Source organism: Pseudomonas serbiensis (assembly GCF_030580745.1).
GTDB lineage: Bacteria > Pseudomonadota > Gammaproteobacteria > Pseudomonadales > Pseudomonadaceae > Aquipseudomonas > Aquipseudomonas serbiensis.
Genome location: NZ_JAUQOO010000025.1, coordinates 1 through 57671, shown reverse-complemented (window position 1 = coordinate 57671; position 57671 = coordinate 1). Strand labels below are relative to the sequence as shown.

Here is a 57671-nt window from a genome sequence, read left to right as displayed (position 1 = left end):
ATCAATGATCACCTCAGCTATCTGGGAGTCCAGGCGCACCATATCGTGATCGATGGCTGGGGCATTTCGCTTCTGCTCAAGGAGCTGGGGGAGCTGTATGGCGCTGTGCATGACACGTCTGCTGACACCGCGGCTCCGTCTTACGTCCACTACATTCAGGACGACATTGCCTACCGCAACTCGAAACGCTACGCCCGCGATCAGGATTACTGGCTGGGCAAATATCAGGACGTTCCCGAGCCGCTGTTCGAGCCGCGGCACCTGGCTCGCCATGCCGGGGCTGTGGCTCCCGGTGGTCATGTATCACGCCGTTATCCGGCGACACTGCTTGAACGTATCGCTCAGGTTGCCGAGCCTCGCCAGTGTTCGCGCTTCCATGTGCTCATGGCGGCGCTCTATGTGTATTTCATGCGCACGTCCCGCCGGGAAGAGCTGGTCATCGGTCTGCCGGTACTCAACCGTTCCAATGCGAACTTCCGCAACACCATTGGCCTGTTCACTCAGGTCAGTGCAGTACGTCTTCAATTCGACGCCGATCTGGGCTTTGGTGAGCTGGTCAGTGAGGTGGCCCGCGCCCTCAAGCAGGATTACCGCAACCAGCGTTTCCCCTTGAGTGACATGAACCGCTCGCTGGGGCTGCTGCGCGACGGCCGCGATCAGGTTTTTGACCTTTCGGTTTCATACGAAGTGAGCGATCACCGTCTCGCGTTCGGCGAAGCGACTGCCTACTCGGTCAAATGCGCCAACGGCCATGAACAGACACCTCTTGCCTTGCACATACGGGCCAATCCGCACACGGATGAGGTCTGGCTGGAGTACATCTACAACGAAGCGTTTTTCCAGGCCGATGAAGTCGAAAGTCTCGCCGAGCGCTTCATGCATGTACTGGAACAGGGGCTGAAAAACCCGCAATTGCCGGTACACGGCTTCAGTCTGCCAACGCCGGGCGAGGCGCAACTGCTTGAGGCCTGGAACCATGGACAGCCAGCCGAAGACGACACCGGGACCATTCATGCCCGTTTCGAGGCGCAGGCCCAGGCTCGACCCGATGCCGTGGCATTGCTGCATGAAGGGCAGAGCGTCACCTACGGCCAGCTCAATGCCCAGGCCAATCAGGTAGCCCATCGCCTGAGACTGTTGGGGATCGGGCCTGACGATCGGGTAGGCATCTGTGTCGAGCGTGGCCCACGGATGATCATCGGCTTGTTGGGTATTCTCAAGGCCGGTGCCGGTTATGTGCCGCTGGATCCCGCTTATCCACTGGAGCGTCTGGCATTCATGCTGGACGACAGCACGCCGCTGGCGTTACTGACCGAGTCTGCACACCTTGAGAACTTGCCGGCTCAGGGCATTCCTGTCCTGCTTCTCGACCAGCCCGAGGCAGCGGGTTTTACCGAGCAGTCTGAAGAGAACCCGCAGGTTGAGGGGCTTGAACCGGGGCATCTGGCCTATGTGATCTACACCTCGGGTTCCACCGGGCAGCCCAAGGGCGTGATGGTCGAGCATCGCAATGTCACGCGCCTGTTCTCGGCAACACGGGTGTGGTTCGATTTCGGTGCCGACGACGTCTGGGCACTGTTTCACTCGTTTGCCTTCGACTTCTCGGTCTGGGAAATCTGGGGCGCGCTGTTGCATGGCGGCCGTTTGTTGCTGGTACCGCAACTGACCACCCGTTCGCCCGAGGCCTGTTACGAACTGCTGTGCGAGGCCGGTGTTACGGTGCTCAACCAGACGCCCAGCGCGTTCCGCCAGATCATCGCTGCCCAGGGTGAAAGTCCTCGGCCCCATGCACTGCGCCAAGTGATCTTTGGTGGCGAAGCACTGGATACGGGGATTCTCAAGCCGTGGTATGCGCGCAAGGCGAATGCCGACACTCAACTCTTCAACATGTATGGCATTACTGAAACCACCGTACACGTCACCTGCCATCCGCTGTCCCGTGCGGATGTCGATGGCGGTGTCAGCCCCATCGGCAAGCGTATCCCCGATCTGCGCCTTTACCTGCTCGATGACTATGGCCAGCCAGTGCCTCCGGGTGTGGTCGCCGAGCTGTATGTCGGGGGAGCCGGTGTGGCGCGAGGTTATCTGAACCGTCCGCAGCTGGATGCAGAGCGCTTCCTGAAAGACTCCTTCGATGTCACACCGGGCGCACGGATGTACCGTTCCGGGGACCTTGCGCGCTGGACGGCAGACGGCAACCTCGACTATCTGGGGCGTAACGATGATCAGGTGAAAGTCCGTGGTTTCCGAATCGAACTGGGCGAGATCGAAAGCCGTCTCGCAGCCTGTGCCGGGGTCCGCGAAGCAGTGGTGATTGCGCGTCAGGACGAGCCGGGCGATAAACGTCTGGTGGGTTATGTGATCCCTCAGCCAGGCCAGACGCCGACCGCAAGCGATCTGCGTTCTGAGCTGTTGCAGAACCTGGCCGATTACATGGTGCCGAGTGCCTTTGTGCTGTTGGCCGACTTCCCCCTGACCGGCAACGGCAAGCTGGACCGCAAGGCATTGCCAGCGCCTGACGCATCAGCTTTCGCACGACGTGAATACGAAGCGCCGCAAGGTCCGGTGGAAACGGTTCTTGCTGACCTGTGGAGCGAGCTGCTCGGGGTCGAACGCATCAGCCGTCATGACCAGTTCTTTGAACTGGGAGGCGATTCGCTGTTGGCAGTCAAGCTGATCGAGCGCATGCGCGATACAGGGCTGAAGGTCGATGTGAGGGTCTTGTTCGGTCAGCCGACCTTGTCGGGGCTGGCCGAAACGGCGGGTTCCGGTCGAGATGTCACGGTGCCGGCCAACCTCATCGAGCCGGGCGTACAGCGCATTACTCCACAGATGCTGCCGCTGGCCAGCCTGAGCCAGGAACAGATCGATGCCGTGGTGGCGGGCGTTCCTGGGGGCGTGGCCAATGTCCAGGATATCTATGCGCTGGTGCCTTTGCAGGAAGGCATTCTCTATCACCACCTTGCGACACCTGAAGGCGACCCCTATCTGCTGCAAGGCACACTGCGCATGGACAGTCGCGCCCGGGTCGATGCGTTTGTCCAGGCGCTACAGGCCGTGGTCGAACGTCACGATATCCTGCGCACTTCCATTGCCTGGGAAGGCCTTGACGAGCCTGTGCAAGTTGTCTGGCGCGAGGCGCCGTTGCGGGTTCGCGAGCATGAGCTGCAAGGGGCTGACGGCGATATTGCCGGTCAGTTGCAAGCCTTGCTGGATCCACGGCACATGCGTTTCGACCTGCGCCAGGCTCCGCTGATGGAGCTGCATGTGGCCCAGGACGTAGCCAGTGACGGCTGGGTCGCGGTGATTCTCTTTCATCACCTGATCGATGACGCCACATCGCTGCGCATTCTGGGTGCCGAAATCCAGGCGCACATTGCAGGGCAAGGCGCCGAGTTGCCAGCATCCGTGCCGTATCGCAACTATGTCGCCCAATCCCGTCTTGGTATCAGCCGCGAGGAACATGAAGCCTTTTTCAGCGCGGCGCTAGGGGATGTGGATGAGCCAACGCTGCCATTCGGTCTGCAGGATGTTCAGGGTGACGGCAGCGCAATCGAACAGGCCGTACTGACGCTGGACGACCAACTCGCTCAGCGCCTGCGCGCCCATGCCCGCAGCCTGGGTGTCAGCAATGCCAGCCTTCATCATCTGGCCTGGGGGCAGGTGGTGGGGCGCTTGTCGGGCCGTCAGGATGTGGTGTTCGGCACGGTGCTGATGGGACGACTGCAAGGTGGCCAGGACGCCGAGCGCGCTCTGGGCATGTTCATCAATACCTTGCCGCTGCGTGTCGCGGCGCAAGGGCCAAGTGTCAGGGCCGCAGCACGAGCGACCCATGACAGACTGGCGGCCTTGCTCGGCCATGAGCATGCGCCGCTGGCCCTGGCGCAGCGCTGTAGCAGCGTTGCGGCACCTACGCCGTTATTCAGCGCCTTGCTCAACTATCGCCATGCAGCGGTTGGCGCATCTGCCGGTGGAGCAGGTTTGCAGTGGGCGGGCTTCGAGCTGGCAGGCGGTGAAGAGCGCACCAACTATCCGCTGTCGCTTTCGGTGGACGATCTGGGCGATGCCTTCAGCCTGACCGTACAGGTCGTGCCAGGCATCGGCGCACAGCGTATTGCCGACTACATGCAGGCGGTGCTGGCCGAACTGGCCGATGCGCTGGACCGCACTGACGAGGTCGCATTGCAAGATCTGGCATTCATGCCGGATAGCGAACGTCAGCAATTGCTGCATGGCTTCAATGCCTGTGATCAGGTCTTTGCATCGCATCTGCTGGTGCATCAATTGTTCGAGGCCCAGGCCGAGCGTCAGCCGGACGCGCTGGCGGTGACTTTCGAGACGCAGCGTGTGACCTACGGCGAGCTGAATCGCCAGGCCAACCGCATTGCTCATCGTCTGCTGGAGCTGGGAGTTGGCTTCGACGACCGCGTCGCGATCTGCTGCCGCCGGAGTCCGGAAATGATTGCCGGCCTGCTGGGCATTCTCAAGGCTGGGGCAGGGTATGTGCCGCTCGACCCGGATTACCCGGCTGAACGCCTTGAATACATGCTTCGCGATGCTGCACCCAAGGCCGTGCTCAGCCAGGCCAGCATCGCCGGGTTGTTCAGTGAATCCAACGTGCCCGGTGTGCTGCTCGACGGCCTGGCCGAAGGGGCAGAAGAATTCAGTCGCCAGCCGGAGCACAACCCGGAACTGGCCGCCCAAGGGCTTCGTCCTGAGCATCTGGCCTACGTCATCTACACCTCGGGTTCCACCGGTCAGCCCAAGGGCGTGGCCATGCCTCACGGCCCGCTGGTCAACCTGATGCATTGGCAGCTTGCCGAGGGCATCAAAAGTGGCAATACCGCTCCGGCGACCGTGCAGTTTGCGGCGCTTGGCTTTGACGTCGCCTTCCAGGAAATCTTCAGTACGCTGTGCGCCGGTGCTCCACTGTCGCTGATTCATGCCGATACCCGACTGGACCTGCGCAAGTTGTACCTGCACTTGTGCGAAGCGCGTATCGAGCGCCTCTATCTGCCGTGCATTGCCTTGCAGGCACTGGCCGAGGCGTTGATCGATGATCCGTCGTTGCGTCAGCAAACCTGCTCCTTGCGTGAGATCGTCACCGCCGGTGAGCAATTGCGCATTACCGCACCGATCCGTGCACTGTTCGAGCATTTGTCCGAGTGTCGGCTGCATAACCACTACGGCCCGACCGAATCCCATGTCACCACTTCGTTTACCTTGCCGGTGAACGTGGCGCACTGGCCAACCTTGCCGGCCATTGGCGTGCCGGTGGCCAACACCCGGATTTACCTGCTCGATGAGCAGTTCCAGCCCGTACCGGTTGGCGTTGCGGGTGAGATCTACATTGGCGGGACTTGTGTTGCACGGGGTTACCTGAACCGTGACGAACTGACCGCCGAGCGTTTTCTGCGTGATCCTTTTGTCGAGGGCCGCCTGTACAAGACCGGCGACCTTGGCTGCCGCAACGCCGATGGCATCATCGAGTACCTGGGCCGTAACGATGACCAGATCAAGATCCGTGGTTTCCGGGTCGAGCTGGGTGAAATCGAATCCCGCCTGACCGATCACATCACTGTGCGTGATGCAGCGGTACTGGCTCGCGAAGACAACCCCGGCGACAAGCGCCTGGTTGCCTATTTCACCCAGCAGCCAGGCCAGGAACCGGCCTCGGCCGATGTGCTGCGCGCTCACTTGCAGGCATGCCTGCCGGACTACATGATCCCGGCCGCTTATGTCGAGCTGGAAAAAATGCCGGTATCGGCCAACGGCAAGCTGGACCGTCGCTCCTTGCCCGCGCCAGATGCCACGGCATTCGTCAGCCAGGCCTATGAAGCACCGCGAGGCAACATCGAAACGACCCTGGCCAGCCTCTGGTCGCAGATACTGGGTGTTGCGCAGGTCGGTCGTCACGATCACTTCTTCGAGCTGGGCGGCCATTCGCTGCTGGCGGTGAAGCTGATCGAGCGCATGCGCCAGCTTGATCTGGATGCCGATGTTTGCGTGCTGTTCAGCCAGCCGACCCTGTCTGCTCTGGCCGCCGCTGTCGGTGGCGTCGAAGAAGCCCTGCAGATTCCGGATAACGGGATTCCTGAAGGTTGTGAACACATCACCGCATCAATGCTCACCTTGCTGGACCTGGAGCAGAGCGCTGTCGAGCGGATCGTTGCCGCCATGCCGGGCGGTGCGGCCAATATTCAGGATATCTACCCGCTTGCGCCATTACAGGAAGGGATTCTCTACCACCATATTTCTGCCGGGCAGGGTGATCCTTACCTGCTGCAGGCTGCTTTCGCCATGGACAGTCGGGCACAGCTCGACAGTTTCATTACTGCGTTGCAAAGCGTTATCGATCGTCACGACATTCTTCGTACTGCGCTGATCTGGGATGGCCTGGAGCAGCCTGTGCAAGTGGTGCTGCGCCAGGCCCGCCTGATCGTCGAAACCCTTGAGCTGGATGCGTCCCTGGGTGATATCGCCAGCCAGTTGCAGGCACTGTTCGATCCGCGTGACCGCCGTCTCGACCTGGGACAGGCTCCGCTGATGCGCATGGCTTGCGCTCATGATGAACCGAACGGTCGCTGGGTCGCGATCCTGCTGTTCCACCACATCGCCCTCGACCATACCGCGCTGGAAGTGATGCAGCATGAAATGCAGCTCATTCTGAGCGGTGAACTGTCCGGGCTCGACACGCCGATGCCATATCGTCGCTATGTCGCCCAGGCCAGAATGGCCGTCAGTCAGGCGGCCCATGAAAGCTTCTTCCGCGAGATGCTTGCCGATGTGGAGGAGCCGACATTGCCGCTGGGCCTGCAGGAAGTGCAGGGTGACGGCCGTGGTGTCGAGGAGTGCAGGTTCAAGCTGGATGCTGCCTTGAGTGCGCGTTTGCGCGGCCTGTCCCGCAAACTGGGCGTCAGCCCGGCCAGCCTTCACCATCTGGCCTGGGCTCAGGTGGTAGGCAGTCTGTCAGGGCGCAGCGATGTAGTGTTCGGCACGGTGCTACTGGGGCGTATGCAGAGTGGCAGCGGTGCCGAGCGTGCTTTGGGGATGTTTATCAATACGCTGCCAGTGCGGGTTGCACTGGGTGCTGTCAGCGTCAGCCAGGGTGTTCGCCAGACCCATGCGCGCCTGACCGCGCTGCTGGGCCACGAACATGCTTCCTTGGCGCTGGCCCAGCGTTGCAGCGGCGTACCCGCATCCATGCCGTTGTTCAGCGCTTTGCTCAACTATCGCCATAGCCCGACCCAGACCGACGAAGAGGTCGAGCGCTGGGGCGGTGCCGAAGTACTGGAAGTGATGGAGCGGACCAACTATCCGTTCATGCTGTCGGTGGATGATCTGGGCGAAGGTTTCCTGCTTACGGTGCAGACCGTGGCGGCCATCGCTTCGCCGCGTGTTGCGGGTTATATGAACACCGCGCTGGAAAGCCTGGCCGATGCTCTTGAGTCAGCGCCCAGCCTGCCGTTGCATGCACTGAAAATCCTGCCTGCCCAAGAGCGGGACGAGGTGATTTCCGGCTTCAATGCCACTCAGGTTCCATATCCTCTCGATCAGACCGTTCATGGCCTGTTCGAGGCTCAGGTCGAACGTACGCCGGATGCGGTTGCGCTGGTGTCTGGCGATCAGCGTCTGAGCTATGTCGAGTTGAATCAGCGTGCCAACCGACTGGCCCATCATCTGCGCAGCCAGGGCGTTGTGCCCGATTCGCGGGTGGCGATCTGTGTCGAGCGCGGTATCGAGATGGTGGTCGGGCTGCTGGCTATCATGAAAGCCGGTGGCGGTTATGTGCCGCTGGATCCGGCTTATCCGGTGGAACGTATTTCCTACATGCTGCAGGACAGTGCGCCTGCGGCTGTATTGGCGCAGACCGCGACGCTGGAGTTGCTGTCGGCTGCTGATGTGGCTGTGGTCAATCTGGATGAGATCACCTGGCAGAACCAGTCGGCTTCCAATCCGGTTATCGAGGGCCTGACGCCGGCTCATCTGGCTTATGTGATCTACACCTCGGGCTCAACCGGTTTGCCCAAAGGCGTAATGATCGAGCATCGCAATACAGTCAACTTCCTGACCTGGGCACAACAGGCGTTTGAGCCAGAAGTCCTGGCCAAAACCCTGTTCTCCACTTCGCTGAACTTCGACCTTGCGGTTTATGAGTGTTTTGCGCCGCTGATTTCGGGCGGCAGCATTGAAGTGGTCAAGAATGTGCTGGCCCTGCAAGAGGACGAACATGACGTCACGCTGATCAACACTGTGCCTTCGGCCCTGAAAGCACTCTTGGAATCGGGCGGTCTTCAAGAGGGCGTGCATACCGTCAACGTCGCGGGTGAGGCCCTCAAAGGCTCGCTGGTTGAAAGGTTATTCGCTGAAACCAGCGTCAAGCGTCTGTGCAACCTCTATGGCCCGTCGGAAACCACCACCTATTCAAGCTGGGTGGCCATGGATCGCGAAGATGGTTTCGCGGCCCATATCGGCAAGCCAGTCGCCAATACCCAGTTCTACCTGCTGGACGAACATCGCCAGCCGGTGCCGCTGGGTGTTCCGGGCGAGATCTATATCGGCGGTGCGGGCGTGGCTCGCGGTTATCTGAATCGCGATGACCTGACCGCCGAGCGCTTCCTTGAGGATCCATTCAACGTCGGAGCGCGGATGTACCGCACCGGCGACCTGGGTTGCTGGCTGGCAGATGGCAATATCGAGTATCTGGGCCGTAACGACGATCAGGTCAAGATCCGTGGTTTCCGTATCGAACTGGGCGAGATCGAAGCGAAACTGGCTCGCCATGAGAGCGTGAAAGAAGCGGTAGTCATGGCCCGTGAAGACGTGCCGGGGGACAAGCGTCTGGTGGCGTATTTCACCTCGACCATTGCCGAAGTCGATCTGGAAACCTTGCGCACTCATCTGCAAAGCCAGTTACCGGAATACATGGTCCCGGCAGCCTACGTTCATCTTGAAAAACTGCCGCTGACGCCAAACGGCAAACTGGACCGCAAGGCGCTTCCGGCCCCGGACCAGCAAGCCCTGATCAGCCGTGGCTACGAAGCACCGCAAGGCGAAACCGAAACCACTCTGGCGCAGATCTGGGCCGAAGTGCTTCAAGTCGAGCAGGTAGGTCGTCATGACCACTTCTTCGAGCTGGGCGGCCACTCGCTGCTGGCCGTCAAGCTGATCGAGAAGATGCGTCAGCAAGGGATCAGTGCAGACGTTCGCGTGCTATTTAGCCAGCCAACCCTGATGGCACTGGCTGCCGCCGTGGGCAGCGGCACTGAAATCCGCGTACCGGCCAATCTGATCGAGCCGGGCTGCACGCATATCACCCCTGACATGCTGCCGCTGGTGACCATCAGCGAAGAGCAGCTTGAGCAGGTCATCGCTTCCATCCCCGGAGGCGCGGCCAATATTCAGGATATTTACCCGCTGGCGCCATTGCAGGAAGGGATTCTCTATCACCATCTGGCGGCCGAAAAGGGCGACCCTTACGTGTTGCAGGCGGTTTTCGGCTTTGATGACAAAGACCGGCTGGATGCCTTTTCCTGCGCGCTGCAACGAGTGATCGAACGTCACGATATCCTGCGCACCTCGCTGTTCTGGGAAGGACTGGACGAACCGGTGCAGGTGGTCTGGCGTCAGGCCACTCTGGGTATGGAGAGCCTTGAGCTGGATACGGCGCAAGGTGATATCGCCAGCCAGTTGCAGGCGCGTTTCGATGCCCGCCAGCACCGCATGGATATTCGCCAGGCACCGTTGATGCGGATTGCCTATGCCCAGGATCCGTCGACCCGGCGCTGGGTGGCCTTGCTGCTGTTCCATCACATGGTCATGGACCACACCGCACTGGAGGTGGTGAGTCATGAGATGGAAGCTTATTTGCTGGGCGAGACACAGCATCTGGGCGAGCCGGTCCCATATCGCAACTATGTGGCTCAGGCGCGCCTGGGTTCTGATCGTGAAGCTCATGAGGCGTTCTTCCGCGACATGCTGGGGGATATCGAAGAGCCGACGCTGCCGTTCGGCCTGCATGACGTGCAGGGTGAAGGCCGTGGTATCGAAGAGCATCGCCTGGCGTTGGATCTGCAACTGAGCAAGCGATTGCGCACACAGGCCCGCCAGCTCGGAGTCAGTGTGGCGGCCTTGCATCACCTGGCCTGGGGGCAGGTGCTGAGCGCGGCCAGTGGCCGTGACGATGTGGTGTTCGGCACGGTATTGGTGGGTCGCCTCAATGGCGGCGAAGGGGCGGATCGTGCCCTTGGGATGTTTATCAATACCTTGCCATTGCGTCTGCAACTGGGTGCCAGTGAGGTAAAAGCAGGTGTCCGGGAAACCCACGCTCGCCTCAGCGCCTTGCTGGCCCACGAACATGCGCCGTTGGCGCTGGCCCAGCGTTGCAGCGGCGTGCCGGCTTCGACGCCATTGTTCAGCGCATTGCTGAACTATCGCTACAGCGCGGCACCGGGCGAGCAGAGTCTGTCGCTTGCCTGGCAGGGCATCGAACCGCTGAAAGGCGAAGAGCGCACCAACTATCCATTGACCCTCTCGGTGGATGATCAGGGTGAAGGTTTTGAACTGACGGTCCTGGTACAGGATGGGATTGGTGCTGCACGTGTCGCGGCTTATATGAGTACGGCACTGGCTGAACTGGCGGATGCACTGGAAAACAGGCCGACTGCGCCACTCTATTCAGTTGCGGTATTGCCGGCCGACGAACTCGCACAATTGCTGCATGGCTATAACGCTACAAGTGCCGAGTATCCGCTTGATCAGACGGTGCATGGTCTGTTCGAGGCTCAGGTCGAGCGTACGCCGGATGCGGTTGCTGTGGTGTATGGCGATGAGAGCCTGAGCTATAGCGAACTGAACCAGCGTGCCAACCGTCTGGCCCATCATCTGCGCAGTCAGGGCGTGGTGCCGGATTCCCGGGTCGGAATTTGCGTCGAGCGTGGTATCGAGATGGTGGTGGGCTTGCTGGCCATCCTGAAGGCGGGCGGCGGTTATGTGCCGCTTGACCCGGCTTATCCGGTGGAGCGACTTGCCTATATGTTGCAGGACAGCGCGCCTGCGGCTGTACTGGCACAGACCGCGACGCTGGATCTGCTGTCGGTGCCTGTTATCAACCTTGATCAGCCCGATTGGCAGGACAAGTCCGTCTCCAATCCGCAGGTCGATTCGCTGACGCCAGCTCATCTGGCCTACGTGATCTACACCTCGGGTTCTACCGGCCTGCCGAAAGGCGTGATGATCGAGCACCGCAATACGGTCAACTTCCTGACTTGGGCGCAGCAGGCGTTTGAGCCGCAAGTCCTGGCCAAAACCCTGTTCTCGACCTCGCTGAACTTCGACCTTGCGGTTTATGAGTGTTTTGCACCGCTGATTTCGGGCGGCAGCATTGAAGTGGTCAAGAACGTATTGACCCTGCAAGAAGGCGAGCATGACGTCACGCTGATCAACACCGTTCCTTCCGCACTTAAAGCGTTGCTGGAGTCGGGTGGCCTTAAAGAAGGCGTGCATACCGTTAACGTGGCGGGTGAAGCGCTCAAAGGCTCGCTGGTTGAAAGCCTGTTTGAGCAAACAAACGTCAAACGCCTGTGCAACCTCTATGGCCCTTCGGAAACCACCACTTATTCAAGCTGGGTGGCCATGGACCGCGAAGACGGTTTCGCGGCCCATATCGGCAAGCCGGTGGCCAATACCCAGTTCTACTTGTTGGATGAGCATCGTCAACCAGTACCGTTTGGTGTGCCGGGTGAAATGTATATCGGCGGTGCCGGTGTAGCTCGCGGCTACCTGAATCGCGATGACCTGACGGCCGAACGCTTCCTTGAGGATCCATTCAACGTCGGATCGCGCATGTATCGCACTGGCGACCTGGGTCGCTGGCTGGCCGATGGCAATATCGAGTATCTGGGCCGTAACGACGATCAGGTGAAGATTCGCGGTTTCCGTATTGAACTGGGCGAGATCGAAGCCAAGCTGGCTCGCCATACCTCCGTCAAAGAGGCTGTGGTCATGGCCCGTGAAGACGTGCCGGGCGATAAGCGTCTGGTGGCGTATTTCACTTCAACGGACCAGCCAGCCGATCTGGAAACCTTGCGCTCCCATCTGCAAAGCCAGTTGCCGGACTATATGGTTCCAGCGGCCTATGTTCATCTTGAATCCTTGCCACTGACGCCGAACGGCAAGCTGGATCGCAAGGCGCTCCCCGCGCCAGACCTGCAAGCCCTGATCAGTCGTGGCTATGAAGCACCGCTGGGCGAAACCGAAACCACTTTGGCGCAGATCTGGGCCGAAGTGCTGCAAGTCGAGCAGGTAGGGCGTCATGACCACTTCTTTGAACTGGGTGGCCATTCGTTGCTGGCGGTCAAACTGATCGAGAAGATGCGTCAGCAAGGGCTCAGCGCCGATGTGCGCGTTCTGTTCAGCCAGCCAACCCTGATGGCACTGGCCGCCGCCGTGGGCAGCGGTACTGAAATCCGTGTGCCGGCCAATCTGATCGAACCGGGCTGCGCGCATATTACGCCTGAAATGCTGCCGCTGGTGACTATCAGTGAAGAGCAGCTTGAGCAGGTCATCGCTTCCATTCCTGGTGGCGCGGCCAATATCCAGGACATTTACCCCCTGGCGCCATTGCAGGAGGGGATTCTCTACCACCACCTGAGCGCCGAAGCCGGAGATCCTTACGTCTTGCAGGCGCTATTCGGTTTCGCCAGCGAAGAGCGATTGAACGCCTTCTCCAGCGCACTGCAATCGGTGATCGAGCGCCACGATATCCTGCGCACCTCGTTGCACTGGGAAGGGCTGGACGAACCGGTGCAAGTGGTCTGGCGTCATGCGCAACTGGGGCTGGAAGAAGTCGAGGTGGCTGATGCATCCCAGGATGTGATGACCCAATTGCAGGAACGCTTCGATGCCCGTCAGCACCGCATGGATATTCGTCAGGCACCGCTGATACGGATTGCCTACGCCCAGGATCCGGCCAATCAGCGCTGGGTCGCCTTTCTGTTGTTCCATCATCTGGTCATGGACCACACCGCGCTGGAAGTGGTGAGCCAGGAGATTGAAGCCTATCTGCTGAAAAACGCTCAGCACTTGAGCGAGCCGGTGCCATATCGCAATTACGTGGCTCAGGCGCGTCTGGGCACCGATCGGGACGCTCAGGAAGTGTTCTTCCGCGACATGCTGGGGGATATCGAAGAGCCGACGTTGCCGTTCGGTCTGCATGAAGTTCAGGGTGAGGGCCGTGATATCGAGGAGCATCGTCTGCCTCTGGAGCCGGAGCTGAGCAAGCGACTGCGCACACAGGCCCGTCAGCTCGGAGTCAGCGTGGCATCACTGCATCACCTGGCCTGGGGTCAGGTGCTCAGTGCTGCCAGCGGTCGTGACGATGTGGTATTCGGCACCGTACTCATGGGCCGCCTGAATGGCGGTGAAGGTGCTGACCGTGCCTTGGGCATGTTTATCAATACCTTGCCGCTGCGCCTGCAACTGGGGGCTGGCGAGGTAAGAGCCGGTGTCCGGGAAACCCACGCCCGCCTCAGCGCCTTGCTGGCCCACGAACATGCGCCATTGGCGCTGGCCCAGCGTTGCAGCGGCGTGCCGGCTTCGACGCCGCTGTTCAGTGCATTGCTGAACTATCGCTATAGCGCGGCACCGGGCGAGCACAGCCTGTCGCCCGCCTGGCAGGGCATCGAGCCGCTGAAAGGCGAAGAGCGCACCAACTATCCATTGACCCTGTCGGTGGATGATCAGGGTGAAGGTTTCGAGCTGATCGTGCTGGTGCAGAACGGTATCGGTGCCGCTCGTATGACGGCTTATATGAACACGGCGCTGCTTGGCCTGGTGGATGCGCTGGAGCAGCATCCACAGGCTGCGCTCAGCAGCCTGTCGGTACTGCCGAGAGGCGAGCGCGAGCAACTGCTGCATGGCTTTAACGATACTGCTGCCGAGTATCCGCTTGAACAAACGGTTCATGGTCTGTTCGAGGCTCAGGTCGAGCGTACGCCGGATGCCGTTGCGCTGGTGTTTGGCGACGAGCGTTTGAGCTATACCGAGCTGAATCAGCGCGCCAATAGACTGGCTCATCATCTGCGCAGTCAGGGCGTGGTGCCGGATTCCCGGGTCGGGATCTGTGTCGAGCGCGGTATCGAGATGGTGGTGGGCTTGCTGGCCATCTTGAAGGCGGGCGGCGGTTATGTGCCGCTGGATCCGGCTTATCCGGTGGAACGACTTGCCTACATGCTGCAGGACAGTGCGCCTGCTGCGGTACTGGCACAGACCGCGACGCTGGATCTGCTGTCGGTGCCTGTTATCAATCTGGATAAGCCCGATTGGCAGGACGAATCCATCTCCAATCCTGCGATTGAGGGTTTGACGCCGGCTCACCTGGCTTATGTGATCTACACCTCGGGTTCCACTGGTTTGCCGAAAGGTGTGATGATCGAGCACCGCAATACGGTCAACTTCCTGACCTGGGCGCAGCAGGCGTTTGAGCCTGAAGTGCTGGCCAAGACCCTGTTTTCAACGTCGCTGAACTTTGACCTTGCAGTTTACGAGTGCTTTGCGCCGCTGATCTCTGGCGGCAGCATTGAAGTGGTCAAGAATGTGCTGGCCCTGCAAGAGGGCGAACATGACGTCACCTTGATCAATACCGTGCCTTCGGCGTTGAAAGCCCTGCTGGAATCGGGTGGCCTTAAAGAAGGCGTGCATACCGTCAACGTGGCGGGTGAAGCACTCAAGGGCTCGCTGGTTGAAAGGCTATTTGCTGAAACCGGCGTCAAACGCCTGTGCAACCTCTATGGCCCATCGGAAACCACCACTTACTCAAGCTGGGTGGCCATGGACCGCGAAGACGGCTTTGCGTCCCATATCGGCAAGCCGGTCGCCAATACCCAGTTCTACCTGCTGGATGAGCATCGCCAGCCGGTGCCGCTGGGCGTGCCGGGTGAGATCTATATCGGCGGTGCGGGCGTGGCTCGCGGTTACCTGAATCGTGATGACCTGACCGCCGAACGCTTCCTTGACGATCCATTCAACGTCGGAGCGCGCATGTATCGCACCGGCGACCTGGGGCGCTGGCTGACAGATGGCAATATCGAATACCTGGGCCGTAACGACGATCAGGTGAAGATCCGTGGTTTCCGTATCGAACTGGGCGAGATCGAAGCGAAACTTGCCCGCCATGAGAGCGTGAAGGAAGCCGTGGTCATGGCCCGTGAAGACGTACCGGGCGATAAGCGTCTGGTGGCGTATTTCACTTCAACGGACCAGCCAGCCGATCTGGAAATCCTGAGAACGCATCTGCAAAGCCAGTTGCCGGAATACATGGTCCCGGCAGCCTACGTTCATCTTGAAAAACTGCCACTGACACCAAACGGCAAGCTGGACCGCAAGGCACTTCCGGCTCCAGACCAGCAAGCCCTGATCAGCCGTGGCTATGAAGCGCCGCTGGGCGAAACCGAAATCACTCTGGCGCAGATCTGGGCCGAAGTGCTGCAAGTCGAGCAGGTAGGGCGTCATGACCACTTCTTTGAACTGGGTGGCCATTCGCTGTTGGCCGTCAAGCTGATCGAGAAGATGCGTCAGCAAGGCCTGAGCGCCGACGTTCGCGTCCTGTTCAGCCAGCCAACCCTGATGGCACTGGCCGCCGCCGTGGGCAGCGGTACTGAAATCCGCGTACCGGCGAATCTGATCGAACCGGGCTGCACGCAAATCACGCCTGAGATGCTGCCGCTGGTGACCATCAGCGAAGAGCAGCTTGAGCAGGTCATCGCTTCCATTCCTGGTGGCGCGGTCAATATCCAGGACATTTACCCCCTGGCGCCATTGCAGGAAGGGATTCTCTATCACCACCTGACTGCCAAAGCCGGTGATCCCTACGTATTGCAGACCGTTTTCGGTTTCGATAACGAGGAGCGTTTGGGCGCGTTCGCCAGCGCGCTGCAACGTGTGATCGAGCGCCACGATATCTTGCGCACCTCGTTCTTCTGGGAAGGGCTGGACGAGCCTGTGCAAGTCGTCTGGCGTGAGGCCAGTCTGAGCATCGAGAACCTTGAGCTGGACCCGGCGCAAGGCGATATCGATAGCCAGTTGAAGGAGCGTTTCGATGCCCGCCAGTACCGCATGGATATTGGCCAGGCTCCGCTGCTTCGCCTGCACTATGCCCATGACCCGGCCAATCAGCGCTGGCTGGGCTTGCTGTCATTCCATCACCTGGTTCTGGACCACACCGCGCTGGAAGTGGTGAGCCGGGAAATGGAAGCCTGGCTGCTGAATACGGCGCAGCACTTGAGCGAGCCGGTGCCGTATCGCAATTACGTTGCCCAGGCGCGTCTGGGGGTATCGCAACAGGATCACGAAACCTTCCTGCGTGGCATGCTCGGTGATGTGGAAGAGCCGACCTTGCCCTTTGGGCTTCATGAAGTACAGGGTGAAGGTCGCGGGATCGAGGAGCATCGTATAGCGCTGGGCCCGAATCTGAGCAAACGTCTGCGCGCTCAGGCCCGTAAGCTCGGGGTCAGCGTGGCGTCACTGCATCACCTGGCCTGGGGGCAGGTGCTCAGTGCAGCCAGCGGTCGTGACGATGTGGTATTCGGCACCGTACTCATGGGCCGCTTGAATGGCGGTGAAGGTGCGGATCGTGCTCTGGGCATGTTTATCAATACCTTGCCGCTGCGTCTGCAACTGGATGCGGGCGATGTAAAAGCAAGTGTCCGGGAAACCCACGTTCGACTCAGTGCCTTGCTGGCCCACGAACATGCGCCACTGGCGCTGGCCCAGCGTTGCAGCGGCGTGCCGGCTTCGACGCCACTGTTCAGTGCATTGCTGAACTATCGCTACAGTGCAGAACATACCTTGTCCCCAGCCTGGCAAGGCATCGAGCCGCTGAAGGGCGAGGAGCGCACCAACTATCCATTGACCCTTTCGGTGGATGACAAGGGTGAAGATTTTGAACTGACGGTTCTGGTGCAGGACGGCATTGGTGCTGCGCGTGTAGCGGCTTATATGAGCACAGCGCTGGTTCGACTGGTCGAGTCGCTGGAACAGGATTCACACATTGCGCTGAGCAGTCTGTCGGTATTGCCGGAAGCAGAACGCGAGCAACTGTTGCATGGCTTCAACGACAGCGCCTGTGACTATCCACGCGACAGCTCCGTTCAGGCCTTGTTTGAAAGGCAAGTGGCCGAACAACCTGAAGCCTTGGCCGCAGTGCATGGCAAACAGGCGCTAAGTTATGCCGAACTCAATGCTCAGGCCAATCGTCTGGCTCATCATCTGATTGGCCAGGGCGTTATCTCAGGCGATGCGGTCGCGATTCTGCTGCCACGCTCGCTGGATCTGCTGGTTGCGCAACTGGCAATCATCAAGTGCGCAGCCATTTATGTGCCGTTGGATATCAATGCGCCCCAGGAACGTCAGGCCTTTATGGTGCAGGACAGCAATGCTCGCCATGTCCTGACCCATGGCGAGCTGGCAGTGCCGCAAGGCGTTGCTCGTATTGATCTGGACAGCCTTGATCTGGCTCATGAGCACGGTAATAACCCGGAGCTGGCCTGTTCCAGCGAAAGTGCGGCCTACATCATGTACACCTCGGGTTCCACCGGTACGCCAAAAGGTGTGCTGGTCCCGCATCGCGCCATTGCCCGGCTGGTGATCAATAACGGCTATGCCGATTTCAACGTGCATGACCGGGTGGCATTTGCCTCGAACCCGGCGTTTGACGCCAGTACCCTGGACGTTTGGGCGCCGCTGCTCAATGGCGGCAGTGTGGTCGTTGTCGACCAGGATATCTTGCTGTCTCTGCCTGAGTTCCGGGTTCTGTTGCTGGAGCAGTCGGTCAGCGTGCTGTGGATGACTGCCGGTCTGTTTCATCAATATGCCTCGGGCCTCTACGATGCCTTTGCGCAGTTGCGTTACTTGATCGTTGGCGGCGATGTGCTCGATCCATCGATCATTGCTCAGGTCTTGAAGCACGGCGCGCCTCAGCATCTGCTCAATGGCTATGGCCCGACCGAAGCAACGACCTTCTCGGCAACCTATGAAATCAAGACCGTGGGCGAGGGCAGTATTCCGATTGGCAAGCCGTTGGCCAATACCCGGTTGTATGTGTTGGATGCCCGTCAGCAACCGGTGCCGCTGGGTGTTACCGGCGAGCTGTATATCGGCGGCGATGGCGTAGCGCTCGGTTATCTGAACCGTGCAGAGCTGACTGAGCAGGTTTTTGTTGCAGATCCCTTCAGTAATGACCCAGCCGCCCGTCTGTATCGCACTGGCGACCTGGCCTGCTGGCTGCCTGACGGTTCGGTGGAATACCGTGGCCGTAATGACAATCAGGTGAAAGTCCGTGGTTTCCGGATCGAACCGGGCGAGATCGAGGCCAGACTGGCGCGCCATGAGGCCGTAAAAGATGCTGTGGTGCTGGTTCGCGAAGACGTGCCGGGTGACAAGCGTCTGGTGGCGTATTTCACCTCGACCGTTGCCGAAGTCGATCTGGAGGCACTGCGCACCCATCTGCAAAGCCAATTGCCGGACTATATGGTCCCGGCGGCCTATGTTCATCTGGATAGCCTGCCGCTGACCAATAACGGCAAGCTGGACCGCAAGGCATTGCCAGCTCCAGACCAGCAAGCCCTGATCAGCCGAGGCTATGAAGCGCCGCAAGGCGAGACCGAAACCACCCTGGCGCAGATCTGGGCTGAAGTGCTGCAAGTCGAGCGTGTAGGGCGGTTCGATCATTTCTTTGAACTGGGCGGTCATTCGCTGCTGGCGGTCAAGCTGATCGAGAAGATGCGTCAGCAGGGTCTCAGCGCCGATGTACGTGTCTTGTTCAGCCAGCCAACCCTGATGGCACTGGCTGCTGCGGTGGGCAGCGGCACAGAAATCCGTGTGCCAGCCAACCTGATCGAGCCTGGCTGCACGCGGATCACGCCGCAGATGTTGCCGCTGGTGACCATCAGCGAAGAGCAGCTTGAGCAGGTCATCGCTTCCATCCCCGGAGGCGCAGCCAATATTCAGGACATTTACCCGCTTGCACCTTTGCAGGAGGGGATTCTCTATCACCACCTGACCGCCGAACAGGGCGACCCTTACGTGTTGCAGGCGGTCTTCGGTTTTGCTGACAAAGGTCGGCTGGATGCCTTCTCCAGCGCGCTGCAATCGGTGATCGAACGCCACGATATCCTGCGCACTTCGTTGTACTGGGAAGGGCTGGACGAACCGGTGCAGGTGGTCTGGCGTCAGGCGCAACTGGGGCTGGAACAGTTCGAGGCGGACGGTTCATCTCTGGATGTGATGACTCAGTTGCAGGAGCGTTTCGATGCTCGCCAGCACCGCATGGACATTCGCCAGGCACCGCTGATGCGGATTGCCTACGCTCAGGATCCGGCAACGCAACGCTGGGTGGCCTTGCTGCTGTTCCATCACCTGGTCATGGACCATACCGCGCTGGAAGTGGTGAGCCTGGAGATGGAAGCTTACCTGCTGAACGAAACACAGCATCTGGGCGAACCGGTTCCATATCGCAACTATGTTGCTCAGGCACGCCTGGGAGGCAATCGCGAATCAAACGAAGCCTTCTTCCGGGAGATGCTGGGCGATATCGATGAGCCGACGCTGCCGTTCGGTCTGCATGAAGTGCAGGGCGAAGGCCGTGGTATCGAGGAGCATCGAACAGCGCTGGATCTGGAGTTGAGCAAGCGACTGCGAGCGCAGGCCCGTCAGCTCGGGGTCAGCGTGGCATCACTGCATCACCTGGCCTGGGGGCAGGTGCTCAGTGCAGCCAGTGGTCGTGACGATGTGGTATTCGGCACCGTACTCATGGGCCGCCTGAATGGTGGTGAAGGCGCCGACCGTGCCCTTGGGATGTTTATCAATACCTTGCCGTTGCGCCTGCAACTGGGTGTTGGCGAGGTAAGAGCCGGTGTTCGGGAAACCCACGCTCGCCTCAGCGCCTTGCTGGCCCACGAACATGCGCCGTTGGCTTTGGCTCAGCGTTGCAGCGGCGTGCCGGCTTCGACGCCATTGTTCAGTGCATTGCTTAACTATCGCTACAGCGCGGCACCGGGCGAGCACAGTCTGTCGCCCGCCTGGAACGGTATCGAATCGCTGAAGGGCGAGGAACGCACCAACTATCCATTGACCTTGTCCGTGGATGATCAGGGTGAAGGCTTTGAGCTGAATGTGCTGGTGCAGAACGGCATTGGGGCTGCTCGTATAGCGGCTTATATGAGCACCGCATTGAACCAACTGGTGGATGCGCTGGAAAACACTCCATCTGCGCCGCTTTATTCGGTTGCAGTATTGCCTGCCGAAGAGCTGACGCAATTGCTGCATGGCTTTAACGATACGGCGGCTGATTACCCGCTTGATCAGACGGTTCATGGTCTGTTCGAGGCTCAGGTTGAGCGTACGCCGGATGCGGTTGCGCTGGTATTTGGCGACGAGCGTTTGAGTTATACCGAACTGAACCAGCGTGCCAACCGTCTGGCCCATCATCTGCGCAGCCAGGGCGTGGTGCCGGATTCCCGGGTCGGAATTTGTGTCGAGCGCGGTATCGAGATGGTGGTGGGCTTGCTGGCCATCCTGAAGGCTGGCGGCGGTTATGTGCCGCTTGACCCGGCTTATCCGGTGGAACGACTTGCCTACATGCTCCAGGACAGCGCGCCTGCGGCCGTACTGGCACAGACCGCGACGCTGGATCTGCTGTCGGTGCCTGTTATCAACCTTGATCAGCCCGATTGGCAGGACAAATCCGTCTCCAATCCGGTGATTGAAGGCCTGACGCCAGCTCATCTGGTGTATGTGATCTACACCTCGGGTTCTACCGGTTTACCGAAAGGTGTGATGATCGAGCACCGCAATACGGTCAACTTCCTGACCTGGGCTCAGCAGGCGTTTGAGCCGGAAGTTCTGGCCAGGACCCTGTTCTCGACCTCGCTGAACTTCGACCTTGCGGTTTATGAGTGTTTTGCACCGCTGATCTCTGGCGGCAGCATTGAAGTGGTCAAGAACGTGCTGGCTCTGCAGGAAGGCGAACATGACATCACGTTGATCAACACTGTGCCTTCGGCGCTGAAAGCGCTGCTGGAATCGGGTGGCTTGGGGCAGGGCGTGCATACCGTTAACGTAGCTGGTGAAGCGCTCAAGGGGGCTCTGGTTGAAAGGTTATTCGTTGAAACCAGCGTCAAGCGTCTGTGCAACCTCTATGGCCCGTCGGAAACCACCACCTATTCAAGCTGGGTGGCCATGGATCGCGAAGACGGTTTTGCGCCTCATATCGGCAAGCCCGTCGCGAATACTCAGTTCTACCTGTTGGACGAACATCGCCAGCCGGTGCCGCTGGGCGTGCCGGGTGAAATGTATATTGGCGGTGCCGGTGTAGCTCGTGGCTACCTGAATCGCGATGACCTCACAGCCGAACGCTTCCTTGAAGATCCATTCAACGTCGGAGCGCGGATGTACCGCACTGGCGATCTGGGTCGCTGGCTGGCAGATGGCAATATCGAATACCTGGGCCGTAACGACGATCAGGTGAAGATTCGCGGTTTCCGTATCGAACTGGGCGAGATCGAAGCCAAGCTGGCCCGCCATGAGAGCGTGAAGGAAGCCATGGTGATGGCCCGTGAAGATGTGCCGGGCGATAAACGCCTGGTGGCGTATTTCACTTCAACGGACCAGCCAGCCGATCTGGAAACCTTGCGCACCCATCTGCAAAGCCAGTTGCCGGAATACATGGTCCCGGCAGCCTATGTCCATCTTGAAAAACTACCGCTGACGCCAAACGGCAAGCTGGACCGCAAGGCGCTCCCCGCGCCAGACCAGCAAGCCCTGATCAGCCGAGGCTACGAAGCGCCATTGGGCGAAACCGAAACCACTCTGGCGAAAATCTGGGCCGAAGTGCTGCAAGTCGAGCAGGTGGGTCGTCACGACCATTTCTTTGAGCTAGGTGGTCACTCGCTATTGGCAGTGAAGCTGATCGAGAAGATGCGTCAGCAAGGCCTGAGCGCCGACGTTCGCGTCCTGTTCAGCCAGCCAACCCTGATGGCGCTGGCCGCCGCAGTGGGTAGCGGTACTGAAATCCGCGTACCGGCCAATCTCATCGAGCCGGGTTGCACGAAAATCACCCCGCAAATGCTGCCATTGCTGGAAATCAGCGAAGATTCTCTGGAACGTGTTCTGGCGGCGATACCGGGTGGCGCAGCCAATGTGCAGGATATCTACCCGCTGGCCCCGCTTCAGGAAGGGATTCTCTATCACTACCTGACCGCCGAAGCTGGCGACCCCTATGTGCTGCAATCGCAGTACGCCTTTGATAGCCGTGAACGGCTGGATGCCTTTATTCAGGCACTGCAATCGGTCATCAATCGCCACGATATCCTGCGCACCGCTGTTCATTGGACAGGTCTCGATGAGCCAGTGCAGGTGGTCTGCCGCAATGTCGTGTTGCAACCTCAGTGGGTCGCGCTTGACCCGGCGGATGGCCCGGTCGCCACGCAACTGTCAGCGCGTTTCGATGCCCGTCACTATCGTCTTGACCTGACCCGTGCGCCGCTGCTGCACCTGGCTTGCGCCGAGGACAAGGAGCAGAACCGCTGGGTTGCCACGTTGCTGTTCCATCACCTGGCGCTGGACCATACCGCACTGGAAGTGATGCAGCTTGAAATGCAGGCTTTCCTGCTGGGCACGGCCGATCAACTGGGTGCGGCGATGCCGTATCGCAACTATGTGGCGCAGACGCGCCTGGGCCAGAGCACTGCCCGCCATGAGCAGTTCTTCCATGAGATGCTGGGCGATATCAGCGAGCCAACCCTGCCATTCGGTGTACATGATGTGCAGGGCGACGGGCGAGATATCGAAGAAGTCCATCATCCTGTCGATCTGCAACTGTCGATTCGCTTGCGTCATCAGGCGCGGCAACTGGGTGTCAGTGCGGCCAGCCTGGTGCATCTGGCCTGGGCGCTGGTACTGGGCAAGGTCTCGGCTACCGACGATGTGGTGTTCGGTACGGTGCTGATGGGCCGGATGCAGGGCGGCGAGGGCTCCGACCGGGCCTTGGGTATTTTCATCAATACCTTGCCGCTACGGGTATCACTCGACCGACATGCCGTTCGCCAAAGCGTACGCGAAACCCACCAGCGGCTGACCGCCTTGCTGGCTCACGAGCACGCTTCCCTGGCACTCGCCCAGCGTTGCAGCGGTGTTGCGGCCCCGACGCCGCTGTTCAGCGCCTTGCTCAACTACCGACACAGCACGCCTGTAGACAACGGGGAAAACCTGCACGCCTGGGAAGGCATGCAGACTCTGGGCGGCGACGAGCGCACCAACTACCCGTTGACCCTGAACGTCGATGATTTCGGTGACGGCTTCAAACTCACCGCACTGGCGGTGGCATCCATCGGTGCCCGGCGCATCTGTGACTATGTTCAGGTTGCGCTGGAACAATTGATCGAGGCACTGGAGCAGGCCCCGCAAACGCCGTTGAACAATCTGTCGATCCTCCCGCGCAGCGAGCGTGAGCAATTGCTGCATGAGTGGAACGCCAGCGACTCGACCTTTGCCGACGACCATCTGATTCATCGGGCCTTTGAGGCCTGGGCAGTGGCGAATCCTTCGGCTCCGGCGATTCGTTTCGAGGCTCGTCGCCTGACCTATGGCGAACTCAATGCCCGTGCCAACCAGGTTGCCCATCGCCTGATCGAGCAGGGCATCGGCCCGGATGACCGGGTGGCGATCTGTGTCGAGCGTGGCCCGGAAATGATCGTCGGCTTGCTGGGTATCCTCAAGGCCGGGGCAGGCTATGTGCCGCTGGACCCGGCCTATCCGGCGGAACGTCTGGCGTATTTGCTCAAGGACAGCGCGCCGGTGGCAGTGCTGGTCCAGCGTTCGACGGCCAAGGTCTTGGCGCAGCTCAGCACCCCGGTCATTTGCCTGGATGACGGCAGCCTGCAAGGCATGGGGCTGAAGAACCCGCAGGTTGCCGAAGTAACCTCTTCGCACCTGGCCTATGTGATCTACACCTCGGGTTCCACCGGTTTACCGAAGGGCGTGCAGGTTGAGCATCGCAACGTGGCAAGGCTGTTCTCGGCCACTCAGACGTGGTTCGAGTTTGGTCCGACCGATACCTGGGCACTGTTCCACTCGTTTGCCTTCGACTTCTCGGTCTGGGAAATCTGGGGTGCGCTGCTGCATGGCGGTGAGTTGCTGATCGTTCCGCAACTGGTCAGCCGTTCCCCGCAGGAATGCTATGCCTTGATCTGTGAGGCTGGCGTCACGGTGCTCAACCAGACGCCAAGTGCCTTCCGCCAGTTGATTGCTGCCCAGGGTGAAAGTCATCAGGCCCACTCATTGCGTCAGGTGATCTTTGGTGGCGAAGCGCTGGAAACCGGGATTCTCAAGCCTTGGTACGCAAGGCCGGTGAACGCCGGTACTCAGTTAGTAAACATGTATGGCATCACAGAAACCACGGTACACGTAACGTATCGAGCCTTGCAGGCTGCGGATGCTCTGAAGGCAGGCGTCAGCCCGATTGGTATACGAATCCCTGACTTGCAGACCTATGTGCTGGATGCCAATCGTGAGCCAGTGCCGGTCGGTGTTGTGGGTGAGCTATATGTGGGTGGCGCCGGTGTGGCGAGGGGTTACCTGAACCGCCCTGAACTGAATGAAGAGCGGTTTATAGCCGATCCTTTCAGCTCGACCAAGAATGCTCGCCTGTATCGCACTGGCGACCTTGCCCGCTGGACCGCCGAGGGCAGCCTGGATTATCTGGGCCGTAACGACGATCAGGTGAAGATTCGTGGTTTCCGTATCGAGCTGGGTGAAGTCGAGGCGCAGCTTGCGGCCTGCAATGGTGTTCGCGAAGCGGTGGTTATCGCTCGGGAAGACATTCCAGGTGATAAGCGTTTGGTCGCTTATGTGATTCCTGGAGAGGGCGCGACGCCGTCCGCCGCAGAGTTGCGTGACCAACTGTTGCAAACCCTGGCCGAGCATATGCTGCCAAGCGCCTTTGTGACGCTTGAGTCGCTGCCTCTGACCACCAACGGCAAGCTGGATCGCAAGGCCTTGCCAGCGCCGGATCAATCGGCACTGGCAAGCCGTGCCTATGAAGCGCCGCAAGGCAAAGTCGAAATCGCGATTGCCGAACTCTGGCAGGAACTGCTGGATGTTGAGCAGGTGGGGCGTCAGGACCACTTCTTCGAGTTGGGCGGGCATTCGCTGCTGGCAGTGAAGCTGATCGAGCGTATGCGTCAGCAGAACCTCAGCGCCGATGTTCGCGTGCTGTTTGGCCAGCCAACCCTTGAGGCCTTGGCCGCAGCAGTCGGAGGGCAGACGGAAATTCTGGTGCCGGCCAACCGGATTGCCAAAGGTTGTGAGCGGATTACGCCACAGATGCTGCCATTGGTGAGCTTGAGTCAGGAGCAGATCGATGGAGTGGTTGCCAGTGTGCCGGGCGGCGTTGCCAATATTCAGGACATTTACGCACTGGCGCCGTTGCAGGAGGGGATTGTCTATCACCACCTGAGTTCCACCGAGGGCGATCCGTACCTGCAATATGTGCTGTTCGGTTTCGATCAGTTGTCTCGCATCGAAGCTTTCGCCCAGGCTTTGCAGGCTGTTATCGCCCGTCACGACATTCTGCGTACCGGCGTGCTCTGGGAAGGTTTGAACGAGCCGCTGCAAGTGGTCTGGCGTGAGGCGAAACTGGGTGTCGAGGCTGTGAGCCTGAATCCGGCAGAGGGTGATATCGCGGCCCAGTTGCATGCCCGTTTCGACCCGCGTCACTGCCGCCTGGATATTCGTCAGGCACCGCTGATGCGAATTGCCTACGCCCAGGACCCGCTTAACGAGCGTTGGGTTGCCATTCTGTTGTTCCATCACCTGATCGATGATGCGACTTCGTTGGCAGTGCTGTCCCGTGAGATCGAAGCTTGCATGCAGGGCCGTGAACATACGCTGGCAGCCTCGGTGCCTTATCGCAATTACGTGGCTCAGGCCCGTCTGGGTGTCAGTCGTGAAGCCCACGAAGCGTTTTTCGCGAACATGCTGGGTGATATCGATGAGCCAACGCTGCCTTTCGATCTGCATGATGTGCAGGGCGATGGCAGCGGTATCGAAGAATCCCGTCAGCAGGTGGATGCCGACCTGACCCGGCGCTTGCGCCATCAGGCCCGGAGCCTGGGTGTGAGCATGGCCAGCCTCTACCACCTGGCCTGGGCACAGGTGCTGGCACGGATCACTGGCAAGGAAGAGGTGGTGTTCGGCACGGTGCTGATGGGACGGATGCAGGGCGGCGAGGGTGCTGACCGGGCGCTCGGTATGTTTATCAATACCTTGCCGCTGCGGGTGAGTATCGGCGATGTCGATGCCCGCGAAGCGGTCAAGGCCACCCACAAACGCTTGAGCGGCCTGCTTGCCCATGAGCATGCCTCACTGACCCTGGCCCAGCGTTGCAGTGCTGTAAAAGCACCGTTGCCACTGTTCAGTTCCTTGCTCAATTACCGGCACCTCGGTGCCTCCAGATCCAATGAAGGCCTGGAGTCCTGGGATGGCATCCAGTTGCTCAAGGGCGAAGAGCGCACCAACTATCCATTGACCCTGTCGGTGGACGACGAAGGTCTGGGCTTTGCGTTCTCGATCATGACCCCGGCCAATATCGGTGCCAGCCGCGTCTGCGGTTATGTGCAGCAGGCGCTGCTGGGGCTGGCCGATGCGCTGGAGCAGGTGCCTGCAACACGGATGCGCCATGTATCGATCCTGCCTGATCAGGAACGGGACAAGGTGATCTCGGGCTTTAACGCAACCGGGATGGCGTATCCGCTTGATCAGACCATTCATGGCCTGTTCGAGGCTCAGGTCGAGCGTACGCCGCAGGCGATTGCGCTGGTGTCTGGCGATCAGCGTCTGAGCTATGTCGAACTGAATCAGCGTGCCAACCGACTGGCCCATCACCTGCGCAGTCAGGGCGTTGTGCCCGATTCGCGGGTGGCGATCTGCGTCGAACGCGGTATCGATATGGTGGTCGGGCTGCTGGCGATTCTCAAGGCGGGCGGCGGTTATGTGCCGCTGGACCCGGCTTATCCGCTGGAACGACTTGCCTATATGTTGCAGGACAGTGCGCCTGCTGCGGTACTGGCACAGACTGCGACTCTGGGCTTGTTGTCGGCCGCTGATGTGGCTGTGGTCAATCTGGATCAGATCACCTGGCAGAACCAGTCGGCTTCCAATCCGGTTATCGAGGGCCTGACGCCAGCTCATCTGGCCTACGTGATCTATACCTCGGGCTCAACCGGTTTGCCGAAGGGGGTAATGATCGAGCATCGCAATACGGTCAACTTCCTGACCTGGGCGCAGCAGGCGTTTGAGCCAGAAGTTCTGGCCAAAACCCTGTTCTCGACCTCGCTGAACTTCGACCTTGCGGTTTACGAGTGCTTTGCGCCGCTGGCTTCTGGCGGCAGCATTGAAGTGGTCAAGAACGTGCTGGCCCTGCAAGAGGGCGAACATGACGTCACCTTGATCAATACCGTGCCTTCGGCCCTGAAAGCGTTGCTGGAATCGGGTGGCCTTCAAAAGGGCGTGCATACCGTTAACGTAGCGGGTGAAGCGCTCAAGGGGGCTCTGGTTGAAAGGTTATTCGCTGAAACCAGCGTCAAGCGTCTGTGCAACCTCTATGGCCCCTCGGAAACCACCACCTATTCAAGCTGGGTGGCCATGGACCGTGAAGACGGTTTTGCACCCCATATCGGCAAGCCAGTCGCGAATACTCAGTTCTATCTGCTGGATGAGCATCGCCAGCCGGTGCCGCTGGGTGTGACGGGTGAAATCTATATCGGCGGTGCGGGCGTGGCTCGTGGTTACCTGAACCGCGATGACCTCACAGTCGAGCGCTTCCTTGAAGATCCATTCAACGCTGGCGCCCGCATGTATCGCACTGGCGACCTGGGTCGTTGGCTGGCAGATGGCAATATCGAATACCTGGGCCGTAACGACGATCAGGTCAAGATTCGTGGTTTCCGGATTGAGCTGGGCGAGATCGAAGCCAGGCTGGCTCGCCATGAGAGTGTGAAAGAAGCGGTGGTCATGGCCCGTGAAGACGTGCCGGGGGACAAGCGTCTGGTGGCGTATTTCACCTCGACCATTGCCGAAGTCGATCTGGAAACCTTGCGCACTCATCTGCAAGGCCAGTTGCCGGAATACATGGTCCCGGCGGCTTATGTCCATCTTGAAAAACTGCCACTGACGCCAAACGGCAAGCTGGACCGCAAGGCATTGCCTGCGCCAGACCAGCAAGCCCTGATCAGCCGAGGCTATGAAGCGCCGCAAGGCGAAACCGAAATCATCCTGGCGCAGATCTGGGCCGATGTGCTCAAGGTCGAGCGTGTAGGGCGTCATGACCATTTCTTTGAACTGGGCGGTCACTCGTTGCTGGCGGTCAGCCTGATGGAAAGGGTACGTCAGGCAGGCATTGAAGCCGACGTCAAAACCCTGTTTGAACAACCTACCCTCGCGAAATACGCCGCTGCGACGGAAAAAACGGAGATTTTCCTGTGAATTTGATTGATCTGCTGGCAACACTGGAAGAAAAAGGCGTCGAGCTTTCCGTCACGGGTGATCAACTGGCGGTACGCGGCCGCAAGCAATCGATTGCTGAGCCCGCCACCCTGGCATTGCTGCGTGAACACAAGGCAATGCTGATCGAGTCGATCAAGAGCGGCACTTATGCCAGCACCCTGGCGAGCCTGCAAAGCGTGCCCGCCAACGGTATTGTTCCGGGCTGCGAGCGCATCACGCCGGATATGCTGCCGTTGCTGGTCCTGGAGCAGGCGGCCATCGACAGGATCGTGGCCGGCATTCCCGGAGGCACGGCCAATGTTCAGGATATCTACCCGCTGGCGCCGTTGCAGGAAGGGGTTCTCTACCATCACCTGACTGCCGAACGCGGCGACCCTTACGTGTTGCAGGCCGAATTCACCATGGCCAGCCGCGAGCGACTGAATGATTTCGTCGATGCCTTGCAGAGCGTGATCGACCGGCATGACATCTTGCGCACGTCCCTTGCGTGGGAAGGTCTGGAAGAGCCCTTGCAAGTGGTCTGGCGTGAAGCGCAACTGGGTGTCAGGGACATTACCCACGAACTGGGCGAGGGTGAAGTGCTGCCACAGCTCAAGGCACGCTTTGATCCTCGCCACTATCGTCTGGATATCGGGCAGGCGCCGCTATTGCTGTTGGTGGTCAGCGAAGACAAGGCCAATCAGCGCTGGCTGGGCATGCTGCTGTTTCATCACCTGGCCATCGACCATGCGGCACTGGAGATCGTGCAGCGTGAAATGCAGGCATTTTTGACCGGTCAGTCTAAAACCCTCGAAGCCCCTGTGCCTTATCGCAACTATGTGGCGCAGACCCGCCAGCCCGGAAAACGTCAGGGCCACGAAGCGTTTTTCAGCGAGATGCTGGGGGATATGGATGAGCCCACCTTGCCGTTCGGCCAGCAGGATGTACTGGGCGACGGAAATGGAGTCGAAGAGGCGCATTTGACACTGTCTGCCGAACTTGGGCAGCGCCTGCGCGCCCAGACTCGGCAACTGGGCGTCAGCGCGACCAGCCTCTGCCATCTGGCCTGGGCCCGGGTGCTGAGTGTGGTGTCGGGGCGCGACGATGTGGTGTTCGGCACCGTGATGCTGGGCCGTATGCAGGCAACGCAGGCTGCCGGGCAATCCTTGGGCATGTTCATCAACACCTTGCCGCTGCGTGTGCGTATCGGCGGGCAGAGTGCGCGTGACGGGGTCTCGAACACCCACGCCACGCTAACTCAACTGCTGGGTCACGAGCATGCGTCCCTGGCTCTGGCCCAACGTTGCAGCGGCGTTATCGCCCCGACACCGCTATTTAGCGCCTTGTTGAACTACCGGCACAGCACCGACGCCGGGCAACAGCTGGATGCGCAGACACTGGCCGCCTGGCAAGGCATTGAAACCCTGAGTGCGGAAGAGCGGACCAACTACCCGCTGATTCTGTCCGTGGATGACTTTGGCGAGCACTTTGCGCTCAACGTGCAGGCTTCTGTGCAGATCGGTGCGCAACGTGTTGCAGGTTATATGTCAGCCGCTCTGACAAATCTGGTCAGCGCTCTGGAGGCCGGGGGTAAAACAGAGCTGACGGATATTTCGGTATTGCCGCAAGCCGAGCGTGAGCAACTGCTGCATGGCTTCAACGACAGTGCCGTTGACTATCCACGCGACAGCTCCGTCCAGGCCTTGTTTGAAAGGCAAGTGGCCGAACGGCCTGAAGCGGTTGCGGCAGTCCATGGCAAACAGGCGCTGACCTATGCCGACCTCAATGTCCGGGCCAATCGCCTGGCACACCATCTGATTGGCCAGGGCGTGATTGCAGGCGATGCGGTTGCGATTCTGCTGCCGCGCTCGCTGGATCTGCTGGTAGCGCAACTGGCAATCATCAAGTGCGCAGCCATTTATGTGCCGTTGGATATCAATGCACCGCAGGAACGTCAGGCCTTTATGGTGCAGGACAGCAATGCTCGCCATGTGCTGACCCATGGAGAGCTGGCAGTGCCGCAAGGCGTTGCTCGCATTGATCTGGACAGCCTTGATCTGGCTCAGCAGCCCGATAACAACCCGGAACTGGCCTGCTCCAGCGAAAGTGCCGCCTACATCATGTACACCTCGGGTTCCACCGGAACGCCAAAAGGTGTGCTGGTCCCGCATCGCGCCATTGCCCGGCTGGTGATCAATAACGGCTATGCCGATTTCAACGCGCATGACCGGGTGGCGTTTGCCTCGAACCCGGCGTTTGACGCCAGTACCCTGGATGTCTGGGCACCGTTGCTCAATGGCGGCAGTGTTGTGGTTGTCGATCAGGATGTACTGCTGTCGCTGCCTGAGTTCCGGGCTCTGTTGCTGGAACAGTCGGTTAGCGTTTTGTGGATGACAGCCGGTCTGTTTCATCAATACGCCTCGGGCCTCTACGATGCCTTTGCCCAGTTGCGTTACTTGATTGTCGGCGGCGATGTGCTCGATCCTTCGATCATTGCTCAGGTCTTGAAGCACGGCGCGCCTCAGCATCTGCTCAATGGCTATGGCCCGACCGAAGCAACGACCTTCTCGGCAACCCATGAAATCAAGGCCGTGGGCGAGGGCAGTATTCCGATTGGCAAGCCGCTGGCCAATACCCGGTTGTACGTACTGGATGCCCGTCAGCAGCCGGTTCCGCTAGGCGTGACTGGCGAGCTGTATATCGGCGGCGATGGTGTAGCACTCGGTTACCTGAATCGCGCAGACCTTACCGAGCAGGTTTTTGTTACCGATCCCTTCAGCAATGACCCAGCCGCCCGCCTGTATCGCACTGGCGACCTGGCCTGCTGGCTGTCTGACGGTTCGGTGGAATACCGTGGCCGTAATGACAATCAGGTCAAGATCCGTGGTTTCCGCATCGAACCGGGCGAGATCGAGGCCAGACTGGCGCGCCATGAGGCCGTAAAAGATGCGGTGGTTCTGGTTCGCGAGGACATGCCGGGTGACAAGCGTCTGGTGGCGTATTTCACCTCGACCGTTGCCGAAGTCGATCTGGAGGCACTGCGCACCCATCTGCAAAGCCAATTGCCGGACTATATGGTCCCGGCAGCCTATGTTCATCTGGATAGCCTGCCGCTGACCAATAACGGCAAGCTGGACCGCAAGGCGCTTCCGGCCCCAGACCAGCAAGCCCTGATCAGCCGTGGCTACGAAGCCCCTCAAGGCGAAACCGAAACCACCCTGGCGCAGATCTGGGCTGAAGTGCTGCAAGTCGAGCGTGTAGGGCGGTTCGATCATTTCTTTGAACTGGGCGGTCATTCGCTGCTGGCGGTCAAGCTGATCGAAAAAATGCGTCAGCAAGGGCTCAGCGCTGATGTTCGGGTCCTGTTTGGCCAGCCAACCTTGATGGCACTGGCTGCTGCGGTGGGCAGCGGTACGGAAATCCGTGTGCCGACCAACCTGATCGAGCCGGGCTGCACGCGGATCACGCCGGATATGCTGCCTCTGGTCGAACTGGACCAGAACACCCTTGATCTTGTCGTGGCAACGGTGCCCGGCGGTGCTGCCAATGTGCAGGATATCTATCCGCTGGCACCGCTTCAGCAAGGCATTCTTTACCATCACATCAGCGCCGAACAGGGCGACCCCTATGTGTTGCAGGCAACCTTCTCGGTCAAGAGCCGGGAGCGTCTCGATGCCTTTGCCGATGCGTTGCGTCATGTCATCCGGCGCCACGACATTCTGCGTACTGCCGTGGTCTGGCAAGGGCTGAGCGAGCCGCTGCAAGTGGTCTGGCGTGAGGCTGAGCTGGTCGTGGAGTTCCTTAAACCGGACCCTCGCAATGGCGCTATTGGCGAGCAACTGAGCGAACGTTTCGCCAGCAGCCACTATCGTCTCGATCTGGCCGAGGCTCCCTTGATCCGTCTGGCCTGTGCCCGTGACGGCGACGGCTGGGTCATGCTGCTGATCTTCCATCACCTGGCGCTGGACCATACCGCACTGGATGTGGTGCGTGAGGAAATGCAGGCCTTCATGCTGGGCGAAGCCGATGCGTTGCCCGCTGCCGTGCCATACCGCAACTATGTGGCTCAAGCCCGCCTGGGGATGGGGCAGCAGGAGCACGAAGCCTTTTTCCGCGACATGCTGGGCGATGTCGATGAGCCTACGCTGGCTTACGGCCAGGCCTCGTTGCCTGATGACGGCGGCCATATCGAAGAAGCCCGTGTGCAACTGGATATCGAACTGTGTCGCCGGATTCGTGTGCAGGCTCGCCAGCTTGGCGTCAGTGCCGCCAGCCTGATGCATCTGGTCTGGGCACTGGTGGCCGGCAAGGCCAGCGGCCGTACTCAGGCGGTGTTCGGCACGGTGCTTATGGGCCGCATGCAGGGCGGCGACGGTGCCGACCGTGCCTTGGGCATGTTCATCAACACGCTGCCGCTGCGGGTGGATATCGATGGGCGTAGCGTGGTCGAGGGTGTGAAATCCACCCATGCACGCCTCAGCGCACTGCTTGGCCACGAACATGCTTCGCTGGCGCTCGCGCAACGCAGCAGTGCCGTGGCGGCGCCTTCGCCACTGTTCAACTCATTGCTCAATTATCGCCATAGCGCAGCCGACGTTACTTCCAGACAGGCGTTGTCGGCCTGGGACGGTATCGAAAGCCTGAGCAACGAAGAGCGCACCAACTATCCACTGGCCATTTCCGTGGATGACCTGGGTGAAAGCTTTACCGTCAGCGTGCTGGCGATGCAGGAAATCGGTGCCCGGCGCGTCTGCGACACCTTTGCCTACACGTTGCAGCAACTGGTCGCGGCCCTTGATGAGCGCCCGCATACTTCGCTGTATGACGTGTCGGTCATTGCACCCCTGGAGCGTCAGCGCCTGCTTGAAGAGTTCAACGCCACCACCACGGATTATCCAAGGGACCAGACATTACAGCCCCTGTTCGAAGCGCAGGTTGCCGAGCGACCTGAAGCCGTTGCCGCCGTCCACGGCGAACAGACACTGACCTACGCCGAACTCAATCGCCGAGCCAACCGTCTGGCCCATTACCTGAAAGGGCTCGGGGTTAACGCGGGCGATGCAGTGGCGATCTTGCTGCCGCGTTCGCTGGACCTGCTGGTTGCGCAACTGGCAATCACCAAATGTGCCGCCCTCTACGTGCCGCTGGACGTCAATGCACCGCTGGACCGTCAGGCCTTCATGGTCCGGGACAGCGGTGCCCGGCAGTTGCTGACCCATCATGGTCGTGAGATTCCAGACGGCGCCGAGCGCCTGGATCTGGATCGACTCGATGTAAGCAACCAGCCGGATCATGATCCCCAGAACAGCTGCACGGCGGAGTCAGCGGCTTACATCATGTACACCTCGGGCTCTACCGGTACGCCCAAAGGGGTGATCGTCGCGCACCGTGGCATTGTAAAACTGGTGCGCAATAACGGTTTTGCCGATTTCAACCACAAAGACCGCCTGGCATTTGCGTCGAACCCGGCGTTTGACGCCAGCACCCTGGAAGTCTGGGCTGCGTTGCTCAATGGCGGACAAGTGGTGGTGATCGATCATGAACTGCTGCTGGACCCGCCGCGTCTGGCCGAAGAGCTGGTGGCGAAGGCCGTGACATCGCTGTTTGTGACCACGGCAGTGTTTAATCAGTACGTGAGCCTGATCGGCAAAACCCTGGCCGGCCTGCGTATTCTGATGTGTGGCGGTGAGCGTGCCGACCCGCAAGTGTTCCGGGACTTGCTGGCCATTGCTCCGGACCTGCGTTTGATCCACTGCTATGGCCCGACGGAAACCACTACTTACGCGACAACCCTGCACGTGACCGATGTGCCGCTGGAAATGAGCAATGTGCCCATCGGCAAACCGCTGGCCAATACTCAGGTGTATGTGCTGGATGCCCGTCAGCAGCCGGTTCCGATCGGGGTCGCCGGGGAAATCTGCATTGGCGGCGACGGTGTTGCACGGGGTTATCTGAATCGTCCCGAACTGAATGCCCAGTCGTTTATCGCTGACCCGTTCAGCCGCGTCGAGGGCGCGCGTCTCTATCGCTCCGGCGACCGTGGTTGCTGGCGTGCGGATGGCAGCCTTGAGCACCTTGGCCGCGGTGACGGCCAAGTGAAACTGCGCGGTTTTCGTATCGAGCCGGGTGAGATCGATGCGCGTCTGAAAGCCTGCCCGGGCGTTCATCAGGCATCGGTCGTGATACGCGAAGACGTGCCGGGGCAAAAGCAACTGGTGGCGTATTACACCGCCGAATCAGCCAGTTCGCAGCTGACTGCTCAGAGTGTCCAGGCCTGGTTGCGTGAGGCTCTGCCGGAATACATGGTGCCTTCTGCCTTTGTATGTCTTGAGCACTGGCCCTTGAACAACAACGGCAAGCTTGACCAGAAGGCGCTGCCTGTCCCTGACGCGCAGGCACTGACCAGCAGTGTCTACGAGGCGCCAGAGGGTGAGGTCGAAACCCTGCTGGCCCACATCTGGTCACAGGTGCTGAAGGTGGAGCGCGTAGGGCGCTTCGATAACTTCTTTACCTTGGGCGGCCATTCGCTGCTGGCGGTGACGCTGATCGAGCGCATGCGCCAGGAAGGTCTGCGCGCCGATATCAAGGTTCTGTTCAACCAGCCTACGCTGGCGGCACTGGCTGCTTCGCTGACGACGGAACAGGATATTCAGGTACCCGCCAACCTGATCCCGGCTGACTGCCAGCGTATCGAACCCTGGATGCTGCCTATGGCCAGTCTTGAGCAGACGGCCATCGACGATATCGTCGCTGCCGTGCCGGGCGGTGTGGCCAATGTGCAGGACATCTATGCGCTTGCGCCGTTGCAGGAAGGCATCCTGTATCACCATGTCGCTTCCCGCCAGGGCGACCCGTTCATCCTGCAGTCCTTGCTGGCGCTGGACAGTGAAGAGCGTCTGCAAGCGCTTACCCGTGCATTCCAGAAGGTTATCGATCGTCATGACATCCTGCGCACGGCGGTGTTCTGGAAAGGCCTGGAAGCTCCGGTTCAAGTGGTGCTGCGTACGGCAACCCTGACCAGCGAGCGCGTTGAACTGGACCCGGCCGCAGGCGATATCGTCGAGCAGATGCGTGAGCGGTTCGCCGCTCGCAACGTGCGCATGGACATCAGCAAGGCTCCGCTGGTCTGCATGCCTTACGCCTGGGATCCGCTGAATCAGCGCTATGTGGTGGCGTTGATTCTTCATCACCTGATCATGGACCACGTGGCTTTCGAGGTGGTGGTCTCTGAAATTCAGAGCCTGTTGCTGGATGAAACCGCACCATTGCCGGTACCGGTTCCGTATCGCAACTACATCGCTCAGGTACGCCTGGGTGCCGATGAGGCTGCTCATGAGCGTTTCTTCCGCGACATGTTGCAAGCAGTGGAAGAGCCCACCTTGCCGTTTGGCAAGCAGGTGTCGGAAGGTGCCGTGGATGAAGTCCGGCAGAGTGTGAGCGGCGATGTCAGCCGACGCGCTCGCAGCCTTGCCCGTAATCTGGGGGTCAGTGCGGCCAGCCTCTATCACCTGGCGTGGGGCCTGGTAGTGGGCCAGGTTTCGGCGAGTGACGATGTGGTGTTCGGCTCCGTACTGGTGGGCAGGATGCGTGGCGGTGAAGGTGCCGACCGGGCACTGGGCATGTTCATCAACACCTTGCCGATCCGTGTGGAGCTGGGGCAGGAGGCCGTGACTCAGGCAGTCAGGCAGGTGCATGCGCGCCTGACCGGTCTGCTGGAACATGAGCACGCATCCCTGGCACTGGCCCAGCGTTGCAGTGGCGTCGCTGCGCCAACGCCGTTGTTCAGTGCATTGCTCAACTTCCGCCATAGCCCGGCAGATGACTCGGTTCAGGCTCAGACTGCCTGGCAGGGTATTCAGGGCCTTGAAGCCCATGAGCACACGGCTTATCCGTTGACGCTGGCGGTAGACGATACGGGAGAAACTGTTGTTCTGACCGTGCAGGCTACCTCTGGAATCAATGCCGAAAACCTCTGCGATTACATGCAGTCTGCGTTGCAGAAACTGGTAGAGGCGCTTGAGCAGGCACCACTGACAGCCTTGAATAGTCTTTCGATATTGCCGCAGGCCGAACGGAATCGTGTGCTGCACACCTTCAACGCCACACAGCACGACTACCCTCGCGATGAACTGATCCACGGGCTGTTCGAGCAGCAGGTCGAACGTACGCCTGATGCGGCTGCGGTCAGCGACCATAACGGCCGGTCGTTGAGCTACGAGGCGCTTAATCAGCGTGCCAACCAGTTGGCCCATCAACTGATCAAGCAAGGTGTAACACCGGATGCCCGGGTCGCCGTGGCCCTGCGCCGTAGCAACGAGCTGGTGGTCGCGCTTCTGGCAATCCTCAAGGCCGGTGGCGCGTACGTGCCGATAGACCCGGACCTGCCGGACAATCGCCGGGACTATATGCTCGACGACAGCGCACCGGTGGCGATGCTGACCTCAGAGGCATTGCTGGATAACGTCGCACGGGCAGACATTCCCGTGCTGCTGGTTGACGAAGATGTGGACCGCTCCGAGTTTCCGCACACCAATCCAGCCCCGGCATTGCTGGGCCTTGAAGCCACGCACCTGGCTTATGTGCTGTACACCTCAGGCTCCACCGGCAAACCCAAAGGTGTGATGAACGAACACCGGGGCGTGGTCAACCGCCTGCTATGGGCACGGGACGAATATCGGGTCAATGAAACCGACCGAGTGCTTCAAAAGACACCTTTCGGTTTTGACGTATCGGTCTGGGAATTCTTCCTGCCGCTGCTGACCGGCGCTCATCTCTACATGGCGCGCCCTGGCGGCCATCAGGACCCTGGCTATCTGGCACAGGTCATGCGCGAGCAAAACATCACCCTGTTGCACTTCGTCCCCTCGATGCTGGAAGTGTTCCTGGAGCATGGCGACAATCAGGGTTTTACCGCCCTGAGCCGCGTGCTGTGCAGTGGTGAAGCCTTGCCTCGCAGTCTGCAGAAACGTTTCGAGGAGCAACTGGCACCGGTCGAGCTGCATAACCTTTACGGCCCGACCGAAGCCGCCATCGACGTTACGTCCTGGCACTGCCGCCCGAGCGACGAAGGCGACAGCGTGCCCATCGGCCGGCCTATCGCCAATATCCAGATCTACATCCTCGATCCCCATGGCCAGCCAACACCTGTGGGTGTTGCGGGTGAAATCAACATTGGTGGCGTGGGCGTTGCCCGTGGCTACCTGAACCTGCCTGAACTGAGCGCCGAACGCTTTGTGCGTGATCCGCTCTCCAGCGACCCGCATGCTCGCCTGTACAAGACCGGCGACCTGGGCCGCTGGCTGGACAATGGCGCGGTGGAATACATCGGGCGTAACGACTTCCAGGTCAAGATCCGTGGCCAGCGCATCGAGCTGGGCGAGATCGAAGCCAGGCTGGCCCTGCACGAGGCCATCAAGGAAGCTGTGGTGCTGGCTCGCGATGGCGCCACTGGCGACAAGATTCTGGTGGCTTACTTCACCTTGCGCACCGGCTCGACTCTGGAAATCCATGAGCTGCGCAGCCATTTGCAGATTCACCTTCCCGATTACATGGTGCCCACTTCCTTTATCGGGCTGGATGCCTTGCCACTTACGGCCAATGGCAAGCTGGATCGCGGCCGCTTGCCTGCGCCCGAGGCGAACGACGTGATCAGCCGCAGTTTCGAGGCACCTCGGGGCGAAGTGGAAATCACTCTGGCAGAACTCTGGCAAAACCTGCTTAAAGTCCCTCAAGTGGGGCGTGAAGACCACTTCTTCGAGCTGGGTGGTCATTCGTTGCTGGCCATGCGTCTGGTTTCGCAGGTCCGCCAGCAGTGGGGCGTGGAGCTGCAACTGGCCGAGCTGTTTGCCCATCCGCAATTACATGCAGTGGCCGGGCAGATTACCCTCGCGACACGCAGCACCTGGCCGGATATCACACCGGTTTCCCGTGATGAAGAATTGCCGCTCTCGTTCGCTCAGCAGCGCTTGTTGTTCCTGGCAAAGATGGAGGGTGCCAGCGCGGCCTACCATTTGCCGGCCGGTCTGCGCTTGAAAGGCGTACTCGACGTGTCGGCCCTGCAGCGTGCTCTGGACCGGATCGTGGCGCGTCATGAGGCCTTGCGGACGTGTTTCGTACAGCCTGCTGGCAGTGCGGCGTTGCAACGAATCTTGCCAGCACACAGCGGTTTTACGCTGACTCATGTGGACCTTTCGGGGCACGACGAGCCGTCCGTGGCACTGGACGAGTTGACCGCTCAAGAGGCGCAGCAGGCCTTCGATCTGCAACAGGGGCCGCTGATTCGTGGCCAGTTGATTCGACTGGCGACCGAAGAGCATGTGCTGCTGGTAACCATGCACCATATCGTTTCCGATGGCTGGTCCATGGGCGTGCTGACGGCCGAGCTGGGCGCTCTCTACGCGGCCTTTGTGCAAGGCGAGCCGGACCCTCTGCCGCAACTGGCCGTGCAATACGCCGACTATGCCGTCTGGCAGCGTCGCCTGCTGGACAGCGAAGCCTTGCAGGCCCAGACCGACTGGTGGCGCAAGGCACTGGCACAGGCTCCGGCGGTGCTGACGCTGCCGACCGATCAACCACGCCCGGCGTTGCAGGACTATTCGGGTGCTGCGATACCAGTCTGCTTCGACACGCAGTTGACCGCGCAGCTTCAGGACTTGAGCAAGCGCCACGGCACCACGTTGTACATGACCGTGCTGGCCGCCTGGGCGGCCACGCTCGGGCGTTTGTCAGGCCAGGAGCACGTGGTCATCGGCTCGCCGGTTGCCAACCGCATGAACGCAGAGATCGAAGGGCTTATCGGCCTGTTCGTCAACACCCTTGCATTGCCGATCGATTTGTCCGGAAAACCCGACTTTACCGAACTGCTGCGCCGGGTCAGGCAGTTGTCCCTGGAAGCTCAGGCTCGTCAGGCATTGCCATTCGAGCATGTGGTCGAGGTGGTCAAACCGGTGCGTAGCCTGTCACACAGTCCATTGTTCCAGGCCATGTTGTCGTGGCAGAACAACGAGAATGTCGATCTGATGCTGGGCGACCTGACACTGGAGGGCATTGGTGCGCCGAGAAACAGCGCCAAGTTTGACCTGTCCCTGGATCTTGGAGAGATCAATGGCCAGTTGCAGGGCAGTCTGGAGTTCGCCACGGCCTTGTTCTACCCGGAAACCGTCGAGCGCTATCGCGGCTATCTGGAAAGCCTGCTGCGAGCCATGGTGGCCGATGCCGAACAGGCCGTGCACGGTGTTGCGTTGCCAGGGGAGGCAGAGCGTCTGCATCTGGCGCGTTTCAACGACACACACCATTACTATCCACCGGCACAAACCATTCACGGCCTTTTCGAGGCGCAGGTACTGCGTACACCTGATGCTCCTGCGCTGATCCATGGCCATGAGCAACTGAACTATCGGCAGTTGAACGAACGAGCCAATCGTCTGGCCTGGCATTTGCGCGCACATGGCGTCGAGCCAGATGCCAGGGTGGCGATCTGCATGGAGCGCGGCACGGAAATGGTGGTCGGCCTGCTGGCTATCCTCAAGGCGGGTGGCGGTTATGTGCCGCTGGACCCGGCGTATCCCGTCGAGCGTATCGCCTACATGCTGGAGGACAGCGCACCGACAGTGGTGCTGGCTCATGGGTCGACCCTTGGCCTGCTGTCTGCCACGCCTGCACCGGTGATCGATCTGGACAGCAGAACCTGGCTCGGACAACCGCTGGAAAACCCGGATGTTCCCGGGCTGAGCGCTGCCCATCTGGCCTATGTGATTTACACCTCCGGTTCCACCGGCATGCCCAAAGGCGTGATGATCGAGCACCGCAACACGGTCAACTTCCTGAGCTGGGCCAAGCGCGCTTTCGAGCCGGCAGTGCTTGCCAGGACACTGTTCTCCACTTCGTTGAACTTCGACCTGGCGGTCTACGAGTGCTTTGCTCCGTTGACAACCGGTGGTTGCATCGATCTTGTGCAGAATGCGCTTGAATTGCAGCGAAATGAGCGCGATATCACGATGATCAATACCGTGCCTTCGGCGCTCAAGGCGCTGTTGGAATCCAGCGGGCTGGGGCAGGGCGTGCATACGGTCAACGTGGCAGGCGAAGCGCTCAAGCGCAGTCTGGTGGAAAAACTGTTCGAGCTGACTCAGGTCAAGCGTCTGTGCAACCTCTATGGCCCTTCGGAAACCACTACTTACTCAAGCTGGGTCGCCATGAGCCGGGAAGACGGTTTCAGCGCGCATATCGGCAAACCCATCGCCAATACTCAATTCCATGTGCTGGACGAATACCTGAACCCGGTGCCGCTGGGTGTTGCGGGCGAACTCTTCATTGGCGGGGCTGGCGTGGCGCGGGGTTATCTCAACCGTGACGACCTGACCGCCCAGCGTTTCCTCGATGATCCGTTCAGCAGTGTCCCTGGCGCTCGCATGTATCGCACCGGGGATCTGGGCCGCTGGCTGGCAGACGGCAATATCGAGTACCTGGGCCGTAACGACGATCAGGTGAAGATTCGCGGTTTCCGTATCGAGCTTGGGGAAATCGAAGCGCGCCTGGCCCGACACGAAGCTGTGCGGGACGTGGTGGTCGTGGCCCGTGAAGACGAGCCGGGGGATGTGCGGCTGGTAGCGTATTACACGCCGCAGAGCGCGAAAATTCTGGTCGACAGTGGTTTGTTGCGCGCCCACCTGCAGGCGCAATTGCCTGAGTATATGGTCCCCGCAGCTTACGTACGCCTGGATGCCATGCCGCTGACACCCAATGGCAAGCTGGATCGCAAGCTGTTGCCGTTGCCTGACAGCAACGCTTACGTGACTCATCGTTACGAAGCGCCTCAGGGTGAAACCGAAACCTGGCTGGCCATGCTCTGGGCCGAGTTGCTGAAGGTGGAGCGAGTGGGGCGTCATGACCATTTCTTCGAGCTGGGCGGGCATTCGCTGTTGGCGGTCAGCCTCATCGAACGCATGCGTCATGAAGGGCTGGAAGCCGACGTTCGTGTGCTGTTCGGGCAGTCGACGCTGGCTGCGGTGGCGGCTTCGGTGGTGCCCCTGCGCACCCTTGAAGTTTCGGCATCCCGGGTACCGACCCAGCAGCGCAAACGCCGCATCTGATCTGTCTCTTTGTTGACCTTTCGGTGTCCCCGTTCAAGGGGACGCCGCTTTCCCAAAGCCCCTGACGTCCTGCATCCCGCCTGTCCCTACATACCGTGACAGACAGTCCAGAACCGATGCTCTAGTTTTTTCCCATCCTAGAAAGGCGGTCTTTCGCCTCTTTCGTGAAGTCGCCTTGTGTTTGCCGCCGACTTTTCCAGAACTCATACAGCGCAGGTTATTCGATGCTCTTCAACGAATTGATGGCTATCATTTCCGGTCACCCGATCCGCCTCCAGCACGAGGAAGGTGACCTTGTCATTCTGGGGGATGACGAGGGTTTCGATGACGCGCTGATGGACAGCATGCGTCTGCACAAGCATGCGCTGATCGATCTGGTGAAGAGAAACGGTGGCGACTGGCTGAGCCCGGCCTTTCGCATTACCCCGGACATGCTGCCCCTGGCCGGACTGAGCCAGGAAGCGATTGACCGGATCGTTGAAACCGTGCAGGGCGGTGCGGCAAACGTACAGGATATCTATCCGCTGGCGCCGTTGCAGGAGGGCATTCTTTACCACCATATCTCGGCCACTCAGGGCGACCCCTATGTCTTGCACACGTTGTTCGGTGCAGAAAGTCTTCAGCGGCTTGAGCACTTTGCCCAGGCCCTGCAAGGCGTCATGGACCGGCACGATATCCTGCGCACTGCCATTGTCTGGGAAGGTCTCGACGAGCCCATGCAGGTGGTCTGGCAAGAAGCCCGGTTAGGCTTTGATGAAGTCGTCCTGGACCCTGCCGATGGCGATATCGCCCGGCAACTGCAAGAGCGCTTCGACACCCGCCATTACCGGATGGATGTTCGACAGGCTCCGCTGATGCGTCTTGTCTGGGCGGCCGACCCACTCAACTCGCGCTGGGTGGCGATGCTGCTGTTTCACCATATGGCCCTCGACCATGCTGCGCTGGAGCTGGTGCAGCATGAAACCCAGGCATTCCTGCTGGGCGTCGAGGACTCGTTGCCCGAAGCGGTTTCCTATCGAAACTATGTGGCTCAGGCACGTCAGGGTGCAGGGCGCGAGGCCCACGAAGCGTTCTTTCGCGACATGCTCGCGGATGTTGAAGAGCCGACCCTGCCATTCGGTTTCACCGATGCCCTGAACCCCGATGTGGTGATCGAAGAAGCCCGGCTGCCGGTGGATGAAGCACTGGGCGCTACTCTGCGAGGTCATGCCCGGCGCCTGGGCGTAAGTGCCGCGAGCCTGGTGCATCTGGCCTGGGCGCAAGTGCTGGGCCGTATATCCGGCCGTGAAGACGTGGTGTTCGGCACCGTACTGATGGGCCGCATGCAAGGCGGCGAGGGTGCCGACCGCGCCTTGGGACTGTTTATCAATACCTTGCCGTTGCGGGTCGAACTGGGTACCCAGAGTGTGGATGCCAGTATCAAGGCCACTCACCAGCGCCTGACCGGTCTGCTGGGGCATGAACATGCATCGTTGGCCCTGGCCCAGCGTTGCAGTGGCGTGGCGGCACCGACACCGCTGTTCGGTTCGCTGCTCAACTATCGCCATGGCAGCGCGGCACAGGCTGTGACGACCCAGGCCCGTGAAGCCTGGCATGGTTTGCAGATACTGGGTGGCGAAGAGCGAAGCAACTACCCGATCACCGTTTCGGTGGACGATCTGGGCGACCGTTTCGTCATCAGCGTTCTGGCCCTGGCACAAATCGGCGCACAGCGGATCGGCGACTATCTGTCGAGCGCATTCGAGCAACTGGCTCAGGCGCTGGAGCAGGACCCTCGGCGTGCCTTGAGCACGCTGGACCTGCTGCCGGCTGCCGAGCGCAATCAGTTGCTCACCGCATTCAACGACACAACGCGCGCTTACCCTCGCGACAGCAGCGTCACGGCGCTGTTCGAGGCCCATGCCAGCCTTCATCCCGAGGCACCGGCGGCTGTGCATGGCGAGCAACAGCTCGGTTATGGCCAGTTGAATGAGCGTGCCAATGTGCTGGCGGAGTATTTGCGCGCAGCGGGCATCCAGCCGGGTGATCGGGTCGCCATGGAGCTGGAGCGCTCATTCGAGCTGCTGATCAGCCAACTGGCGATTCTCAAGTGCGGCGCGGTCTATGTGCCTCTGGACGTCAATGCACCTGCCGAACGTCTGCAATTCATCCTTGAGGACAGCCAGGCCCGTGTATTGCTGAGTGTGAGCAGTCGTGCGCCACTGGCCGGTATTCCGCGTCTGGATCTCGATACCCTGAATCTGGACGCTGAGGCTGAACCCGTACCGCAACAGGCGCTGGTCGGTGGTGCGCCGGCTTACGTCATGTACACCTCTGGCTCCACCGGAACGCCAAAGGGTGTGCTGGTGACACACCGGGCAATCAGTCGCCTGGTCATCGATAACGGTTACGCCGACTTCAATGCCGCAGACCGCGTAGCGTTTGCCTCCAACCCGGCGTTCGACGCCAGTACGCTGGAAGTCTGGGCCGCGCTGCTCAATGGCGGTTGCGTGGTCCTGGTGGATCAGGACGTTCTGTTGTCGAGGGCGCATTTCGCCGGGTTGCTGCTGGAGCAGTCGGTGAGTGTGCTGTGGATGACGGCTGGCCTGTTTCACCAATATGCATCGGGCCTGAGCGATGCATTTGCCCGGTTGCGTTATCTGATCGTCGGCGGCGATGTGCTCGACCCCGTGGTGATTGCCCGGGTCCTGGCAAATGGCGCGCCCCGTCACCTGCTCAATGGTTACGGCCCCACCGAAGCGACCACCTTTTCCACCACCTGGGAGATCGAGCGGGTCGACGGGCCGAGCATTCCCATTGGCCGACCTATCGGCAATAGCCGGGTCTATGTACTGGATGCTTATATGCGCCCCGCGCCGCTGGGTGTGACGGGGGAGCTGTATATCGGCGGTGATGGCGTTGCCAGGGGCTATCTGAACCGTCCCGATCTGACCCTTGAAAAATTCATTCCCGATCCGTTTGGCACAGACACCGACGCCAGGCTTTACCGTACTGGCGACCTGGGTTGCTGGCGGCCTGACGGCAGTATCGAGTACCGAGGGCGTAACGACGATCAAGTGAAGATTCGTGGTTTCCGGATCGAGTTGGGTGAAATATCAGCGCGTCTGAGCACCTGTGCCGGTGTTGCCGACGCCACAGTGCTGGTCCGCGCCGAACAGGACACACCCGGTCAGAAACGTCTGGTGGCCTATGTCATTGCGCAAGCAGGCGTTGAACTCAGTGCCCAGGCCTTGCGTGATGAATTGCTTGGCTCGCTGGCCGAGTACATGGTGCCTGCTGCATTCGTGATGCTTGACGCCTTCCCGCTGACGGCCAACGGCAAACTGGATCGTCGCGCCTTGCCTGAACCGGGTGCTGAAGCCTTCGCCAGCCGCGAGTATGAGGCGCCTCAGGGGCCGGTCGAGGAAACCCTTGCCACGCTCTGGGCGCAGTTACTGAAGGTAGAGCGAGTGGGGCGCTTCGATCATTTCTTCGAACTGGGCGGGCACTCGTTGCTTGCCGTCAGCCTGATCGAGCGCATGCGTCAGGTGGGCCTGCGCGCCGATGTGCGGGTGCTGTTCAGTCAGCCGACCCTGGCGGCACTGGCTGCTGCGGTCGGCGAAAGTCATGAAATCAGTGTTCCGGCCAACGTCATTGGCATCGATAGCCAACGCATCACTCCCGCCATGCTGCCGCTGGCGGATCTGGATCAGACGTCCATCGACCGTATCGTGGGCAGCGTGCCGGGTGGTCTTGCCAATATTCAGGACATCTACGCTCTTGCTCCGTTGCAGGAAGGCATTCTTTATCACCATCTGGCGGCCGAACAGGGTGATCCCTATGTGTTGCAGACGCTGTTTGGCATGGCGGATCGCGGTCGCCTGAGTGATTTCGTTCAGGCGCTGCAAGCCGTTGTCGATCGTCATGACATTCTGCGCACTGCTGTGTTCTGGGAAGGCCTCGACAGCCCGGTGCAAGTGGTCTGCCGTCAGGCACAGTTGAGTGTCGAGGAGGTCAGCCTCGACCCGACGCAAGGCGATATCGCCGAGCAATTGCAGGCGCGCTTCGATCCACGGCATTTCCGTCTCGATCTGGCTCAGCCGCCACTGTTGTGCATCCTGTTTGCCGAAGATACGGCCAATCAGCGGTGCGTCGCCTTGCTGCTGTTCCATCACCTGGCGCTGGACCATACCGCGCTGGAAGTGGTCCAGCATGAGATGCAGGCCTGGCTGCTGGGGCGTCAGCAGGAACTGGGCGAAGCCATCGCCTATCGCAACTATGTAGCTCAGGCCCGTCTGGGCGTCAGTCGTGAAGCTCACGAGTCATTCTTTCGCGGCATGCTGGGTGAGGTCGATGAACCGACGCTGCCTTTCGGCTTGCAGAATGTGCAGGGCGACGGCGGTGGTGTCGAAGAAGCAAAACAGGCACTGGCCGAAGGTCTGGATCAACGCCTGCGGGCCCAGGCTCGTCATCTGGGCGTGAGCCTGGCCAGCCTGGTGCATCTGGCGTGGGGCGTGGTGCTGGGAGCAATCGCCGGCAAGCAGGATGTGGTGTTCGGCACTGTGCTGATGGGCCGCATGCAAGGCGGCGAAGGCACGGATCGCGCCATCGGCCTTTTCATCAACACCCTGCCGTTGCGCCTGGCAGTAGGTGAGCAGGGCGTACGCGGCGGTGTCAGGGCGGCCCACGAACGGCTGACCGACTTGCTCGGCCACGAACATGCCTCCCTGGCTCTGGCCCAGCGTTGCAGCGGCGTTCCAGCATCCATGCCGTTATTCAGCGCACTGCTCAACTATCGCCACAGCGCTGCGGGCACCATCACGCCGGAAGCCTTGCAGGCCTGGAAAGGTATCGAAGGCCTGTCCGGCGAAGAGCGAACCAACTATCCGCTGACCCTGAACGTCGACGATCTGGGCGATAACCTGCTGCTGACTGCGCTGGCTCAGGAAGGTGTGGATGCCCGGCGTGTCTGCGGCTATATGCAGGCGGCCTTGCTGCAACTGGTCGAAGCACTGGAACTGACACCACAGGCACCACTGCGCAGCCTGTCGGTCTTGCCGGAAACCGAACGCGAACAGTTATTGCAGGGTTTCAACGATACGAGCGCCGAGTACCCGCTTGATCAGACCGTGCATGGCCTGTTCGAGGCTCAGGTTGAACGTACGCCGGATGCGGTTGCCGTGGTTTATGGCCATGAACATCTGATCTATGCCGAACTGAACCAGCGCGCCAACCGACTGGCCCATCACTTGCGCAGCCAGGGCGTTGTGCCCGATTCGCGGGTGGCGATCTGTGTCGAGCGTGGCATCGATATGGTGGTCGGGCTGCTGGCTATTTTGAAAGCTGGTGGTGGTTATGTGCCTCTGGACCCGGCTTATCCGGTGGAGCGACTTGCCTACATGCTGCAGGACAGTGCGCCTGCGGCTGTATTGGCGCAGACTGCGACTCTGGGCTTGTTGTCGGCTGCTGATGTGGCTGTGGTCAATCTGGATGAGATTACCTGGCAGGATAGATCCGTCTCCAACCCGGTGATTGAAAGCCTGACGCCTGCCCATCTGGCTTACGTGATCTACACCTCGGGTTCTACCGGTTTGCCGAAAGGTGTGATGATCGAGCACCGTAATACGGTCAACTTCCTGACCTGGGCACAACAGGCGTTTGAGCCGGAAGTGCTGGCCAAAACGTTGTTTTCGACGTCGCTGAACTTTGACCTTGCAGTTTACGAGTGCTTTGCGCCGCTGGCTTCTGGCGGCAGCATTGAAGTGGTCAAGAACGTACTGGCTCTACAGGAAGGCGAACATGACATCACGTTGATCAACACTGTGCCTTCGGCGCTGAAAGCCCTGCTGGAATCGGGCGGCCTTCAAGAAGGCGTTCATACCGTTAACGTCGCGGGTGAGGCCCTTAAAGGTTCGCTGGTTGAAAGGCTATTCGCTGAAACCGGCGTCAAGCGCCTGTGCAACCTCTATGGCCCGTCGGAAACCACCACCTATTCAAGCTGGGTGGCCATGGATCGTGAAGACGGTTTTGCCGCCCATATCGGCAAGCCGGTCGCCAACACCCAGTTCTATCTGCTGGATGAGCATCGCCAGCCGGTACCGCTGGGTGTTCCGGGCGAGATCTATATCGGCGGTGCGGGCGTGGCTCGCGGTTATCTGAATCGCGATGACCTGACCGCCGAGCGCTTCCTTGAGGATCCATTCAACGTCGGAGCGCGGATGTACCGCACCGGCGACCTGGGTCGCTGGCTGCAAGATGGCAATATCGAATACCTGGGCCGTAACGACGATCAGGTGAAGATTCGTGGTTTCCGTATCGAACTGGGCGAGATTGAAGCGAAACTGGCTCGCCATGAGCGCGTGAAAGAAACGGTAGTCATGGCCCGTGAAGACGTGCCGGGCGACAAGCGTCTGGTGGCGTATTTCACCTCGACCATTGCCGAAGTCGATCTGGAAACCTTGCGCACTCATCTGCAAAGCCAGTTACCGGAATACATGGTCCCGGCAGCCTACGTTCATCTTGAGAAACTGCCACTGACGCCAAACGGCAAACTGGATCGCAAGGCATTGCCTGCCCCAGACCAGCAAGCCCTGATCAGCCGAGGCTATGAAGCGCCGCAAGGCGAAACCGAAATCACTCTGGCGCAGATCTGGGCCGATGTGCTCAAGGTCGAGCGTGTAGGGCGTCATGACCACTTCTTCGAGCTGGGCGGTCACTCGTTGCTGGCTGTCACTCTGATCGAGCGCATGCGTCGCAAGGGATTGTCGGCCGATGTGCGAATCCTGTTCAGTCAGCCAACCGTTGCCGCGCTGGCTGCTGCCGTTGGCCATAACCGCGAAGTCGTGGTTCCGGCCAATCTGATCGGGCCGGGCTGCACCCGCATTACGCCTGAACTTCTGCCGCTGGTGAACCTCGACCAGCCGGCCCTGGACCGTATCGTGGCCAGCGTGCCGGGCGGTGCAGCCAATGTGCAGGATATCTATCCGCTGGCGCCGTTGCAGGCGGGCATTCTTTATCACCATGTATCCGCCGCTCAGGGCGATCCTTACGTTCTTCAGGCGACCTTTACGGTCAGGGATCAGGCACGTATCGAATCCTTTGCCACGGCTTTGCAGAAGGTTATTGACCGGCATGACACCTTGCGCACCTCGGTATTCTGGAAAGGGCTGGAAAGCCCGGTGCAAGTGGTCTGGCGTCAGGCGCAACTGGTGGTGGACACCCTTGAGCTGAATCCCGTGGACGGCGACGTTGCCATCCAGATTCGTGAACGATTCTCTACCCACCATCACCGCCTTGATCTGGGGCTGGCACCTCTGATGCGCCTGGCCTGCGCCTTTGATCAGAATAACGGCCGTTGGGTCATGCTGCTGATGTTCCACCATATGGCGCTGGATCACACCGCACTTGAGGTGGTACGTCATGAAATGCAGGCGTTCATGCTGGGCGAAGGGGATTCGCTGCCCGCCGCCATGCCTTATCGCAATTACGTGGCCCAGGCCTGCCTGGGGTTGAGCGAGCAGGACCATGAAACCTTCTTCCGCAGTCAGCTCGGTGATATCGAGGAGTCGACCCTGGCATTTGGTCAGGCAGGCGTGCGAGGCGACGGGAGCGGTATCGAGGAAGCCAGAATTGCTCTGGATGACGAACTGAGCCTGCGAGTACGGGCTCAGGCCCGGAAACTGGGCAGCAGTGCAGCCAGCGTATTGCATCTGGCATGGGCACTGGTTGCCCGTGCGGCTTGCGGTCGCGATCAGGTGGTTTTCGGTACGGTGTTGATGGGGCGTATGCAAGGGGGCGAGGGTTCAGACCGTGCCCTGGGCATGTTTATCAATACCTTGCCGCTGCGAGTGGATATCGATGCCCGCAGTGTGGTTGAAGGTGTGAAATCCACCCATGCGCGCCTTACCGCGTTGCTTGGTCATGAGCATGCTTCATTGGCTCTGGCCCAGCGTTGCAGTGCCGTTGCCGCACCTGCGCCGCTGTTCAATACCTTGCTCAATTACCGTCATAGTTCAGCCGACGTCACCTCTGATCAGGCGCTGTCGGCCTGGGACGGTATCGAAAGCCTGAGCAACGAAGAGCGCACCAACTACCCGTTGACCCTCTCCGTGGATGATCTGGGCACAGGCTTTGCCATCACAGCGCTGGCAATGACCGAGATCGGCGCACAGCGGGTTTGCGACACATTGGCGTGTGCGGTGACAAACCTGATCGATGCACTGGAGCACCAACCGGATACCGCGCTTCACGCCATTGCCGTATTGCCGCAAGCCGAGCGCGAACAACTGCTGCATGGCTTCAACGACAGTGCTGCCGATTATCCACGCGACAGCTCCGTTCAGGCCTTGTTTGAAAGGCAAGTCGCCGCGCGACCTGAAGCTGTTGCCGCAGTGCATGGCGAACAGGCGCTGACCTATGCCGAACTCAATGCTCAGGCCAATCGTCTGGCTCATCATCTGATTGGCCAAGGTGTGATTGCAGGCGATGCGGTCGCGATTCTGCTGCCACGCTCGCTGGATCTGCTGGTAGCGCAACTGGCAATCATCAAGTGCGCAGCCATTTATGTGCCGTTGGATATCAATGCGCCCCAGGAACGTCAGGCCTTTATGGTGCAGGACAGCGGTGCTCGCCATGTCCTGACCCATAGCAATCTGGTGATACCGCAAGGCGTTGCTCGCATTGATCTGGACAGCCTTGATCTGACTCATGAGCACGGTAATAACCCGGAGCTGGCCTGTTCCAGCGAAAGTGCGGCCTACATCATGTACACCTCGGGTTCCACGGGTACGCCAAAAGGTGTGCTGGTCCCGCATCGCGCCATTGCCCGTTTGGTGTTCAATAACGGCTATGCCGATTTCAACGTGCAGGATCGGGTGGCATTTGCCTCGAACCCGGCGTTTGACGCCAGTACCCTGGATGTCTGGGCGCCGCTGCTCAATGGCGGCAGTGTTGTGGTCGTCGATCAGGATGTATTGCTGTCGCTGCCTGAGTTCCGGGCTCTGTTGCTGGAACAGTCGGTCAGCGTGCTGTGGATGACGGCAGGCCTGTTCCATCAATATGCCTCGTGCTTGTACGACGCCTTTGCCCAGTTGCGTTACTTGATTGTCGGCGGCGATGTGCTCGATCCTTCGATCATTGCTCAGGTCTTGAAGCACGGCGCGCCTCAGCATCTGCTCAATGGCTATGGCCCGACCGAAGCGACCACGTTCTCGGCAACCCACGAAATCAAGGCCGTGGGTGAGGGCAGTATTCCGATTGGCAAGCCGTTGGCCAATACCCGGTTGTATGTGTTGGATGCCCGTCAGCAACCGGTGCCGCTGGGTGTTACCGGCGAGCTGTATATCGGCGGCGATGGCGTAGCGCTCGGTTATCTGAACCGTGCAGAGCTGACTGAGCAGGTTTTTGTTGCAGATCCCTTCAGTAATGACCCAGCCGCCCGTCTGTATCGCACTGGCGACCTGGCCTGCTGGCTGCCTGACGGTTCGGTGGAATACCGTGGCCGTAATGACAATCAGGTCAAGATCCGTGGTTTCCGGATCGAAATCGGGGAAATCGAAGCGCGTCTGGCGCAATGCGTCGGGGTCAAGGAGTCAGTAGTTCTGGCCCGTCAGGATGCGGACGGCGATGAAGCCCGTGGGCCGAAGCAATTGGTGGGTTATGTCACCGCTCTGCCGGGTGCGAGCCTGTCAGTGCAGGAGTTGCGCCGTGAATTGAGTGCTTCGCTGGCCGATTACATGGTGCCCGTGGCCTTTGTGGTACTGGACAGCCTGCCACTGACCGCCAACGGCAAGCTGGACCGTCGCGCATTGCCAGCGCCTGATGCCCAGGCCTATGCCGGCCGTGAGTATGAAGCGCCTGTGGGGCATGTCGAGTCGGTGCTCGCCGACCTCTGGGCCGATGTGCTCAAGGTCGAGCGCGTAGGGCGTCATGACCATTTCTTCGAGCTGGGCGGCCATTCGTTGCTGGCGGTCAAGCTGATCGAGAAGATGCGTCAACAAGGCCTCAGCGCCGATGTTCGCGTCCTGTTCAGCCAGCCAACGCTGATGGCCTTGGCTGCCGCAGTGGGCAACAGCACTGAAATCCGCGTTCCGGCCAACCTGATCGAGCCGGGCTGCACACACATCACCCTCGATATGCTGCCATTGCTGGATATCAGCGAAGCTTCGCTGGAGCGGGTTCTGGCGGCAGTGCCGGGTGGCGCAGCCAATGTGCAGGACATTTATCCGCTGGCTCCGCTTCAGGAAGGGATTCTCTATCACTACCTGACCGCCGAAGCTGGCGACCCTTATGTGCTGCAATCGCAGTACGCCTTTGATAGTCGCGAACGTCTGGACGCTTTTATCGGAGCACTGCAATCGGTCATCAATCGCCACGATATCCTGCGCACCGCCGTGCACTGGACTGGACTTGATGAGCCGGTGCAGGTGGTCTGCCGCAATGTCGTGCTGCAACCGCAATTCGTCGAACTTGATCCGGCCAATGGCCCGGTCGCCACGCAATTGTCGGCACAATTCGACGCCCGTCACTATCGTCTCGACCTGACCCGTGCGCCATTGCTGCACCTGGCTTGCGCCGAGGACAAGGAGCAGAACCGCTGGGTTGCCACGTTGCTGTTCCATCACCTGGCGCTGGACCATACCGCGCTGGAAGTGATGCAACATGAAATGCAGGCTTTCCTGCTGGGCACTGCCGATCAACTGGGCGCGGCAATGCCGTACCGCAACTATGTGGCCCAGGCCCGGCTGGGTGTAGAACCGGCTGCCCATGAGGCGTTCTTCCGCGAGATGCTGGGCGATATCAGCGAGCCAACCCTGCCATTTGGTGTGCATGATGTTCAGGGTGACGGCCAGGGTATCGAGGAGGCCCGAGCGCCGCTGGATATACAGGTCTGCAATCGTTTACGGCAACAGGCCCGCCAATTGGGCGTCAGCGCTGCCAGCCTGGTGCATCTGGCCTGGGCGCTGGTGCTGGGCAAGGTTTCGGCCACCGACGATGTGGTGTTCGGCACCGTATTGCTGGGCCGGATGCAAGGCGGCGAGGGTGCCGACCGTGCCTTGGGCATGTTTATCAATACCTTGCCATTGCGGGTCAGCCTGGACCGCAACAGTGTGCGTCAGGCGGTAAGCGAGGCCCATGGCCGACTCACCGGGCTGCTGGTCCACGAGCATGCGTCTCTGGCATTGGCCCAACGTTGCAGCGGCGTGGCAGCCACCACGCCGTTGTTCAGTGCGCTGCTCAATTACCGGCACAGTAATGCCGTTGTTACTCAGGAGAGCCTGAATGCCTGGGAAGGCATGCAGACCCTGGGCGGCGACGAGCGCACCAACTACCCGCTGACCCTGAACGTCGATGACTTGGGCGAGGGTTTCCACTTTACCGTGCTGGCGCTGGAAAGCATCGGTGCCCGTCGAGTCTGTGACTATGTGCAGGTCGCGCTGGAGCAGTTGACCGATGCACTGGAGCAGGCACCGCAAACGCCGCTCAATACCCTGTCGATCCTGCCACGCAGCGAGCGTGAGCAATTGCTGCATGAGTGGAACGCAAGCGACTCGACCTTTGCCGATGACCTGTTGATTCATCGTGCTTTCGAGGTGTGGGCTGCAAAACAGCCGTCTGCTGCGGCGATTCGCTTTGAAGGTCGCCAGTTGAGCTACGGCGAGCTCAATGCCCGTGCCAACCAGGTTGCCCATCGCCTGATGGAGCAGGGCATCGGCCCGGATGATCGTGTAGCGATCTGCGCCGAACGCGGGCTGGAAATGATCATCGGCCTGCTGGGGATTCTCAAGGCCGGGGCAGGTTATGTGCCGCTGGATCCGGCCTATCCGGCTGAACGTCTGGCTTACCTGCTCAAGGACAGCGAGCCGCTGGCCGTGCTGGTTCAGAAAACCACGGCGAATGTGCTGTCGGGTGTGTCGGTGCCGGTTATCAATCTGGACGATGCCCGTTTGCAGGAGCAATCCGTCTCGAATCCGCAGGTTTCAGGGCAGACGTCTTCGCACCTGGCTTATGTGATCTACACCTCGGGTTCCACCGGTTTGCCGAAGGGCGTGCAGGTCGAGCATCGCAACGTGGCAAGGCTGTTCTCGGCCACTCAGGCGTGGTTCGAGTTTGGTCCGACCGATACCTGGGCACTGTTCCACTCGTTTGCCTTCGACTTCTCGGTCTGGGAAATCTGGGGCGCGCTGATACATGGCGGCGAGTTGCTGATCGTGCCGCAACTGGTCAGCCGCTCGCCGCAGGAATGCTATGCCTTGATCTGTGAAGCTGGCGTCACCGTGCTGAACCAGACGCCAAGCGCTTTCCGTCAGTTGATTGCTGCCCAGGGCGAAAGCCATCAGGCGCATTCATTGCGTCAGGTGATCTTTGGTGGCGAAGCGCTGGAAACCGGGATTCTCAAGCCTTGGTACGCAAGGCCGGTAAACGCCGGAACCCAACTGGTGAATATGTATGGCATCACCGAAACCACTGTGCATGTGACGTATCGTGCCTTGCAGGCTGCCGATGCGCTAAAAGCGGGTGTCAGCCCGATTGGTGTGCGGATCCCTGATTTGCAGACCTATGTGCTTGATGCCAATCGTGAGCCAGTGCCGGTCGGTGTTGTGGGTGAGCTGTATGTCGGCGGTGCCGGTGTGGCGAGGGGTTACCTGAACCGTCCTGAACTGAATGAAGAGCGTTTTATCGCCGATCCTTTCAGCCAGCGTCCCGGAGCGCGCCTGTATCGCACTGGCGACCTTGCCCGCTGGACCGCCGAGGGCAGCCTGGATTATCTGGGCCGTAACGACGATCAGGTGAAGATTCGTGGTTTCCGTATCGAGTTGGGTGAAGTCGAGGCACAGCTTGCTGCCAGTACCGGCGTACGTGAAGCAGTCGTTATCGCTCGCGAAGACATTCCAGGCGACAAGCGCCTCGTGGCTTATGTGATCGCAGAAGAGGGCGCAGCACCGTCCGCCGCCGAGTTGCGTGACCAACTGTTGCAAACCCTGGCCGAGCATATGCTGCCAAGCGCTTTTGTGACGCTTGAGTCGCTGCCACTGACCACCAACGGCAAGCTGGATCGCAAGGCCTTGCCTGCGCCAGACCAGTCGGCACTGGCAAGCCGAGCCTATGAAGCGCCCCAAGGCGAAGTCGAAGTGATCATCGCCCAACTCTGGCAGGAACTGCTGGATGTTGAGCAAGTAGGTCGTCATGACCACTTCTTTGAGTTGGGCGGCCATTCGCTGCTGGCGGTGAAGCTGATCGAGCGTATGCGCCAGCAGGATCTCAGTGCCGACGTTCGCGTGCTGTTTGGCCAGCCGACTCTGGCAGCACTGGCCGCAGCAGTCGGTGGGCAGACGGAAATTCTGGTACCTGCCAATCTGATTACCGAAGGTTGCGAGCGGATTACCCCGGATATGCTGCCGCTTGCGGATCTGGATCAGGACGCTATCGACCGCGTGGTCGCCAGTGTTCCGGGCGGTATTGCCAATATTCAGGATATCTATGCCTTGGCTCCGTTGCAGGAGGGGATTCTTTATCACCACCTGGCGGCCGCCGAAGGCGATCCGTACCTGCAATATGCGCTATTCAGTTTTGATGGTCTGCAACGGCTCCAGCAATTCGCCGCTGCCTTGCAGGCCGTGGTTTCACGGCACGATATCCTGCGCACCGGTGTGCTCTGGGAGCGGCTGGACGAACCGGTACAGGTGGTCTGGCGTCATGCAGAACTGGCGGTGGAGGAGGTTCGTCTCGATCCTGCTGCGGGCGATATCGCCGATCAACTGCGTGAAGCCCTGGATCCGCGTCATTATCGACTGGATATTCGCCAGGCACCGATGATGCGTATCGGTTATGCCCATGATCCAGCCAATAATCGCTGGCTGGGCATGCTGTTGTTCCACCATATGGTCGACGATGCCACGTCGCTGGGTATCCTGACTTCGGAAATCGAAGCCTTCATGTGCGACCTCGGTGATCAGCTTCCCGCTTCGGTGCCTTATCGCAACTACGTGGCGCAGGCGCGTCTGGGTGTCAGTCGTGAAGCCCATGAAGCGTTTTTCCGCGAGATGCTGGGCGATATCGATGAGCCGACCCTGCCGTTCGGGCTGCATGACGTGCAAGGGGACGGACAAGGCATTCAGGAAGTCCGCCAGGTGGTGGATGCTTCCCTTGGCCAGCGGTTGCGAGTTCAGGCTCGCAAGCTGGGTGTCGGTGCTGCCAGCCTGTATCACCTGGGCTGGGCCCGGGTGCTGGGCGCCTTGTCGGGGCGTGATGAAGTGGTGTTCGGCACGGTCCTGCTGGGCCGCATGCAGGGCGGCGCAGGTGCCGACCGGGCGCTGGGCATGTTTATCAATACCTTGCCACTGCGCGTTGATCTTGGGGATCAGCACGTCAGCAACGGCGTCAGGAAAACCCATGCCAACCTGACTGCACTGTTGGGCCACGAACACGCCTCGCTGGTGCTTGCCCAGCGTTGCAGCGGAGTCGAAGCGCCTACACCGCTGTTCAGCTCATTGCTCAATTACCGTCATCTGGAAAACCATACCGGTGATTCCAGTGCCGCGGCCTGGGAAGGTATCCAGGCGCTGTCGGGGGAAGAGCGCACCAACTACCCATTGACCTTGTCTGTGGACGATCTGGGCGAAGGCTTCAACCTGACGGTGATGGCTGAAGCGCAAATAGGTGCCGAGCGTGTCTGTGGCTATATGCAGCGTGTGATGCATCAGTTGATCGATGCGCTGGAACAGGCGCCGCAAACGTCGCTCAACAGCCTGTCGATTCTGCCTCGCAGTGAGCGTGAGCAATTGCTGTACGGGTGGAATGCCAATGACTCGACCTTTGCCGATGACTTGTTGATACATCGTGCTTTCGAGGAGTGGGCTGCCAAACAACCGTCAGCCACGGCGATTCGCTTTGAAGGTCGCCAGTTGAGCTATGGCGAGCTCAACACACGAGCCAACCAGGTTGCCCATCACCTGATGGAACAGGGCATCGCCCCGGATGATCGTGTAGCGATCTGCGTCGAACGCGGGCTGGAAATGATCATCGGCCTGCTGGGTATCCTCAAGGCCGGGGCAGGTTATGTGCCGCTGGATCCGGCCTATCCGGCTGAACGTCTGGCGTACCTGCTCAAGGACAGCGAGCCGCTGGCCGTGCTGGTTCAGCAGGCCACGGCAGATGTGCTGTCGGGTGTATCGGTGCCGGTTATCAATCTGGACGATGCCCGTTTGCAGGAGCAATCCGTCTCGAATCCGCAAGTCGATTCGTTGACGGCCTCACATCTGGCCTATGTGATCTACACCTCGGGGTCCACCGGTTTGCCGAAAGGTGTGCAGATCGAGCACCGCAACGTGGCCCGTCTGTTCACGGCCACTCAGGCATGGTTCGACTTTGGCCCGACCGATACCTGGGCGCTGTTCCACTCCTTTGCCTTCGATTTTTCGGTCTGGGAAATCTGGGGTGCGCTGCTGCATGGCGGTGAGTTGCTGATCGTGCCGCAACTGGTCAGCCGCTCGCCTCAGGAATGCTATGCCTTGATCTGTGAGGCTGGCGTGACGGTGTTGAACCAGACACCAAGCGCTTTCCGCCAGTTGATTGCGGCTCAGGGTGAAAGCCATCAGGCGCATTCATTGCGTCAGGTGATCTTTGGTGGCGAAGCGCTGGAAACCGGGATTCTCAAGCCTTGGTACGCAAGGCCGGTGAACGCCGGAACCCAACTGGTGAATATGTATGGCATCACCGAAACCACGGTGCATGTGACGTATCGAGCCTTGCAGGCTGCCGATGCCTTGCAGGCTGGCGTCAGCCCGATTGGTGTGCGGATTCCTGACCTGCAGACCTATGTGCTTGATGCCAAGCGCGAGCCAGTGCCGGTCGGTGTTGTGGGTGAGCTGTATGTCGGCGGTGCCGGTGTGGCGAGGGGTTACCTGAACCGCCCTGAACTGAATGAAGAGCGGTTTATCGCCGATCCTTTCAGCTCGACCAAGAATGCTCGCCTGTATCGCACTGGCGACCTTGCCCGCTGGACCGCCGAGGGCAGCCTGGATTATCTGGGCCGTAACGACGATCAGGTGAAGATTCGTGGTTTCC

The 57671-nt window shown here is 60.1% G+C and carries 3 protein-coding genes (1 of these 3 running past the window's edge); all 3 read left to right on the top strand.

Features of this window, described 5'->3' with window-relative positions; translation table 11 throughout:
- Positions 1 to 28536: the 3' portion of a non-ribosomal peptide synthase/polyketide synthase gene (locus Q6A51_RS24165; protein WP_304575897.1), read on the top strand. Its footprint begins 393 nt before the window's first position; the window shows 28536 of its 28929 coding nt (coding positions 394-28929); the start codon falls outside the window, past its left edge; it ends in the stop codon at positions 28534 to 28536.
- Positions 28533 to 41627 (top strand): non-ribosomal peptide synthetase, encoded by a 13095-nt coding sequence (locus Q6A51_RS24160; RefSeq protein ID WP_304575896.1) that lies wholly within the window; start codon positions 28533 to 28535, stop codon positions 41625 to 41627. Before Q6A51_RS24165 ends, Q6A51_RS24160 begins: the two co-directional genes overlap by 4 nt.
- A 224-nt stretch (positions 41628 to 41851) precedes the next feature.
- A partial coding sequence (locus Q6A51_RS24155; protein ID WP_304575895.1) for a non-ribosomal peptide synthetase occupies positions 41852 to 57671 on the top strand: 15820 nt, incomplete at its 3' end.